At 52.0% G+C, this 57671-nt stretch carries 49 protein-coding genes, 1 tRNA gene and 6 pseudogenes (2 of these 56 only partly in view); 37 read left to right on the top strand and 19 right to left on the bottom strand.

Translation table 11 applies throughout. From position 1 onward, the window contains the following. The 11 genes from SYMBAF_RS06910 to ptsG all read left to right on the top strand — a co-directional run. Positions 1-38 carry the end of a beta-ketoacyl-ACP synthase III gene (locus tag SYMBAF_RS06910; RefSeq protein ID WP_040265750.1) on the top strand. 916 nt of this gene lie to the left of the window's left edge, so only the last 38 of its 954 coding nucleotides appear in the window; the start codon falls outside the window, past its left edge; the stop codon is at positions 36-38. A 22-nt stretch (positions 39-60) separates the two neighbouring features. Continuing rightward, positions 61-990: an ACP S-malonyltransferase gene (fabD, locus tag SYMBAF_RS06905; protein WP_040265751.1), complete on the top strand. Its 930-nt coding sequence runs from the start codon at positions 61-63 to the stop codon at positions 988-990. A 15-nt stretch (positions 991-1005) separates the two neighbouring features. Continuing rightward, the gene (gene fabG / locus SYMBAF_RS06900) at positions 1006-1740 is read left to right on the top strand and encodes a 3-oxoacyl-ACP reductase FabG (RefSeq protein WP_006708009.1); all 735 of its coding nucleotides are present in this window, start codon (positions 1006-1008) and stop codon (positions 1738-1740) included. A 154-nt stretch (positions 1741-1894) separates the two neighbouring features. Continuing rightward, positions 1895-2134 (top strand): acyl carrier protein, encoded by a 240-nt coding sequence (gene acpP, locus SYMBAF_RS06895; RefSeq protein ID WP_006708008.1) that lies wholly within the window; start codon positions 1895-1897, stop codon positions 2132-2134. Between the two features lie 86 nt (positions 2135-2220). Next, on the top strand, positions 2221-3462 hold the full coding sequence (fabF, locus tag SYMBAF_RS06890) for a beta-ketoacyl-ACP synthase II (protein WP_040265753.1): 1242 nt from the start codon (positions 2221-2223) through the stop codon (positions 3460-3462). A gap of 269 nt (positions 3463-3731) precedes the next feature. Continuing rightward, positions 3732-4529, top strand: a complete 798-nt coding sequence (pabC, locus tag SYMBAF_RS06885; protein WP_040265754.1) for an aminodeoxychorismate lyase — start codon at positions 3732-3734, stop codon at positions 4527-4529. Between the two features lie 13 nt (positions 4530-4542). After that, positions 4543-5568 (top strand): endolytic transglycosylase MltG, encoded by a 1026-nt coding sequence (gene mltG / locus SYMBAF_RS06880; RefSeq protein WP_040265755.1) that lies wholly within the window; start codon positions 4543-4545, stop codon positions 5566-5568. Beyond that, complete coding sequence (gene tmk / locus SYMBAF_RS06875; RefSeq protein WP_040265756.1) at positions 5558-6196, top strand: dTMP kinase; 639 nt, start codon at positions 5558-5560, stop codon at positions 6194-6196. Before mltG ends, tmk begins: the two co-directional genes overlap by 11 nt. After that, positions 6196-7200, top strand: a complete 1005-nt coding sequence (gene holB / locus SYMBAF_RS06870) for a DNA polymerase III subunit delta' (RefSeq protein WP_040265762.1) — start codon at positions 6196-6198, stop codon at positions 7198-7200. The genes tmk and holB overlap by 1 nt, the downstream gene beginning before the upstream one ends. Positions 7201-7219: 19 nt before the next feature. Then, positions 7220-7996, top strand: coding sequence for a metal-dependent hydrolase (locus SYMBAF_RS06865; RefSeq protein WP_040265764.1), 777 nt, complete (start codon positions 7220-7222; stop codon positions 7994-7996). A gap of 320 nt (positions 7997-8316) precedes the next feature. Then, positions 8317-9750, top strand: coding sequence for a PTS glucose transporter subunit IIBC (ptsG, locus tag SYMBAF_RS06860; protein ID WP_040265766.1), 1434 nt, complete (start codon positions 8317-8319; stop codon positions 9748-9750). Positions 9751-9943: 193 nt separating this feature from the next. Here ptsG and mntR read toward each other — a convergent pair whose 3' ends face one another. Continuing rightward, positions 9944-10414 (bottom strand): manganese-binding transcriptional regulator MntR, encoded by a 471-nt coding sequence (mntR, locus tag SYMBAF_RS06855; RefSeq protein ID WP_040266250.1) that lies wholly within the window; start codon positions 10412-10414, stop codon positions 9944-9946. 272 nt (positions 10415-10686) lie between these two features. Between mntR and hinT the strand changes: the two genes are divergently transcribed. From hinT to SYMBAF_RS06830, 5 genes are all read left to right on the top strand, one after another. Continuing rightward, positions 10687-11049, top strand: a complete 363-nt coding sequence (hinT, locus tag SYMBAF_RS06850) for a purine nucleoside phosphoramidase (RefSeq protein WP_040265767.1) — start codon at positions 10687-10689, stop codon at positions 11047-11049. Between the two features lie 62 nt (positions 11050-11111). Continuing rightward, entirely contained in the window at positions 11112-11684 is a 573-nt protein-coding gene (lpoB, locus tag SYMBAF_RS06845) for a penicillin-binding protein activator LpoB (RefSeq protein WP_040265769.1), read from the top strand. Further along, positions 11665-12513 (top strand): phosphotransferase, encoded by an 849-nt coding sequence (locus SYMBAF_RS06840; protein WP_040265771.1) that lies wholly within the window; start codon positions 11665-11667, stop codon positions 12511-12513. The genes lpoB and SYMBAF_RS06840 overlap by 20 nt, the downstream gene beginning before the upstream one ends. 62 nt (positions 12514-12575) lie before the next feature. Beyond that, positions 12576-13604 (top strand): beta-N-acetylhexosaminidase, encoded by a 1029-nt coding sequence (gene nagZ / locus SYMBAF_RS06835; protein WP_040266252.1) that lies wholly within the window; start codon positions 12576-12578, stop codon positions 13602-13604. A 382-nt stretch (positions 13605-13986) separates the two neighbouring features. After that, a complete protein-coding gene (locus SYMBAF_RS06830; RefSeq protein WP_040265772.1) occupies positions 13987-15291 on the top strand; it encodes an NAD(P)/FAD-dependent oxidoreductase in 1305 nt (434 codons plus the stop codon). Between the two features lie 255 nt (positions 15292-15546). Here SYMBAF_RS06830 and SYMBAF_RS06825 read toward each other — a convergent pair. Beyond that, positions 15547-15636 (bottom strand) — tRNA-Ser (locus tag SYMBAF_RS06825). A 455-nt stretch (positions 15637-16091) separates the two neighbouring features. Between SYMBAF_RS06825 and SYMBAF_RS06820 the strand changes: the two genes are divergently transcribed. Beyond that, entirely contained in the window at positions 16092-16664 is a 573-nt protein-coding gene (locus SYMBAF_RS06820) for a TorD/DmsD family molecular chaperone (RefSeq protein WP_040265773.1), read from the top strand. Positions 16665-16793: 129 nt separating this feature from the next. After that, positions 16794-18827, top strand: coding sequence for a S9 family peptidase (locus SYMBAF_RS06815; RefSeq protein WP_040265774.1), 2034 nt, complete (start codon positions 16794-16796; stop codon positions 18825-18827). Between the two features lie 192 nt (positions 18828-19019). Here the strand turns inward: SYMBAF_RS06815 and SYMBAF_RS06810 are convergent, their stop codons facing one another. Beyond that, positions 19020-19250, bottom strand: a complete 231-nt coding sequence (locus SYMBAF_RS06810) for a DNA polymerase III subunit theta (protein WP_040265776.1) — start codon at positions 19248-19250, stop codon at positions 19020-19022. A 351-nt stretch (positions 19251-19601) separates the two neighbouring features. On the opposite strand from SYMBAF_RS06810, the gene ftnA reads away from it, so the two are divergent. Next, complete coding sequence (gene ftnA, locus SYMBAF_RS06805) at positions 19602-20120, top strand: non-heme ferritin (protein ID WP_040265777.1); 519 nt, start codon at positions 19602-19604, stop codon at positions 20118-20120. A 317-nt stretch (positions 20121-20437) separates the two neighbouring features. Next, complete coding sequence (locus tag SYMBAF_RS06800) at positions 20438-20779, top strand: YebY family protein (RefSeq protein ID WP_006707994.1); 342 nt, start codon at positions 20438-20440, stop codon at positions 20777-20779. A 512-nt stretch (positions 20780-21291) separates the two neighbouring features. On the opposite strand, the pseudogene SYMBAF_RS06795 reads toward SYMBAF_RS06800, so the two are convergent. After that, positions 21292-22217 (bottom strand): annotated as a pseudogene (locus SYMBAF_RS06795) (IS5 family transposase). Positions 22218-22393: 176 nt separating this feature from the next. On the opposite strand from SYMBAF_RS06795, the gene fabV reads away from it, so the two are divergent. Beyond that, positions 22394-23593, top strand: a complete 1200-nt coding sequence (gene fabV, locus SYMBAF_RS06790) for an enoyl-ACP reductase FabV (RefSeq protein ID WP_040265780.1) — start codon at positions 22394-22396, stop codon at positions 23591-23593. Between the two features lie 419 nt (positions 23594-24012). On the opposite strand, the gene dcuR is transcribed toward fabV, so the two are convergent. The 3 genes and pseudogenes from dcuR to SYMBAF_RS17615 all read right to left on the bottom strand — a co-directional run. Further along, positions 24013-24732 (bottom strand): two-component system response regulator DcuR, encoded by a 720-nt coding sequence (dcuR, locus tag SYMBAF_RS06785; protein ID WP_040265782.1) that lies wholly within the window; start codon positions 24730-24732, stop codon positions 24013-24015. A 4-nt stretch (positions 24733-24736) separates the two neighbouring features. Further along, the gene (locus SYMBAF_RS06780) at positions 24737-26338 is read right to left on the bottom strand and encodes a sensor histidine kinase (protein ID WP_040265784.1); all 1602 of its coding nucleotides are present in this window, start codon (positions 26336-26338) and stop codon (positions 24737-24739) included. A gap of 113 nt (positions 26339-26451) precedes the next feature. Then, positions 26452-26702 (bottom strand): annotated as a pseudogene (locus SYMBAF_RS17615) (integrase arm-type DNA-binding domain-containing protein); the annotation flags it as partial. Positions 26703-27004: 302 nt separating this feature from the next. Between SYMBAF_RS17615 and SYMBAF_RS06775 the strand changes: the two are divergent. Next, a pseudogene (locus SYMBAF_RS06775) lies at positions 27005-28200 on the top strand (IS3 family transposase). Between the two features lie 104 nt (positions 28201-28304). Here SYMBAF_RS06775 and SYMBAF_RS06770 read toward each other — a convergent pair. Both SYMBAF_RS06770 and SYMBAF_RS06765 read right to left on the bottom strand, forming a co-directional pair. Further along, positions 28305-28511 (bottom strand): hypothetical protein, encoded by a 207-nt coding sequence (locus SYMBAF_RS06770; RefSeq protein WP_152609145.1) that lies wholly within the window; start codon positions 28509-28511, stop codon positions 28305-28307. 696 nt (positions 28512-29207) lie between these two features. Then, positions 29208-29822: pseudogene (locus SYMBAF_RS06765) on the bottom strand (IS110 family RNA-guided transposase); the annotation flags it as partial. 72 nt (positions 29823-29894) lie between these two features. On the opposite strand from SYMBAF_RS06765, the gene SYMBAF_RS06760 reads away from it, so the two are divergent. Both SYMBAF_RS06760 and SYMBAF_RS06755 read left to right on the top strand, forming a co-directional pair. After that, a protein-coding gene (locus SYMBAF_RS06760) for an IS3 family transposase (protein WP_152609001.1) occupies positions 29895-31063 on the top strand; the annotation gives its coding sequence in 2 pieces (ribosomal slippage) (positions 29895-30144 and positions 30144-31063; 1170 coding nt in all). A 3-nt stretch (positions 31064-31066) separates the two neighbouring features. Next, positions 31067-31531 (top strand): annotated as a pseudogene (locus SYMBAF_RS06755) (DEAD/DEAH box helicase); the annotation flags it as partial. 370 nt (positions 31532-31901) lie between these two features. On the opposite strand, the gene SYMBAF_RS06750 reads toward SYMBAF_RS06755, so the two are convergent. From SYMBAF_RS06750 to pth, 3 genes are all read right to left on the bottom strand, one after another. Beyond that, positions 31902-33077 carry a tyrosine-type recombinase/integrase gene (locus tag SYMBAF_RS06750; protein ID WP_040265787.1) on the bottom strand — a complete coding sequence of 392 codons (1176 nt, stop codon included), beginning with the start codon at positions 33075-33077 and terminating at the stop codon, positions 31902-31904. Positions 33078-33291: 214 nt separating this feature from the next. Continuing rightward, the gene (ychF, locus tag SYMBAF_RS06745; RefSeq protein WP_040265789.1) at positions 33292-34383 is read right to left on the bottom strand and encodes a redox-regulated ATPase YchF; all 1092 of its coding nucleotides are present in this window, start codon (positions 34381-34383) and stop codon (positions 33292-33294) included. Between the two features lie 541 nt (positions 34384-34924). Beyond that, entirely contained in the window at positions 34925-35530 is a 606-nt protein-coding gene (pth, locus tag SYMBAF_RS06740; RefSeq protein ID WP_006708112.1) for an aminoacyl-tRNA hydrolase, read from the bottom strand. 443 nt (positions 35531-35973) lie between these two features. Between pth and ychH the strand changes: the two genes are divergently transcribed. Then, positions 35974-36252, top strand: a complete 279-nt coding sequence (gene ychH, locus SYMBAF_RS06735; RefSeq protein WP_040265792.1) for a stress-induced protein YchH — start codon at positions 35974-35976, stop codon at positions 36250-36252. Between the two features lie 150 nt (positions 36253-36402). Here the strand turns inward: ychH and prs are convergent, their stop codons facing one another. The 3 genes from prs to lolB form a co-directional block, all read right to left on the bottom strand. Further along, entirely contained in the window at positions 36403-37350 is a 948-nt protein-coding gene (prs, locus tag SYMBAF_RS06730) for a ribose-phosphate diphosphokinase (protein ID WP_040265794.1), read from the bottom strand. A 176-nt stretch (positions 37351-37526) separates the two neighbouring features. After that, positions 37527-38393, bottom strand: a complete 867-nt coding sequence (gene ispE / locus SYMBAF_RS06725) for a 4-(cytidine 5'-diphospho)-2-C-methyl-D-erythritol kinase (RefSeq protein WP_040265795.1) — start codon at positions 38391-38393, stop codon at positions 37527-37529. Continuing rightward, complete coding sequence (lolB, locus tag SYMBAF_RS06720; protein WP_040265797.1) at positions 38390-39004, bottom strand: lipoprotein insertase outer membrane protein LolB; 615 nt, start codon at positions 39002-39004, stop codon at positions 38390-38392. The genes ispE and lolB overlap by 4 nt, the downstream gene beginning before the upstream one ends. Positions 39005-39201: 197 nt before the next feature. Between lolB and SYMBAF_RS17610 the strand changes: the two are divergent. The 8 genes and pseudogenes from SYMBAF_RS17610 to kdsA all read left to right on the top strand — a co-directional run. Further along, positions 39202-39417 (top strand): annotated as a pseudogene (locus tag SYMBAF_RS17610) (hypothetical protein); the annotation flags it as partial. Between the two features lie 62 nt (positions 39418-39479). Continuing rightward, entirely contained in the window at positions 39480-40652 is a 1173-nt protein-coding gene (locus SYMBAF_RS06715; RefSeq protein ID WP_052447821.1) for an acyltransferase family protein, read from the top strand. Between the two features lie 333 nt (positions 40653-40985). Next, entirely contained in the window at positions 40986-42242 is a 1257-nt protein-coding gene (gene hemA, locus SYMBAF_RS06710) for a glutamyl-tRNA reductase (RefSeq protein ID WP_040265800.1), read from the top strand. Positions 42243-42279: 37 nt separating this feature from the next. Further along, complete coding sequence (gene prfA, locus SYMBAF_RS06705; RefSeq protein ID WP_006708105.1) at positions 42280-43365, top strand: peptide chain release factor 1; 1086 nt, start codon at positions 42280-42282, stop codon at positions 43363-43365. Then, positions 43365-44213 (top strand): peptide chain release factor N(5)-glutamine methyltransferase, encoded by an 849-nt coding sequence (gene prmC, locus SYMBAF_RS06700; RefSeq protein ID WP_006708104.1) that lies wholly within the window; start codon positions 43365-43367, stop codon positions 44211-44213. Before prfA ends, prmC begins: the two co-directional genes overlap by 1 nt. 35 nt (positions 44214-44248) lie before the next feature. Next, positions 44249-44635, top strand: coding sequence for a SirB2 family protein (locus tag SYMBAF_RS06695; protein ID WP_006708103.1), 387 nt, complete (start codon positions 44249-44251; stop codon positions 44633-44635). Then, entirely contained in the window at positions 44632-45441 is an 810-nt protein-coding gene (sirB1, locus tag SYMBAF_RS06690) for an invasion regulator SirB1 (RefSeq protein WP_040265802.1), read from the top strand. Before SYMBAF_RS06695 ends, sirB1 begins: the two co-directional genes overlap by 4 nt. Positions 45442-45472: 31 nt before the next feature. Beyond that, positions 45473-46327: a 3-deoxy-8-phosphooctulonate synthase gene (gene kdsA / locus SYMBAF_RS06685; RefSeq protein ID WP_040265804.1), complete on the top strand. Its 855-nt coding sequence runs from the start codon at positions 45473-45475 to the stop codon at positions 46325-46327. A gap of 430 nt (positions 46328-46757) precedes the next feature. Here kdsA and mfd read toward each other — a convergent pair whose 3' ends face one another. After that, a complete protein-coding gene (mfd, locus tag SYMBAF_RS06680) occupies positions 46758-50237 on the bottom strand; it encodes a transcription-repair coupling factor (RefSeq protein WP_040265806.1) in 3480 nt (1159 codons plus the stop codon). Positions 50238-50540: 303 nt separating this feature from the next. Between mfd and lolC the strand changes: the two genes are divergently transcribed. From lolC to cobB, 4 genes are read left to right on the top strand one after another with little or no spacing between them, the layout of a single operon-like run. Next, a complete protein-coding gene (gene lolC / locus SYMBAF_RS06675; protein ID WP_040265807.1) occupies positions 50541-51743 on the top strand; it encodes a lipoprotein-releasing ABC transporter permease subunit LolC in 1203 nt (400 codons plus the stop codon). Next, positions 51736-52440, top strand: a complete 705-nt coding sequence (lolD, locus tag SYMBAF_RS06670) for a lipoprotein-releasing ABC transporter ATP-binding protein LolD (RefSeq protein WP_040265808.1) — start codon at positions 51736-51738, stop codon at positions 52438-52440. The genes lolC and lolD overlap by 8 nt, the downstream gene beginning before the upstream one ends. Further along, on the top strand, positions 52440-53687 hold the full coding sequence (lolE, locus tag SYMBAF_RS06665) for a lipoprotein-releasing ABC transporter permease subunit LolE (RefSeq protein WP_040265809.1): 1248 nt from the start codon (positions 52440-52442) through the stop codon (positions 53685-53687). The genes lolD and lolE overlap by 1 nt, the downstream gene beginning before the upstream one ends. A gap of 43 nt (positions 53688-53730) precedes the next feature. Beyond that, positions 53731-54588 (top strand): Sir2 family NAD+-dependent deacetylase, encoded by an 858-nt coding sequence (gene cobB, locus SYMBAF_RS06660; RefSeq protein ID WP_040265810.1) that lies wholly within the window; start codon positions 53731-53733, stop codon positions 54586-54588. A 279-nt stretch (positions 54589-54867) separates the two neighbouring features. On the opposite strand, the gene potD is transcribed toward cobB, so the two are convergent. The 3 genes from potD to potB form a co-directional block, all read right to left on the bottom strand. Then, complete coding sequence (gene potD / locus SYMBAF_RS06655) at positions 54868-55911, bottom strand: spermidine/putrescine ABC transporter substrate-binding protein PotD (RefSeq protein ID WP_040265811.1); 1044 nt, start codon at positions 55909-55911, stop codon at positions 54868-54870. 245 nt (positions 55912-56156) lie between these two features. Continuing rightward, entirely contained in the window at positions 56157-56939 is a 783-nt protein-coding gene (gene potC, locus SYMBAF_RS06650) for a spermidine/putrescine ABC transporter permease PotC (protein WP_040265812.1), read from the bottom strand. Then, positions 56936-57671, bottom strand: the 3' portion of a protein-coding gene (gene potB / locus SYMBAF_RS06645; protein ID WP_040265813.1) for a spermidine/putrescine ABC transporter permease PotB. It continues 125 nt past the right edge of the window; the window shows 736 of its 861 coding nt (coding positions 126-861); its start codon lies off the right edge, out of view — the gene reads right to left on this strand; the stop codon is at positions 56936-56938. Before potB ends, potC begins: the two co-directional genes overlap by 4 nt.

Raw genomic sequence — 57671 nt, 5'->3', positions numbered from 1 at the left:
GCGGCTTTACTTGGGGGTCGGCGTTGGTTCGATTCTGATTTGACAGGAATAAAAGAAAAAATGACGCAATTTGCTTTTGTTTTCCCAGGCCAGGGGTCACAGAGCCTTGGCATGTTGGCCGAGTTGGCTGCACAATTTCCGATCGTTGAAGAAACCTTCGGCGAAGCCTCGGCTGTTCTAAGGTACGACTTGTGGCAATTGGTGCAGCAAGGCCCAGCGGAGGCACTGAACAAAACCTGGCACACACAGCCAGCATTACTGGCCGCCTCGGTGGCGATCTTCCGCATCTGGCAGCAGCAGGGTGGTAAAGTGCCAATGCTGATGGCTGGCCACAGCCTGGGTGAATACTCGGCGCTGGTCTGCGCTGGCGTGTTGGATTTTGAAGCGGCGATCCGTCTGGTGGAACTGCGTGGTAAGTTGATGCAGGAAGCGGTGCCAGAAGGCACTGGCGCTATGTACGCTATCATCGGCCTGGACAACGCAGCGATCGCTCAAGCCTGCGAAGCATCCGCTCAGGGGCAGGTAGTTTCCCCGGTCAACTTTAACTCGCCAGGCCAGGTGGTGATCGCTGGCCACAAAGAAGCGGTTGAGCGTGCAGGTATCGCCTGTAAAGCTGCTGGAGCCAAACGTGTGCTGCCGCTGCCGGTGAGCGTGCCATCGCACTGTGCGCTGATGATGCCAGCGGCCAATAAGTTGGCGGTGGCGCTGCATGATGTCGCCTTCAACGTTCCACGGCTGCCAGTAGTGAATAATGTCGATGTACGCATCGAGAACGATCCTGAAGCGATCCGTAGTGCGCTGGTGCGTCAACTTTACAGCCCGGTGCGCTGGAGTGAGAGCGTAGAATTTATCGCATCACAAGGAGTGACGCGACTGCTGGAAGCTGGCCCTGGTAAGGTTCTGAGCGGTCTGACTAAACGTATTGTTGACATCCTGCCAGCAGCGGCGGTAAACGACCCCGCCAGTTTGTCAGCGGCGCTTGAACAATAATTAAAGAGGAACATGATGAATTTCGACGGTAAAGTTGTTCTGGTCACTGGTGCAAGTCGTGGTATTGGCCGGGCTATTGCAGAAGCGTTTGTGGCACGCGGTGCCAAAGTGATCGGTACAGCGACCAGTGAAAGCGGTGCTGAGGCTATCAGCAGCTATTTAGGGGCAAACGGCAAAGGGTTGATGTTGAACGTGGTTGATACGCAATCTATCGATAGCGTGCTGGCCGCTATTTATGCTGAATTCGGCGAAATCGATATTTTAGTGAATAATGCCGGTATTACGCGCGATAGTTTGCTAATGCGCATGAGAGACGATGAATGGCAGGATATCATAAACACCAATCTGACTTCAGTATTCCGCCTATCAAAAGCGGTAATGAGAGCTATGATGAAAAAGCGGTTTGGCCGTGTTATCACCATAGGCTCCGTTGTAGGCAGCATGGGGAACGCAGGGCAAGCTAATTACGCGGCGGCAAAAGCTGGTTTGATCGGTTTTAGCAAGTCTTTAGCGCGTGAAGTCGCATCACGAGGTATTACCGTCAACGTCGTGGCTCCTGGCTTTATTGAGACGGACATGACACGGGCGTTGACAGACGATCAACGGGCAGGCATTTTGTCATCAGTTCCAGCCAATCGGCTGGGCGATGCACAAGAAATTGCCAGCGCTGTTGCATTTTTAGCCTCTGATGAGGCTGGCTATATCACCGGTGAAACGTTACATGTCAATGGCGGCATGTACATGATTTAAAAAATGCGAAAACCATTTGCGTTATTTGGGATAAAAACCGCAAAATAGCGTAAAATCGTGGTTTGACCAGCCGGGATTGAGTTGCATCTTTTCCAACATTTTATACACTACGAAAACCATCGCGAAAGCGAGTTTTGATAGGAAATTTAAGAGTATGAGCACTATCGAAGAACGCGTTAAGAAAATCATTGTTGAGCAATTGGGTGTTAAACAGGAAGAAGTGTTAAACAACGCTTCTTTCGTTGAAGATCTAGGCGCGGATTCTCTTGACACCGTTGAGTTGGTAATGGCACTGGAAGAAGAATTCGACACTGAGATTCCAGACGAAGAGGCTGAGAAGATCACTACTGTTCAGGCAGCTATTGATTTCATCAACAACTCTAGCCAGCAGTAAGATAAGAGAACATCTCTAGGCGGTCATTCGACCGCCTAAGTTTTTTCTATCCTTAGTATCATATTTTCCCTCCTTGGAGGACAAACGTGTCTAAGCGTCGAGTAGTTGTGACCGGACTGGGCATGTTGTCTCCTGTCGGCAATACGGTAGAGTCTACATGGAACGCTCTTCTTGCCGGTCAGAGTGGCATCAGCCTGATCGACCATTTCGATACCACCGCCTATGCGACCAAATTTGCTGGCTTGGTAAAGCATTTTAATTCAGAGGATTTCATCTCCCGCAAAGTTGCGCGCAAGATGGATGCCTTTATCCAGTACGGCATCGCTGCTGGCATGCAGGCTATGCAAGATGCGGGACTGGAGATCACCGAGGCTAATGCCAGCCGCATCGGGGCCGCTATTGGTTCCGGCATTGGTGGCCTGGGTTTGATAGAAGAAAATTACAATTCACTGGCTGAGGGTGGCCCACGAAAAATCAGCCCGTTTTTCGTACCATCTACCATCGTGAACATGATTGCAGGCCACCTGACAATTATGTACGGCATGCGTGGCCCCAGTATTTCCATCGCCACCGCTTGTACCTCAGGTGTGCATAACATCGGCCATGCCGCGCGTATCATTGCTTATAATGATGCAGACGTGATGCTGGCAGGTGGGGCAGAGAAAGCCAGTACCCCATTGGGGATTGGCGGCTTTGGTGCAGCGCGCGCGTTGTCTACCCGTAACGAGAACCCACAGGCGGCCAGCCGCCCCTGGGATAAAGACCGTGATGGTTTCGTGCTTGGCGATGGTGCCGGCATGATGGTGCTGGAAGAATATGAGCATGCAAAAAGACGCGGCGCGCAGATCTACGCTGAAGTGCTCGGTTTTGGTATGAGCAGCGATGCCTACCACATGACCTCGCCACCGGAAAATGGTGCAGGTGCCGCGTTGGCGATGAAAAATGCCCTGATCGATGCTGGCGTGACCACGTCACAAATTGGTTACATCAACGCGCACGGTACTTCGACTCCGGCCGGTGACCAGGCTGAAACACAGGCGGTGAAGTCCGTTTTTGGCCTTGATGCGCAACGAGTGATGGTCAGTTCGACCAAATCGATGACCGGCCATCTATTAGGGGCGGCGGGTGCGGTCGAATCGATCATTACCGTTTTGGCGCTGCGTGATCAGGCCGTACCGCCAACCATCAACCTGGATAACCCGGATGAAAAGTGTGATCTTGACTTTGTGCCAAATGAAGCGCGACAGGTAAGTGATATGCAGTATACGCTGTGTAACTCCTTCGGTTTTGGTGGCACCAATGGTTCGCTGATCTTCCGCAGAATGTAATCACGCTGTTGGTAACCTATCGGAAGCCTATTTTTGGCCCTAACGTTGATCGTTTATACGTGCTTGAGGGTTTCGCCAGTCAGAGACAATCCGGAGTCATCACTTTGGCCCCGGATTTTTTTATGCTTGAACATGATATCCAGTAAAAAAGCCCACATCCGTTTATGAGCTGTCAGCCGGAAATCTGCACGTGTCAGCCGGCATGTTGCTGCTAATACGACACGTGCCTGATATTCTTTTGTGAAAACCAACGTGGCTGGGGAAAGTTTATGTACTGGATAAACGGGCAGCGACATCACGCTTTGGCACCGAGCGATCGCGGTTTGCAGTTTGGCGATGGTTGTTTCACTACCGCTCGGGTAACGGGTGGTAAGGTCGATATGCTGCCCTGGCATATCGAACGCCTGCAACAAGCTGCACATCGGCTGATGTTGCCCACGACCGACTGGGTTGCCTTTGAACAGGAGATGGTGCATGCGGCCAAACCTCTCCCACTCGGCGTGATCAAAGCGATACTAACGCGTGGCAGCGGCGGGCGCGGCTATAGCCCAGCAGGGTGTGAAAACCCCACGCGCCTTGTGGCACGCAGCAGCTACCCTGCACATTATCAACAGTGGCGCAAGCAGGGCATTAGTCTGGCACTTAGCCCAGTGCCACTGGCGCGCAATCCGCTGCTGGCGGGCTTGAAGCACCTTAACCGTTTGGAGCAAGTGCTGATCCGCGCGCATCTTGACCAGACGGTAGCCGACGAGGCGCTGGTGCTTGACACTGCCGGTATGCTGGTGGAATGCTGTACGGCTAATTTGTTCTGGCGCAAGGGAAGAGCCGTATTTACGCCGGATCTAAGTCAGTCGGGCGTGGCCGGTCTGATGCGGCGGCGCGTGATCGAACTACTGATGGGCACGGAATATAGCCTGCATTATGTTAGCGAGCCACTAGAAGCGCTGGCCGATGCCGATGAAGTGCTGGTGAGCAATGCGCTGATGCCGTTGTTACCGGTTAATTCAGTGCAATCATGGCGTTACCATTCACGCCAACTGTATGATTTTTTACGCCCACATTGTTAATCACGGCTGATTGATGAAGAAAAGAAAGCTAAAGATCCTGTCCATTATTATTGCTCTGGCCTTGGCTCTGATGTTCTGGGGCTACCAGAAGATTGAACGCTTTGCCGATACGCCGCTGGCCATCGAGCAGGAAACGATATTCAAGTTACCGGTTGGCAGCGGGCGCGTGGCGCTGGCGGGGTTATTGATGCGTGACCAACTGGTGCACAGCGGCAGATGGTTCCCATGGCTACTGTGGGTGGAGCCGGAGCTGGCGGAATTTAAGGCCGGCACTTATCGTTTTACCCCAGGCATGACGGTGCGCCAGATGCTACAGTTGTTGACCAGCGGCAAAGAAGCTCAGTTCACCGTGCGCTTTATTGAAGGCTCACGCCTGCGCGACTGGCTGCAAGTGCTGCAACAGTCGAAATATTTGCAGCATACGCTGGCGGGTAAAAGCGACGCACAGATTGCCGTTGCGTTAGGCATGCCACAGGGTGGCAACCCGGAGGGGCAGTTTTACCCGGATACCTATCGGTATACCGCCGGCATGAGTGACATCGACTTGCTGAAGCGTGCTCACCTACGTATGAACAAAGTGCTGCAAGCTGCGTGGGATGAACGCGACACCAGCCTGCCGTATAAAACACCAACTGATCTACTGACCTTGGCGTCGATCATCGAAAAAGAAACGGCGCTGCCGCAAGAGCGTAGCAAAGTGGCCTCGGTGTTTGTTAACCGGCTGCGTATTGGCATGCGCTTGCAGACCGATCCCACGGTAATCTACGGCATGGGCGATAGCTATAATGGCCGTATTACCCACAAGGATCTGGAAGCCAGCACCGCGTATAACACCTATGTGATTGCTGGCCTGCCATCTACCCCGATCGCTATGCCGGGCGAAGCCGCGCTGAAAGCCGCCGCCAACCCGGCCAAGACACCTTACTTATACTTTGTCGCCGACGGTAAGGGGGGTCATACGTTTACCACTAACCTGGCGAGCCATAACCAGGCGGTGCGTGCCTACCGTCGGGGGTTAAAGGAAAAGAATGAAAAGTAAATTCGTTGTTATCGAAGGATTGGAAGGAGCAGGCAAAACCACCGCGCGTGACACCGTAGCCAGTGTGTTGCGAGAGCATGGTGTCAACAATATCGTCTTTACGCGTGAGCCAGGTGGCACGCCGCTAGCGGAGAAATTGCGCGATCTGTTCAAACGTGGAGTGGGTAACGAACTGCCGACCATCAAGGCGGAAGTGCTGATGCTGTACGCTGCCCGTGTGCAGTTGGTGGAAACCGTTATCAAGCCGGCGTTGGAACGCGGTGCATGGGTGGTGGGTGATCGTCACGATCTGTCGTCACAGGCTTATCAGGGCGGTGGGCGTGGCACAGATCCGCAACTGATGCTCTCACTGCGCGATGCCGTGTTGGGGAGCTTCCGCCCGGATCTCACTCTCTATTTGGATCTGCCGCCGCTGATTGGGCTGCAACGTGCTCAGGCGCGCGGCGCACTGGATCGCATTGAACAAGAGGTATTGCCGTTCTTCACACGTACGCGCGCACGCTATTTGGCGTTGGCAGCGCAAGATGAATCGATTGTTACGCTTGACGCTACACAACCGCTGGAGCAGGTTACCGCCTCTATCCGTGCCTGCGTCAGCCGCTGGCTGCAACAGCAGGAAGGCGTGTAATGAAGTATCCGTGGCTGAACATCCCCTATCACCAGTTGGTTGTGCACTATGCCACTGGGCGCGGCCATCATGCGTTGCTGTTGCATGCTGCCGCAGGCAATGGCGACGATACGCTAGCTTACGCGTTGAGCCGCTGGTTGCTCTGCCAGCAGCGTAACGGTGAGAAGATCTGCGGTGAATGTCATAGTTGCCGGCTGATGCTGGCGGGTAACCACCCGGACTACCATCTGCTGGTGCCGGAAAAAGGCAAAAACAGTGTAGGTATCGAACCGATCCGTCAGGTGATCGAGAGGCTCTATTCCCATGCACAGCAAGGAGGGGCCAAGGTGATCTGGCTCTCCCAGGCCGAGCTATTGACCGAAGCGGCGGCCAACGCGCTGCTGAAGACATTGGAAGAGCCGCCGGAAAAAACCTATTTTCTACTGGGTTGCCGCGAGCCTTCGCGATTGTTGGCGACGCTACGCAGCCGCTGCCTGTATTGGCATTTGGCCAGCCCGGATGAGCAACTGAGCATGCAGTGGCTAAGCCGTCACGCAGCAGGTAACCCGATCGAACACCTTACTGCGCTGCGCCTGCACGACGGCGCGCCAATCGCTGCTGAACAATTGCTGCAACCGGAGCGCTGGCAACAGCGCAGTGCCCTGTGTAGCGCGTTGAGCGCTGCCTTGCCGCAGCATGATATGCTGTCGCTGTTGCCAGTGCTCAGTCACCTGGATGTGGGGGAGCGTCTACATTGGTTGTGCGCTCTGTTGGTGGATGCGATGAAATGGCAGCAAGGTGCACCGAGCCATGTACTCAATCAGGATCAGCAGCCGTTGGTGCATCAACTGGCCAGTCGGCTGAGCGGCATTTCGTTGCCGCAAATCGTGCAACAATGGTTGATCTGCCGCCATCAGTTGCTCAGCGTGGTTGGCGTTAACCGCGAACTGCTATTGACCGAACAATTACTGGGCTGGGAGCAAATGCTAAGCGCTGCCAGTTATTCCCCGCTTCATTCGCTGTAAAGCAAAAGAGTTAAACATTATGTTGTTAGTTGATTCTCATTGTCACCTTGACTGCCTGGATTATCAAACCCTGCACCAAAATGTGGATGACGCGCTGGCCAAGGCCAAAGTGCGCGATGTCGGATACGTGCTGGCGGTTGCCACTACGTTGCCGGGCTATCAGGCTATGACCCAGTTGATTGGTGCGCGCGATGATGTGGCCTTCTCCTGTGGCGTACACCCGCTGAACCTGGAAGATGGCTACGATTACGGCGAACTGCGCCGCCTGGCAGCGGCGGCACAAGTGGTCGCGTTGGGGGAGACGGGGCTGGATTACTTCTACCAGAAAGACAACCTTGAGCTGCAACAGGCATCGTTCCGCGAGCATATTCACATTGGCCGAGATCTGGACAAACCGCTGATCGTGCATACCCGTGATGCGCGCGCCGACACATTGGCGATTTTGCGTGAAGAAAATGCGCAGGACTGTGGCGGGGTGCTGCACTGTTTCACCGAGGATCGCGCCACCGCAGAAGTGCTGTTGGATCTCGGCTTCTACATTTCTTTCTCTGGCATCGTGACCTTCCGTAACGCCGAGCAATTGCGTGAGGTGGCGCGTTATGTGCCGCTGGATCGCATACTGGTGGAAACTGACTCGCCGTATCTGGCCCCGGTGCCGCATCGGGGTAAAGAAAACCAACCCGCCTATGTGCGCGATGTGGCTGAATATATGGCGGTACTGAAGGGCATTAGCCTGGAAAACTTGGCTGAAGCCACCACCAACAATTTTTCACGCTTATTTCACATCAAACTTTGATCTGGGCTGAGTAGTCATCGTTGACATAATTTTTAAGCTCGTAATTAATCGACGAAACGGGTAATATTTTCACCCATTTAAAGGCATTTAGTGATTATTTTATCGCCTTTTATGATAAAAAACAGGCGATTTTAAAAATTGCTTCCTTTGCTATTATTGAAATGTGATTACCAGCAAACATTACGTAGGGCATTTATTTTACTCTAAATAATAAATTCATGGGTGCTCAGACATCCTAAGTTGCGGGGTTTTCTCCCCCTTGCAACGCGAATAATCGCCAAAAAGTAGCAAAGTATTATTACTCAGGAGCACACTCATTTATGTTCAAGAACGCATTTGCAAACCTGCAAAAAATAGGTAAATCGCTAATGCTGCCAGTGTCAGTATTGCCTATCGCAGGTATCCTGCTGGGCGTCGGTTCCGCCAACTTTAGTTGGTTACCTATGGTAGTCTCTCATGTGATGGCGGAAGCGGGTGGATCTGTTTTCGCCAACATGCCGTTAATTTTCGCGATTGGTGTTGCCCTAGGTTTCACTAATAACGATGGCGTCTCCGCACTGGCGGCGGTGGTAGCTTACGGCATCATGGTGAAAACCATGGCAGTGGTTGCACCCTTGCTGCTACACCTAACAGCCGAAGAGATTGCAACCAAACATTTGGCCGATACCGGCGTACTCGGCGGGATTATCTCTGGTGCCATCGCTGCTTACATGTTTAACCGCTTCTTCCGCATCCAACTGCCGGAGTATCTGGGCTTCTTTGCGGGTAAGCGGTTTGTGCCGATCATCTCTGGCCTGGCGGCTATCGTGCTGGGCATCGCGCTGTCTTTCATCTGGCCACCCATCGGTACTGCTATCCAGACGTTTTCCCGGTGGGCAGCTTATCAGAACCCGGTAGTGGCCTTTGGCCTCTACGGTGTGGTTGAGCGTTCGCTGGTGCCGTTCGGTCTGCACCATATCTGGAACGTGCCTTTCCAGATGCAAATTGGCGAGTTCACCAATGCAGCGGGTCAGGTATTTCACGGTGACATCCCACGTTACATGGCGGGTGACCCGACTGCGGGGAAACTGTCCGGCGGCTTCCTGTTTAAAATGTATGGTTTACCTGCGGCGGCCATCGCTATCTGGCATTCAGCCAAACCGGAAAACCGCGCTAAAGTCGGCGGTATCATGATCTCTGCTGCGTTGACCTCATTCCTGACCGGCATCACCGAACCGATCGAATTCTCTTTCATGTTCGTTGCGCCGATCCTGTATGTGAGCCACGCTATCTTGGCGGGTCTGGCGTTCCCAATATGCATTTTGTTAGGCATGCGTGACGGCACCAGCTTCTCACACGGGTTGATCGACTTTATCGTTCTGAGCGGAAACAGCAGTAAAATCTGGTTGTTCCCCCTCGTCGGCATCCTCTACGGGCTGGTGTACTACACTCTCTTCCGTGTGCTGATCACCAAGCTGAACCTGAAAACCCCAGGCCGTGAAGACACTGCTGCTGAGCAGGATACGCAGGGCGGCTCTGAAATGTCTGCCGCCTTGGTTGAGGCTTTCGGCGGTAAAGAGAATATCACTAACCTGGATGCCTGTATCACCCGCCTGCGCGTCAGCGTGGCCGACATCGCCAAGGTTGACCAGGCTACCCTGAAGAAATTGGGTGCCGCTGGCGTTGTTGTCGCCGGCTCTGGCGTTCAGGCTATCTTCGGCACCAAGTCTGACAACCTGAAAACCGATATGGACGAATACATCCGTAATCACTGAGTTAGACAAGGGAATTTAAAGGGAAGCGAAAGCCTAATGCCGATCACTTAAGGGGGATCGGCATTTTTTCTCCCGAGGTAGGTAAACCCGCATAGCACACCGCGTAATGTCACGTAGAAAACAGGGGATAGATACAGGAAGTGAAGATATTTGGCTTCTAAAAGCCCCCAGCCAGCTACTGCTTATTTCGGGATCACTTCGCCGTGTTTTTTCGCAGGAACTGCTCAAACACAGCCAAAGTGGCGTCAGAAATGTGATGTTCAATCCCTTCGCTGTCCAACTCGGCGGTGTTCGTCGGCACTCCCAGACAGACTAACAGGTCAACCACTATCCGATGGCGACGGCGTACCTTATGTGCCAACCGTTCGCCTTCCTCAGTCAGAAACACCCCGCGATAGGGACGCGATTCCACTAGGCCGGCGCTTTTAAGCCGCGCGATGTTCTTGATCGCCGTAGGGTGAGAGACACCAAAGCGGCGGGCGATATCGGTAGTTCTGGCTTCTCGCGTAGTCTGCAACAGATCGGCGATCAGCTCGACATAATCTTCGAATAACGCATGGGATTGCGCTTTACGGGCGCGAATGAAGCGCAGTGCGTGTTCAGCTTCATCCGGCATTCCGGCCAGAACTGGGCGGGCGGGACTATCTAGCGTGCGGGTTACCATGGTAAGGCGTCCTTTGAACATAAATCGGGTGGCTGCTGCGAAGCTGGAGGTCTGCCCCCTAAATTAATGCAAAGAGCACAGATTATCAAATTCATACCTGGTAAAATAGCTTTCAGCCTGACCCTTGTTGGGGGCTAGGTAAAGCAATAACAGGCATAGTGCGCCAGGTTGTGTGATCTTAGCATCATCCAATGCGGAAAGTGCGCATGCAGGTTAAAAGCAGTAGAATTTGTCACTCATACAGCTTACTGTTTAAACCAAGGAACGCCCAAATGGCTGAAGAAACGATTTTCAGTAAAATTATCCGCCGCGAAATCCCCGCTGATGTGGTTTACCAAGACGAACTGGTTACTGCTTTCCGTGATATCTCACCCCAGGCTCCAACCCATATTTTGATCGTGCCGAATGTACTGATCCCTACTGTCAATGATGTGACCGTTGAGCATGAAGCGGCGCTGGGCAGAATGATCACCGCTGCGGCGAAAATTGCCGAACAGGAAGGGGTGGCTGAAGATGGCTACCGCCTGATCCTCAACTGCAATCGCCATGCTGGTCAGGAGGTCTATCATATTCATATGCATTTGGTTGGCGGCCACTCGCTGGGGCCGATGTTGTCACGCTTTTCTGAACGGTAACCTGGATGCTAAATGCGCGCATCGATAGCTGTTTTTGTAGGCTGGCTTGGAAAGGAATAATAATGAAAAAGTATTTATCGGTGGCGTTGGCCGCATTAACCTTGAGTGGTTGTTTGTCGCGCCTTCAACCGCCAGATACCGTCGAATCGGTTACGCTACCGGACACGAAGGAACAACCTCAGCAGTCGGCCCGTGAAGTGGTGCCGCAGCCGCCCAAAATACAGCCGTTTGACTGGTTCCGCAGCCTACAGCCGTTGGTGAACCAGATGCTGGAGGCCAAAGGGGTTACCGCTGGCAGCCTGTTGTTGGTAGACAGTATGAAGAACAACACCAATGGCGCATTGCAAACGGCGAAAGCGACATCCGCGCTGCATACAGCGCTGGAGTCCAACTCCATTTTCAGTGTGGTGCCGGAAGCGCGGCTGACGAGTGCCAGACAGGCGCTGGGCTTATCCTCGGAGGACAGCTTTGGCTCGCGCAGTAAGGCCATCGGCCTGGCGCGCATCGTTAACGCACAGTACGTGTTGTACAGCGACTTCAGCGGCGATGTAAAATCACCGACGCTGGATATGCAACTGATGTTGGTGCAAACCGGCGAAATCGTTTGGTCGGGTAATGACACCGTTGAACTTTGAAGCTGAGCTGCGACAATTGTTGAATACCCGGTTGCCGGCGGTGAATACCGCCGGTTGTCATTTTAGCCCAGTGCAGGGTCTGACGGGTGAAAGTTGGCGTATCGACGGGGAGGGTATCAGCATGTTGGCGCGCCAACAAACTGCGGAGAAAGGCGCATTGGGTGTCAGCCGCAAACGGGAGGCGCGGCTGCTGCGCCGTTGTGGTACGGGATTAGGGCCGCAGGTTTTAGCCCAGAGTAATCATTGGATTATCGTCGAATGGCTTACCGGGAAGAGTGTCACAAATGAGGGGTTCGACGCCCTAAATCAATGTGGTGAACTGGCAGCGATGGCAGCGGGATTGCATCGAAGGCCGCTCAGTGGCTACCGCCTGAACTTGCAACGACAGTTCGTCAGCTATTGGCAGCAGTTGGACAAACGGCGTCTTACCCCAGCCTGGCTGCGTTGTCAGCAGCATTTTTTGCGGATAACACCGCCAACGCCACTGCAACTGGCCCCGCTTCATATGGATATTCACCCAGGTAACCTGATCACCAGTGCCGCCGGGCTGCGGCTGATCGACTGGGAGTACGCTGCCGATGGCGATGTTGCGCTGGATATCGCCGCGCTGTTTCGCAGCAATGATTGGGCTAGCGTTCAGCAGCAGTGTTTTCTACAGCACTATGCGCAGCATGGCTACCCGGATGAGGCCCGGTTGCACGCCCAAGTGCAGTGTTGGTTACCGTGGGTGGACTACCTGATGCTGATGTGGTTTGAAGCGCGCTGGCAGCAGAGCGGCGATGCTGAATTTTTGCATTGGGGGGCAGTGCTGCGCCAGCGCTTTTGTTGATCATCCCCAGGTTCTGAGTGAAGCAAATCAAATAATGAAGTGAGGTGGCCGTGGGTCCGGTAATGCTAGATATTGCCAGCTATGAGCTGGATGCAGAAGAACGTGAGATTTTAACACACCCGCTGGTTGGCGGGTTGATCCTATTTACCCGTAACTTTCACGACGCGCACCAGTTGCGCGAACTGGTGCGCCAGATCCGCGTGGCATCGCAGGATAGGCTGGTGGTGGCGGTGGATCAGGAAGGCGGACGCGTGCAGCGCTTCCATGAAGGTTTTACCCGCTTGCCAGCGGCGCAATCGTTCGCTGTGATGCAAGATGCGCAGCAGGGTCGTCACTTAGCGCAAGAAGCGGGCTGGCTGATGGCGGCAGAAATGATCGCCCAGGACATCGATATCAGTTTTGCGCCGGTGCTGGATATTGGCCACGGCAGCGCCGCCATCGGTGAACGCGCGTTCCACAGCGATCCGCAGCAAGCGCTGGCAATGGCCGAGTACTTTATCCAGGGTATGCGCAGTGCTGGGATGAAAACCACCGGAAAACACTTCCCAGGCCATGGCGGTGTCAGCACCGACTCGCACAAAGAAACCCCGCGCGATCTGCGGCCATTAGCGCAGATCCGTGAACATGACATGGCGATTTTCCGCACACTGATCAACCGGCAACTGCTGGATGCGGTCATGCCGGCACACGTCATCTACACTGAAGCCGATCCACGTCCAGCCAGCGGTTCACCTTACTGGCTGAAGCAAATTCTGCGGCAGGAACTGGGGTTCGATGGGGTTATTTTCTCTGATGACCTGTCAATGGCTGGGGCGGCTATCATGGGTAGCTATGCCGAACGCGGTCAGGCAGCTCTGGATGCTGGTTGTGACATGATCTTGGTGTGCAACAACCGCGCTGGTGCGGTCAGCGTGCTGGATAACCTTTCCCCAGTCAAAGCAGAGAAAGTAAAACGATTATATCACCGTGGTCAGTTCACCCGCCAGGAACTGCGTGACTCGGCACGTTGGCAGCAGGCACACAAGGCACTGGTTACGCTCAGTGCACGCTGGGAGGAACATAAACTGCGCGAATTCAGGATACTGTCATGAGGCTAGCGCAGCGATGCTTAGAGCGGCGGCGGTAGTCATCAAGCGCGGAGTTAACAACTTCATAACAGCTTTGGAACCGCAATTATTGCTTTTTATCGGGATAATCTGCGGCTGTTATTCTCATAAAGTACAATATTGGCGAGTAGCTGGGTAGAGCCATGTAGAGTAACTCTATGCTAACTTATTGAATTAAAATCCCTAAAAAGCCTCGCGTCGAGCCTTTAACCAAAAAAATTGATGTAGGTCAATTTTGGTATGACCAAATAACCTCACATGTTATTCTGGCGCTAAAGAATCGGTTTATTACAGGTGAACCCTATGTATTGTAAGGATATTTTCCATTCACTTACGGATAACGGTTGGTTCACATTTAGGGGGTATTTTGACAACGCCAAAGAAGAAAATCGTCATTGTTGGTGGTGGTGCTGGCGGTCTTGAGCTAGCGACCCGCTTGGGGAATAAGCTTGGCCACAAGAGAAAAGCGGCGATCACATTGGTGGATCGCAGCCACAGCCATCTGTGGAAGCCGCTGCTACATGAAGTCGCCACCGGTTCACTTGATGACGGCGTCGATGCGCTGAGTTACCTGGCGCATGCGCACAACCATCATTTCAGCTTCCAGCAAGGTACGCTGACTAACATCAACCGCGAGACGCAAACGCTGCAACTGGCACGTATTTGCGATGAGCAGGGGGGTGAACTGGTACCATCGCGCGAATTGACTTACGACATTCTGGTGATAGCGCTGGGCAGCACCTCGAACGATTTTGGCACACCGGGGGTGAAAGATCACTGTATCTTCTTGGATAATCCGCATCAGGCGCGGCGTTTCCATAATGAAATGCTTAATTTGTTCCTGAAGTATTCGGCGTACCCAGGGCAGAAAAAGCGGGTAAATATTGCCATCGTTGGCGGCGGCGCTACTGGCGTTGAGTTGTCTGCCGAACTGTACAATACAGTGAAACAGCTACACAGCTATGGCTTTGAAAGCCTGGACAACAGTGCGCTGAATGTGACGTTGGTAGAAGCTGGTGAGCGTATTTTGCCAGCGCTGCCACCGCGCATTTCCGCTGCTGCTCATTTGGAACTGAGCAAACTTGGTGTACGCGTGTTGACTCACACCATGGTTACCAGCGTAAACGCCAGTGGGTTGAACACTCAGGGTGGCGAGTTTATCGATGCTGATCTGATGGTGTGGGCGGCGGGCATCAAGGTGCCGGACTTTATGAAGGATATCGGTGGTTTGGAAACCAACCGCCTCAACCAGTTGCTGGTTGAGCCAACGTTGCAGACCACGCGCGATCCTCACATTTTTGCCATCGGTGACTGTGCCTCCTGCCCGAAAGAGGGAGGCGGCTTTGTGCCACCGCGCGCTCAGTCGGCACATCAGATGGCTTCACGCTGCTTTACCAACATTTTGGCGCTGATGAACGGGCAGACGCTGAAGCCTTATGTGTACAAAGATCACGGTTCGTTGGTGTCACTTTCGCGTTTCAGCACTGTCGGTAGCCTGATGGGCAACCTGATGCGTGGTTCTATGATGGTGGAAGGGCGCATTGCGCGTTTCATCTACATTTCGCTGTACCGCATGCACCAGGTAGCGCTGCATGGCTATATCAAAACCGGCCTGATGATGTTGGTTGGGGGCATTAACCGGGTGCTCCGCCCGCGCCTGAAAATGCACTAAAAACGCCCTGTGGCAGCCCCACACCAGTGTGGGGCTGCCACGATCGAGGGAAGGGCCAGAAGAGGCAGTTGACATCGGCAACAGCGGCGGCTGCTTTGTAGATTATCGTCGTCGCTGCCCGCCTGGCGGCTATTTTTTCGGGGCGCAGTTCGTCGGGATTGTGTACTCGCTATCAGCTCGGCCAACGCTGTGCACTGGCGTGTATCACAGACAACAAAAAAGCCTGAACTTACGTTCAGGCTTTTTTGTTGAAAATGGCGGTGAGAGAGGGGTTCGAACCCTCGATACGCTTTCGCGTATACACACTTTCCAGGCGTGCTCCTTCAGCCACTCAGACACCTCACCGTTTTATCATCGATAACGCTTCGTGCTTTTGACGTGCGCTAATGTAGGATAATCCGCTGCCAGCGTCAACCCCCTTGTGACATTCACCGAATTGATTAGCCAAAGTTGCAGCAATTTGCTGATTTACCGAGCGATAAATCGCTGTCTATGCCTGGTTGGGGCACCAGCCGTCAGATGAAAGAGTATTGTCACCATCCCCACGAACTCGCTGAGGTTCAGCCTGTGGCCCCGTGCAAGCGCCGTTCAAATCGGTTCCCAGCCGATTTGTCGCTGCGTTGCCGCCTGCCTGCAACTATAGATATATCGCTGAATGGAAAGGTGTTACTTGACGGTTATTAACAAAGATTGTGGCATCGCCGGGCTATGAGGTCGGCAAAGCGTAGACAGCGATTGCGAAATTGACTGATTTGTGACATCGTCCCGGCAAATTTTTCTGCATGGTATAAGGCATCATCATGAATGAGTTTTCCGTTGTCTGCCGTGTGCTGGGTACGCTGTTCTACCGCCAGCCGCAGGATCCGCTGCTGGCACCGTTGTTCACGTTGATCCAGGCAGGCAAATTGCAGCAGCACTGGCCACTGGAGCAGGATGAATTGCTGGTACGTCTACAGCGGGGCTGCGATGTCAAGCTGTTGTCTGGCGACTTCAACGCCATGTTTATCGGCAGCGAACGTAGTGTGCCGCCGTTCCGCTCTGACTATGTTGCCGGTGCGAGCGAAGCGCAAGTGCGCACCTTCTTGCAGCAGCGAGGTATGCCATTAGGCGAGGCCCCGGCTGATCATTTTGGCTCGCTGCTGCTGGCCGCCTCCTGGCTGGAAGATCAGTCGCAGGAAGATGAAGTTCAGGCGCAAATCACCTTGTTCGATGAGTACCTGCTCCCTTGGTGTGACCGCTTCCTCGGCAAGCTGACTGCGCACGCTACCAGTGATTTTTATCGCACGCTCGCGCAGCTCGCCCGTGAAGCCATCCAAACGATGCGTGACGAACTGGCGGAATACGCGCAGGATGAAGAAACGCCCGAAGCGTGAAAATTAAGGCACCGTGGCATTGAGCAGTGTTGTCAGCGAGAAAAAGCGCGTGCTCGCTTAGCGTTGCTTGGCAAGTTGGGGGTAATCGTGTCACTCTTGCCTAAATTAAAGCCAGCGGATGACGTAGCGATGATGATCCCCCCCAAGGCCGAAAAACGCCCTTATCCCATTACCATTCACGGCGACACGCGCGTGGATGACTATTATTGGCTGCGTGACGACGAACGTGCAGACCAGCAGATACTGGACTACCTACAGGCGGAAAATGCCTATACAGAGGCGATGCTGAAGCCGCAGCAAGCTCTACGCGAAACGCTGTATGAAGAGATGGTGGCGCGCATTCCTCAACAGGATCATTCTGTTCCCTATGTCAAAAACGCATACCGCTACCAGACCCGCTACGAACCGGGCAATGAATATGCCATTTATGTGCGCCAGCCGGAAGCAGAGCGTGAGCGGTGGGACACACTGTTGGATGGTAACCAGCAAGCTGAGAAAAGTGAGTTTTATACTCTGGGTGGGTTAGACGTCAGCCCTGATAACCTCATGTTGGGAGTGGCAGAAGATTTCCTGTCGCGTCGGCAGTATGACATCCGTTTCAAATACCTGAGCGACAGTAGTTGGGCCAATGAAGTACTGAGAAATACCTCTGGCAGTTTCGAGTGGGCTAATGATTCCTCCAGCGTGTATTACGTACGTAAGCATGCTAAAACGCTGCTGCCTTATCAGGTATACCGCCATGTGGTGGGTACCGATCCGCAGCAGGATGAACTGATCTATGAAGAGCGGGATGATACTTTCTACGTAGGGTTGGGAAAAACCACCTCCGAACGTTTTATTCTGATCCATATGAACAGCACCACTACCTCAGAAGTCCTGCTGCTGGACGCCGACCGCGCCGATAGTACACCGTGTGTCTTCGTGCCGCGCCGAAAAGAACACGAATACGTTATTGACCATTACCAGCAGCATTTCTATATCCGTTCTAACAAAGACGGCAAAAACTTTGGTTTATATCAGAGCGCGCAGGCGGATGAGGCGCAGTGGCAAACGCTGATCACCCCGCGCACCGAGGTAATGCTGGAGGGCTTCAGTCTGTTTCGTGACTGGCTGGTGGTGGAAGAGCGCTGCGAGGGGCTAACCCTGCTGCGTCAGATCCATCGGCAGAGCGGAGAAGAAAAATGCATCGCCTTCGACGATCCAACCTACACCACCTGGTTGGCGTACAATCCAGATCCAGAGACTGCATTGTTGCGTTACGGCTACTCGTCGATGACCACCCCGGCCACACAGTACGAACTTAATTTGGACAGTGGTGAACGGGTAATGCTCAAGCAGCAGGAGGTGAAAAATTTCACCCCGAAAAATTATCGTAGCGAGCGGGTGTGGGTAATAGCGCGTGATGGTAACAAGGTGCCGGTTTCGTTGGTCTACCGTCAGGATCGTTTCAGTCACGGTGGCAATCCGCTGATGGTGTATGGCTATGGCTCCTATGGCAGCAATATGGAACCCGCGTTTAGCGCCAGCCGCCTGAGCCTGCTGGATCGCGGCTTTGTCTTCGCGTTGGCACATATACGCGGCGGCGGTGAACTGGGCCAGTGGTGGTATGAAGACGGTAAATTATTCAATAAGCAGAACAGCTTCAATGATTTTATTGACGTGACGGAAGCGTTGATCGCACAGGGTTACGGCAATGCCAAACAGGTGTTCGCCATGGGCGGTAGCGCTGGCGGCCTGCTAATAGGCGCGGTGATTAATCAGGCACCGCAGCTATTCCATGGCGTAGTGGCACAGGTGCCGTTTGTCGATGTAGTGACCACCATGCTGGACGAATCGATCCCGTTGACTACCGGCGAGTATGACGAGTGGGGTAACCCGAATGAGCAGGCGTATTATGATTATATCAAGCATTACAGCCCATACGATCAGGTGAAAGCGCAGGACTACCCGCATATGCTGGTCACAACCGGCCTGCACGATTCGCAAGTACAATATTGGGAACCGGCCAAGTGGGTGGCAAAGCTGCGCGAGCTAAAAACCGACAATCACCAACTGCTGCTGTATACCGATATGGATTCCGGGCACGGTGGTAAATCCGGGCGTTTCAAAGGTTATAGGGATATTGCGCTGGAGTATGCCTTTATTCTGGCATTGCTAGAATAAGAACCTCTCCCATTTGGCTATTTTATTTGCCGTTTTAGATCTAGGCAGTGCTCACCATCCTCACGTATTCCCTGTATGCTGCGGCTAGCGGGTGGTGTTGGTCAGCCCGGCAATTGAACGCAAATGGTATGGGATATTGACCGGTTCGCCGTCGAGTGACCTACCAGCCCGCCTGAACGGCGGGTTTTTTTATCATTTGGATTTTGGTTCGTAGGGAAGGCGTGAAAACTTATGCGACTCGATGCGATAATACGCCACGCGCTCACGGAAATAGCCATACAGGTAAGCCGGTTGTTCGCGCTCTACCACGTCTGGGATCACCGGCATGTTATAACGCTCTTTGAATGCCACGCCGGAAGCAGCAAGATCTACGTTCACCTTGTCCATATCTTCTTTGGAAAGTTCTGCCAAATTGTAACTCATCTTATGCTCCTTACCATTGCCGCATTGAATCTGAGCAGAAGGTAATGCACCAGGCGGTGCTTGGCAAGCCGGATGTGCCGGAGAAATAAGCCTACTGCGCTGGCAGGGCTAATTATCGTTAGAATAGTAATGTAATTTATTTTTTCTAAATAAGAACGATTCGCTATTTCATTGAATGCAGATAGCAATGATTATCATAACGAATTAAGCGGTGTAATTTTATATAATGCATTGATTTTTATTTATTTAAAATTAAATAGAAACGTATTATAAATAAGGTGTTTTTATTTTTTATTTGCCAATGCATAATGAGCGAAATTAAATTTACCACCTGGAAAAAAAGGAATCTTTATGCTGACGCAAGAAATGACCCAAAAGCTGAATGAACAACTGAATCTAGAGTTCTACTCCGCTAACATGTACCTACAAATGAGCGCATGGTGCAGCGACAATGGCTTTGAAGGTGCTGCAGCGTTTCTTAAAGAGCATTCTCAGGAAGAGATGCAGCACATGCAGCGTTTGTTCGACTATCTGAGCGATACCGGCTCCTTGCCGCTGTTAGGTTTTATCGCTGCACCACCGGTTGAGTTTGAATCCCTGGCGGACGTATTCCAGCAAACTTACGAACACGAGCAGCTAATTACCCGTCAGATCAACGAACTGGCGCATGCGGCCATGACTGCTCACGATTATTCCACTTTCAACTTCCTACAGTGGTATGTCGCCGAGCAGCACGAGGAAGAGAAACTCTTCAAATCCGTGTTGGATAAGCTGGCACTGGTAGGCAACAGCGGTAAAAGTTTGTTCTTTATCGACAAAGATCTAAAGAAAATGAGTACTGCTGGCGTAAACGGCAACGGCCAAGTTTGATGCTTTTTTTCTGAAAACCGCGCCACCGGTAATCACCTGAGGTGCGGTCTTATTGCTGATCTTGCCCACTTTTCACGTATTCATGCTGTTTGTTGGTCCGTACCCTCAGTGGTTAACGTCTCTGTAGGCGTCAAACGCAATCTCCCTGCGGCATCAAAATCATCGGCGAGGAAACGACAAGGTGAAAATTGGCGGCTGAAGCGACCCGAAACCACATCTTGGCTAATTTTTACTGACACACCGAGTGAGATTACGGCTTGCCGGATGCTGGTGAACTGCGGGAAAATCGAGTCGAACAGCAACCATAAGGCCATCATATGAAATCGATATTACTGGGTATTACGCTGCTGGCAACCGCGACCAACGTGCTGGCGGCAGACAAGCTGGTGAACATCACTAAGCTGGAATACGGCAAGCAGTGGGCGTTCACTAAAGAAGAGGTGATGCTACAGTGCCGCAGTGGTGGTGCTCTATTTGTGCTCAACAACAGCACCCTGATGCAATATCCGCTCAATGAAGCCGCTCAAGCGCAGGTGAAAGCGGGGCGGCAACACGCTCAATCGCTGGACGTGATCCTGCTTGATGACACTGCCAATCCCGGCCATAAAATGAGCCTAGTGCCATTCCGTAACCGTGCCAAGCAACTGTGCGTTAATTAAGCGCTTAATGATGAGTGAGTTGCCTCGGTGCTGATGATTGACGAGATATTTATTCCGTTATGAAATTATCACGCGTCAGGCTGATAGCTGGCAAAAATAGTGTGCTAGGCTACGCTTAGTGCAGTATGACTGGATAAATTATGCACTAAACGCCAACTTTTAGCGCATGGCTCTCCCAGGAGCCATTTCCCTAGACCGAATATAGGAATCGTATTCGGTATTTTTTTATTATATAATTTAATTAGTTATCGCGTGGTTGATGAAATCTTCTATCCGTCTCTTTACTCTGCAACAGTGTGCACTTTTTTACACACATCCACATATTCTACCGTTATTAGAACTTGTCAAACGTTGGGGGATTGCCAGCTAACTTTTCAGCCGTATTAGCTGATGAAAGCTGATTCTGTCGAGAGGGAACCTCGCTGCTACAACGCCTTTTAACTGGCCTGTTCATGGGGCTTTGTTGAATAAATTAGAGTTAGCGGACAGGATGGCTTCCGCCGGTACACCCGTTACGCGATCCGGGTGCTGTCCGGCATACCCAACAGCGTCACCCGGTTCAGAGCATTGACTATCGCCCTCGCTTCACCCACCTGCGCATCTTAGTCCCGCAGGCTCAGATGACCACCCAGTAAGATTTTTATTTTTATATGGAACATCGCCGTTTCTGCCACTGAACGACGGTGATAGCCCACTTTCTTTTTTCCAGACATCATTGCTGCCGCTCAGATGCTGATTCGCCACGGCGTGGTTACGCTCATGGTACTTATCGCACCAGTATTGCGCACCGCTTCGTGGTGGGATAAGCAGCCTGATTTTTTTCCTCAGCAACGTATCATGACAGTAATGGGGGTCATAAGCGCCGTCTGCCGAGACTTCCCTGATTTTCCGGTGGGTCTGGTTAATCAGTCCCGGCAGCGCCAGTGCATCTGTCGTTCCGCTGAGCGATAAATCGGCACAGATAATCTCATGTGTCGCACTGTCTGTGGCCAGATGAAGCTTGCGCCCTACTCTGCGCCTGTCAGCCTCATGCTACCGGACTTTCTATTCCCCTGGCCGAAGACTTTCAGACCGGTAGCGTCAATGACGAGGTGCGAGATTTCGCCACGGGTTGGCGTTTTTGTGTTGATGTTAACGGTCTTTGCTCGCCTGGCTGGCCAGAGAGTAATCCGGGCAGCGCAACGACAGCCCCATCAGCTTAAAAATCGAGTCAACGAAGCCCTGCAATGCCCGGAGCGACAGGTTAAACACGTGCTTCATCATCAGGATCGTGGTGATAGCCATATCGGTGTAGTGAAGCGGTCGGCCACGACCTTCAGGCTGTGCACTGTCAGTCCATGCAGCAATGGCAGATTCATCAAGCCATACCGTCATCGCGCTGCCTGAGTGCGTTGTTGTAGGCGGACCCGTTGGTGATTTTAAACTTTTGCTTTGCCATGGGAACCCGATGCTGAAGCGACTTTAGCGATCAGAGCCGCCAATCTCCTAAAAATTCGATTTATTCAATAAAGCCTGTTCAGGGTGCTTGTTTCGATTATGCCGTGTGTCCATCTTAAGTATATTGAGAAAATCAGGTATATTAGCCTTCGGTTTTAGCTACCAAGAAAAAATACTATGATTATCAAACCTAAAATTCGTGGTTTTATTTGCACTACGGCTCATCCGGCAGGCTGTGAAGCCAACGTCCGTGAGCAAATCGCCTACGTGAAATCACGCGGCGAACTGAGAAATGGGCCTAAGAAGGTGCTGGTTATTGGTGCATCTACTGGCTATGGGCTGGCCTCTCGTATCAATGCTGCATTCGGCAGCGGTGCGGCCACCATCGGCGTATTTTTTGAAAAGCCATGTAGCGAAGGCAAAACAGGCTCTGCTGGTTGGTACAACTCTGCCGGTTTTGACAAGGTCGCCAAAGAAGCAGGCATATACGCAAAAAGCATTAACGGTGATGCGTTCTCCAATGAATGCCGCCAAAGTGTTATCGATCTAATTAAACAGGATCTGGGGCAAATTGATCTGGTGGTTTACTCATTGGCTTCCCCGGTGCGCAAAATGCCAGAAACCGGTGAAGTGGTGCGTTCTGCACTAAAGCCTATCGGCGAACCCTATAAATCTGTGGCGCTGGACACCAACAAAGATGTGCTGGTGGAAGCCGTCGTCGAGCCAGCCAACGAGAAGGAAATTGCCGATACCGTCAAGGTGATGGGTGGTCAGGATTGGCAGCTATGGATGGACGCACTGGATGAAGCTGGCGTGCTGGCGGACAACATTCAGACCGTTGCCTATTCTTACATTGGCACTGATCTGACCTGGCCAATTTATTGGCATGGCACCTTGGGTAAAGCGAAAGAAGATCTAGATCGCGCAGCACAAGCCATCGATCAGAAGCTGAAAGCCAAAAGTGGGGCCGCCTATGTTGCCGTGCTGAAGTCAGTCGTTACCCAGGCTTCTTCTGCGATCCCAGTTATGCCGCTGTACATTTCTATCGTGTTCAAAATCATGAAGGAACAGGGCATTCACGAAGGCTGCATTGAGCAGGTACAGCGTTTGTTCGCCAGCAAACTGTACACTGGCACAGTGCCAGAAACTGACGAGAAGCATCGCCTGCGTTTGGATGATTGGGAACTGCGTGACGATGTGCAAAACACTTGCCGTGAAATCTGGGCGCGGATCAATGATAATAACATCAATGAACTGACGGACTATCAGGGCTATAAGGCAGATTTCCTGCGCTTGTTCGGCTTTGGCCTAGCGGGTGTTGATTACAACGCTGACCTGAGTGGTGAAACTAGCTTTGAGGTGATCGAACTGGTCTAAGCGAGTTGAGCAGTGTTGAAAGGCCGGATACCGGCCTTTATCGAGAGCGTTCATCATTCTGTGTCGCAACTATAACGTCATCACATTAAGCGCTTTGTTGAAATCGAAGGGGTAAGACATGTGTCATTCCTTTTTAATTGTATATTGACTTGAATGACACAGTATTTCTAATACTCTCGTTTTATTATCGAGTTCGGTGACCCTCTAAACGATCACCTTTAATACGTTGGCAGTTACACAGATTTATGGGCAGGCTCTGGGTGGTCAGAGTAGTTGACGTCAAATAGTACACCTGGTGCTAGCTTCATGCTGTACGGTTTTGCGACAAGTTAGGGCTGTTTGGATGAAAAAGTTATGGACGAGTGTTGGCTACCCGATGATTCTTTACCATCCTGCGGGTTTTTCTATACGTCTGTTCACTATGTTGGCCGGCAGAATTCTTGCAGCACCGCGATCGCTTCCGGCTTTAGTTGGTACAGATACACTGGCCGACCAGTAGTCCCATACAGAATGCGCGTGCTGAGAATGGCGATCTCCGCGAGATAGATCAGGTATTTGCGGCATGAAACCCGCGAGATACCGATGGCATTGGCCAGGTTATCGGTTGAGAATTCATGGTTATGTTGCTGTTCAATCCATTCACACACCGTGCTAAGGGTGATGCTGGTCAGCCCCTTTGGTAGTTTATTGCCTGCCTGAGGGCTGGGCTGACGTCGTAGCAGACTATCGACATCGGCCTGCGAAAATTCGCGCTGTGCCAGAATTTGCGACTGCTGTTGGTAGTTACTCAGGGCTTCTCTAAAACGGGAGAACTGGAAAGGTTTGATCAGGTAATCCACTACGCCGTAATGCAGCGCTTTTTGTATCGTGTTCACATCGCTGGCTGAAGAAATAACGATCACATCGGTTTTTTCGCCCAGTTTGCGCAAACTGGGCAGCAGATCTAAACCGTTATCCTGTTGCATATAGATATCTAGTAGCACCAGATCGATGCTAACACTGGCATCAGCCAGCAGGGTGCGTGCTTGGCTCAGGGTGGCGACCATCGCCTGACACTGAAAGCCGCTCACCTGACTCAGGTAGTATTTGTTCAGTTCCGCTACCCTTAGGTCGTCGTCGACAATCAGTACGTTAATCATGTGTTCAGCTCTTGGCCTGATAGGGAATAAGAACAAAGAATTGGGTCAGTACACCTGGTTCGGACTCAAAATCAATATTGCCGCCCAGTTTCTCCAAATGGCCGCTGATTAGCGCCAAGCCAATGCCGCGTTCCGTTCCTTTGGTGGAAAATCCCTGCTCGAAGATGCGTGCAGCAATCGCCGGATCTATGCCGGACCCATCGTCACTAACGGTACAGTGTAAATGATTATCATAGTGGTGGAAGCTCAAGTTTATCTCATGCCCCTCGACGCCATTGATGGCGTCGAGGGCATTTTCGATCAGGTTGCCCAATACGCTGATTAGCACATGGGTCGTTTCGACATCGTCGGTTTCCGGCAGCAGGCTAGTTTCATCAAGGGTCAGTTTGATGCCAGCCTCGTGGGCGCGGCGGATTTTGCTGATAATGAAACCTGCCACCTCAGGTGAATGGATCTTACGCAGCAGCGCGCCGATTTCTTCCTGATAGTTGCTGGCGGTGTTGATGATGTAGTTTTCTAACTGCTGGTAGGCCCTCATGTGTAACATGCCAAGAATGACGTGCAGCTTGTTCATAAACTCGTGCGATTGCACGCGCAACGCATCAGCATAGTGCGCCATGCCATTTAGGCGTTGTATCAATCGGCTGACCTCAGTTTTATCGCGGAAGGTAGCGATAGCACCGATCACCTGGCTGTTGACCGTCACCGCCACGGTGTTAGCCAGCAGTTCGCTACCGTGGAGGCTGATCTGCCGATCGCGCTGCGGTTTTCCGCTGGTTAGCACCTCTTCCAGATGTAGCTGAGCCAACCAGTGCTGACTGGCACAGTCCAGTACCAGATCCTCCGCCGAACCGCTCAGTTGCAGCAGGCGTTTGGCTTCGCTGTTGACGATGGTGATGTGTGACTGATTATCCACTGCGATAACGCCTTCTTTGATCGACTGTAACATAGCGTCGCGTTGCTCAAACAGATTGGCGATTTCATAGGGTTCAAAACCGAACATGATGCGCTTAAGCCTGCTGACCAGAAAGAAGGTGCCCAAGCTGCCGATCAGCGCGGCGAAGGTGATAGTCCAGTAGATGATCCATCGGCTTTCACTCATCACCTGATAAACGGTATCCAGTGCGATGCCTAGTGCTACCACGCCGATTTGTTGCTGCTGTGCGTTGTATACTGGCACTAGCACTCGCAATGCTGGGGCCAAGATGCCGTGATGGGTTGCGCTGTTGATTTTGCCATGTAACACGGGTTCCAGATCTTCGCTGATAAAATGCTGACCAATCAGCCAGGGGTTGGGGTGAGAATAACGGATACCCTTCATATCTGCGACCACCACAAACAGCAGTTCATTTTTATGACGTACCTGTTCGGCAAAGCGCTGGATCGCTCCACTGTGGTCTTTCTGCTCCAGGCCATCAACCACCGTGGAGGAAAGCGCCAATGTATCAGCGATCGCCATGGCTTTTTGACGCAATTGGTTTTGCTCCTCGGCATTCATCTGTACAAAAAACAACACATACACCACCAGCAGTACCGAAATGATGATAGCGGACACCATCAACGTGATAGAGGTACTGAGCTTCAGGGGAGTGCATGGTTTAGGCATATGGCGGTTCTCCGAATAGCGATATTACGGCGTATTTTAGCGGGAATTACTAAAGGATGCAGTTACCTACAACCAATTAAGGTATGCAGCCAGTAAACGCAGGGGGCAGTCCATGTTTTGGTGATTACCGCCCGGTCTTTCATCTGCAACCACTCTTTGGCAATAAGCTCAAAGGTGTTGGATGTATTATTGACCTTGCGGATCTTATCTCACTGACTAGCCGGTGCCGGGTTTACCCCATCTGCTATCTGTTTACGTGCCTGCTCGCATTTCTCACCGCTTCTACTTGTTTCACAGATGGATACTCAGCCAACGCAAACATGCTGGATTTGACGTTAAGTTTGAACCGATAGTGCCATGCTTTGCAGAACGGCACTGGATGTCATTAAGCATAACGTAACCTTGTATAATTTTTTGTCATCCTGTTTGCCTCTCTCTCAAGGAGCCTCAGGGCGGCTGAATGGGCATCTGATTTTACCCTTGTAACTTCCACTCTGTGGATGTTTGAGTGTTTCGCTGAATGTAATTTTTCACAGTATATTTCACAGGAATATGAGTTAACGACAAATAAAGGGGTAGGTTGCCGGATAAGATATGTGTAGTAGCTCCCATTTAAACCGGACACTCCTTAAACATAGGCATAGACCTATGTTTAAGGAGTATCTTGTGCGAAGAATCGAAGTGCTCACAGGCGAGCAGAAGCGACGCCGTTATACTGCCGAAGAAAAGTCCCGTTTTGTTGCGCTATCCATGCAGCCCGGCTATTCCATTTCTCTGGTTGCCCGGCAATATGACCCCCAGTCTGCTTTTTAAATGGAAACGACTTGTGAATGATGGTGGCCAATCTGCGATCGCTGCTAGCGATGAAGTTGCCAATGTTGCTGAAATTAAGGCGCTGGAAAATAAGGTAAAACAACTTGAGCAGATGCTGGGGCGTAAAACGATGGAAGCCGAAATCCTCCGCGATGCGCTGGAGATAGCACAGTCAAAAAAGTTGATATCGCGCATGCCATTGTTGCCACCGGTTGATATCCCCTAATCCGAATAACGCAGGTACTGCAGGTGTCACGGTCTAACCTTTGTGAACGCCTGAGTGGGCAGCGACTGCCCCGGCTTGCGCGTTACAGCAAAGAAGCGGATGAGGAATGACTGCCATTAATCAGACAGATATGCAGCCAATGTTCGACAAATGGCTATCGCAGGGTAACCGCGCATCTGAATCGCAAGTTAGGGGAAGACAGCCGCCGGGTAAATCCAAAACGGGTATACCGGATCATGAAACTCAATAATCTGCTGCCGGCAAAATCGAGTCATGAGAAAAAACACCGCAACCATAGCGGTAATGTGATCACGCTGAAACTGGATATCCGGTGGCGCTCTGACGGCTTTGAAATCCGCTGCTGGAAACATGAAGTGGTACGTGTGGTGTTCAGCCTGGATTGCTGTGATCGGGAAGCTATCTGCTGGAGTGCCACCACCGGGGGTATCAGCAATGTAATGGCGCAGAACCTGCTGACAAAAATCTGGAGAAGCGGTTCGGTAACGCACTGATGGTTCCGCATCCTGTAGAATGGCTGCCCGATAACGGCAGTTGCTACATAGTCGATGCCACGCGTACGTTCGCCAGTTCACCGGGATCCATAGTGTGTATAGTATGCAGCCCGGAAAGTAACGGCATGGCAGAATCGTTCGTGAAGACGTTCAAGCGGGATTACGTCTAGGTAAATGACCTGCCGGATGCAATATCAGTGATGGAAAAACTGGCAGCATGGATGGAGGATTATAATAACTTGCATCCGCGTAAGGGGCTGAACATGAAATCCCCGCGCGAATATCGTGATGCCGTGTTAGCAGTGAATTAGCCGTGTCCGTTTTAGCAGGGGCAACTCCATTGACAAAGTAACGTATTTATAGAATTCAAATCATATAGTTACATTTTTAACGTACATTTCCGCCCCACTGGGCTTCAAACCCCGTGTACGCTCTGGATTTCCATCGCGGGCAGAGCCTGACGGAAAACAGGTGATTTTCGCCAGGCGGAAAGTTGTTTAGCGGGTGTTATTGCAGAAATGATCACGGGCTCCCTATCAGCCTGATGCGGTATTTGCAGTACCAGCGTACCGTCCACAGAATGGATTTCACGACTGAAATATCGGTCTTTTAATACGTTCATGGTTAGCATTGCTGGTAAAAATGTTAGCAAAGTTTATCAGCGCGGCGATATTTTCAACAGTGCCCTCTAATTTATCTTTGATAATGACTAAAATTATACTCATCCCTATTTTCTTTACTCGTTTTCTCCGTGCGTATGTTTAATAAGTATATATTTTATCTAGGGAAATGCTTAGTTCGCCATTAGGAGAGGCTGTACTTAAGTAGAGCTATTAAAATAAAAAAATTAGGCATATGGTGTAATGGTTATCTAATAAGGGAACTTATGACTATTACAGTCAGGTAAATAAATACTCACCCATCACCAAGGGGAATGTTTTTTAAAAAGTCACACACATAAATTAAATAACGAGGTTTTTCATGAAAATAATTCTATCTACTTTTGTGTTTATGTCATTGCTTGCCACAAACCCTGCATTTGCATGCGTTTCTATGGGTGCTAGTCATACATGCAATAAAGATTGTGCAGTCTTTTCAGGGCTTTTATACCCAATATGTATATACGGAAGCACTGAACATTGAAATTAGGTATTTAAATTAAAATACATACAGAAACATTTTCCGTTTGGGAAACGGAAAATGTTGTACTATAAGGGCTTCCCCGGCATGTCAACGCCGGTGTTTACGGTTTCTTGTCTGCACTTCAGTAAAAATAATGGGGAGAGACTGCGGTACTATAAACGGCCATGATGAATCGTTATCGATTCAGGCCCTGATGAAAGACGTGCGTGAGGCTCTTGTTCGTTAAACGGATACGTATATCCTGTACAATATTCAGATATACCTCACGGGGTCTAAGCCTCGCATTTTTGGCGGCAATGACCACAACAGCACGCCAGTATCCTCTGCGCTCAACCAACGTACAAACCCAACGGCTGAATGAGTCTAGTCCTTTTCTCTGCGCTAATCAGAACCGAACGGGCACCCTGAACCAGAAGCGTTCACAGATATGAATCGCCCGCTTTCGTTATCCTGCCATGCTTTGATTTTCGGCCACTACTGTACTGCGATGGTGTAAGCCCCAGCCAGGCGGCCAGTTGACGCCCATTTTTAAAATCATGCGCATACCGATACTGGCGACCAGCGCACAGGCCGTTGTGGGACCAATCCCTTTCAGTTCCATCAGTGGCTGGCTGCGGTGATCGGATTTTGCCATACGGGACAGAATTCGGTCATATTCAGTAATGCTATCATCAATGCGATCAATGTGTTCCAGCAAATCATCAACACATTGCTGAACCTGAAGTGGCAAAGAATTCTTCTGTTCAGCAACCATGTGGCGCAGGGCATCTGTACTTTGTGGGGCAATGACTGTAGTGGCACACTGAATTTGGCCACCTGAACAGAGGTGATATGCTCACCTCAGGACATTACAGGTGCTTCAATGAAAAAAAGAAATTTCAGTGCAGAGTTCAAACGCGAATCCGCTCAACTGGTCGTTGACCAGAACTACACCGTGGCAGATGCAGCCAGTGCTATGGATGTCGGCCTTTCCACAATGACGCGATGGGTGAAGCAGTTGCGTGATGAGCGGCAGGGAAAAATACCTAAAGCCTCTCCCATTACTCCTGAACAAATTGAAATACGTGAGCTGAGGAAAAAAATACAACGTATTGAAATGGAAAACGAAATATTAAAAAAGGCTACCGCGCTCTTGATGTCAGACTCCCTGAACAGTTCTCGATAATCGGGAAACTCAGAGCGCATTATCCGGTGGTCACACTCTGCCACGTGTTCGGGGTTCATCGCAGCAGCTACAAATACTGGAAAAACCGTCCTGAAAAACCAGATGGCAGACGAGCTGTATTACGCAGCCAGGTACTGGAACTGCATAGCGTCAGCCATGGCTCTGCTGGCGCAAGGAGTATCGCAACTATGGCAACCATGAAGGGCTTCAGGATGGGACGATGGCTCGCCGGCAGGCTCATGAAAGAGCTGGGGCTGGTCAGTTGTCAACAGCCCACTCATCGGTATAAATGCGGTGGCCTTGAACACATCGCTATCCCGAATCACCTTGAGCGGCAGTTCGCAGTGACAGAGCCTAATCAGGTGTGGTGTGGCGATGTGACCTATATCTGGACAGGCAGGCGCTGGGCCTACCTCGCCGTTGTTCTCGACCTGTTCGCGAGAAAACCGGTGGGCTGGGCAATGTCGTTCTCACCGGACAGCAGGCTGACCATCAAAGCGCTGGAGATGGCGTGGGAGGCCCGGGGAAAACCAGCCGGAGTGATGTTCCACAGCGATCAGGGCAGCCATTACACAAGCAGACAGTTCCGGCAGTCACTGTGGAGGTATCGGATCAGACAGAGTATGAGTCGGCGTGGAAACTGCTGGGATAATAGCCCAATGGAGCGCTTCTTCAGGAGTCTGAAGAACGAATGGGTACCGGTGACGGGTTACATAAACTTCAGCGATGCAGCCCACGCAATAACGGACTATATCGTTGGGTATTACAGCGCGCTCAGGCCGCATGAATATAACGGTGGGTTACCACCAAACGAATCGGAAAACCGATACTGGAAAAACTCTAACGCGGTGGCCAGTTTTAGTTGACCACTACATAGGGAAAGTGATTACCGCATAGCAATAGGTAGCAAGAGAGTAGATTATGCCGATGCTGCCGCCAGAAACCTATTTGCGGAAGGCTGTAGTAACTTTCAGCGTTATGACCTTCAAAATGAGTATTTTATTACGAGTGGGCAACACTGTTATGTAATTCCCTGGATGGGGGATAAAGTTGTGAATACGATTACAGCCTTGCTCATACGTTGTGGTTTTAAAGCAAATTCATTTGCTGGTGTTATAGAAATCGATAACTCCAGTGTAGCTTCCGTTCAGCACGCGCTCAAAGAAATGCTGTTGTCAGGCTTGCCATCTGCATTTGATCTTGCCACAGATGTTCCAGAAAAATACTTAGATAAATATGACGAGTATTTACCAGAGTCCCTTCTTGCGAAAGGGTATGGTGCAAATGCGTATGAAACAGAAGGTACGCGCATCTGGTTGCAGAAACATCTTTAGTTGTCTGGATATGTAATCAGGGTATAAATAAGACATCTATACCCTGAGCTTTTTATTTCCCTGTGGATTTACTAGGCTTTAGCCCCGGGGTATTACCAGGAGTATCTTTATTATCACGTCGACGTTGATCTGGTTTTCCTGTCGATTTAGCAATTGGTTTTGGACCAGGTTTAAGACCCATGATAGTTATCCTTTAGAGGTGTAAGAGGGAAGCCCTCTACATTGATATATTAGATACTGTGAAATTTTTCAATGGGAGCGATCAACATTCCAATGATTAACTCGATATTGTGAACAGTGCCCGCTTCTGGCACAAAGTGGATCCTGAGGAATGAGTTCTATCCTCGTGGTTCTCTAAGTGCAGTAAGTTCTACTCGAATCCTGCTACCCATTTGTCCAACATATCAGCCCATTCCTGCATCATCACTTTACGCTCATCAAGATAAGTTGCATGGTTGTATGTGCGACGAACATTGTTGGTATCAGCGTGTGCAAGTTGGGCCTCAATAGCATCAGGTCGATAGCCCATTTCGTTTAAACGCGTACTTCCTGTAGTTCTGGTTGCATGGGGGCTATAAATGCCACTCCAGCCGAGGCTTTTAAGTAGCTGGCTCAGGGAGTGCGATGTCATTGGACCTAGTGGATTATCCCTGCCCGGGAAAAGGTGCTGCCGATGCCCGGTTAAACCCTGTAGTGTTCTGAGCATTTTGACAGCTTGGAAGGGTAGGGGAATAACGTGTTCTCTGCGGGCTTTCATTCGCGCTGCCGGAATGGTCCACAGGGCGTTATCAAGATCGAATTCTGCCCATTCTGCTTCGGTGGCTTCTGCAGGACGCGCCAATGTCCACCACATAATCCACATGCAATAGTTAACCTGGTACGAGCCACGACTATTGTCAAAACAGCTTAATAACTTTCCGATTTGCTGAGGATTCAGTGCTTGTTTGTGCTGTGTCTTATTGGCCGGAAGGGCCTTACGCACCGGCCAGACAGGATCGCTATCTGCTCTGAGCGTCGCCACCGCCAGCTCAAAAACGGATGAAATGGTACGGCGGGCTTCAGCGGCAACGGTCGGAGCGCCGCGCTTAGCCGTTTCCTGAAGAATTTTAAGAATGTGGTGCGGGGTGATTTCCCTGATAGGAAGTTTGCCGATGGCGGGGAAAACCACTCGCTCAAGCATATCCAGTCGGCGCGTTTTGGTGATTTCGGCCCAGTCTTTCATCTGCAACCACTCTTTGGCGATTAGCTCAAAGGTGTTAGATGCGTCATTGACCTTGCGGATCTTATCTAACTGACGTGCCTGTGTCGGACTAACTCCATCTGCGACTTGCTTACGCGCTTGCTCGCATTTCTCGCGGGCTTCTGCAAGTTTGACCGTCGGGTATTCACCCAACGCAAACATGCTGGATTTACCGTTGAGTTTAAACCGATAGCGCCATGCCTTTTTGCCATTGGGTTTCACTTCGAGGTAGAGACCGTTGAAATCATTGAGTCGATAGAGTTTTTCTTTCGGCTTAGCAGTGCGACATTGCGTATCAGTGAGCATAACATGGCCTTGTCTATTTCTTATACCGCTATTGTACTCACTTAAAATGAAGATGGAAGAATATTGTACTCATCCATGTACTCATTTTTGACTGCGTTGTTATTAGATGAGTTGAGACATTATGAAAAGAAAAATCCACGCAAACGCGTGGATTTTATGGGGTTTTCCAGTCTTCATGCGATTCACTGAGATCGCATGAGACAACAGAAGCGAATTAGACGTTGAACAAGAAGTTCATCACGTCACCGTCTTTGACGATGTAATCTTTGCCTTCTGAACGCATTTTGCCGGCTTCTTTGGCACCTTGCTCCCCCTTATAGGTAATGAAATCCTCGTACGCGATGGTTTGTGCGCGAATAAAGCCTTTCTCGAAGTCAGTGTGGATCTTGCCTGCCGCTTGTGGAGCGGTCGCACCTACCGGAATGGTCCAGGCGCGCACTTCTTTAACACCAGCAGTGAAATAGGTCTGTAGGTTCAGCAGATCGTAACCTGCGCGGATCACCCGGTTTAGCCCCGGTTCTTCCAGGCCCAGTTCAGCCATAAACTCGTCACGCTCTTCATCTTCCAGTTCGGCGATGTCGGATTCCACGGCGGCACACACAGCAACCACCACCGAGCCTTCGGCTTTGGCAATTTTACGCACGGCGTCCAGATACGGGTTGTTCTCGAAGCCGTCTTCGTTGACGTTGGCGATATACATGGTTGGCTTCAACGTCAGGAAGCTTAAGTAGCGGATCGCGGCCTTATCTTCCATGCTCAGATCCAGCGCGCGCAACATACCGGCATTTTCCAAGTGCGGCAGACATTTTTCCAGCGCGGCCAGTTCGGCTTTGGCGTCTTTATCGCCGCCTTTGGCTTTCTTCTGTACACGATGGATAGCGCGTTCGCAGGTGTCAAGGTCAGACAGCGCCAGCTCGGTGTTGATCACCTCGATATCTTCGGCCGGATCGACCTTGTTGTTGACATGGATGATGTTGTCGTTTTCGAAGCAGCGCACTACATGGCCAATGGCTTCAGTTTCACGGATGTTGGTCAGGAACTGGTTGCCCAGACCTTCTCCTTTGGAAGCGCCTTTCACCAAGCCAGCGATATCGACAAATTCCATGGTGGTTGGCAAAATACGCTGTGGTTTGACAATCTCGGCCAATTTATCCAGACGTGGATCAGGCATTGGTACCACACCTGTGTTTGGTTCAATGGTGCAGAACGGGAAGTTGGCTGCTTCGATGCCCGCTTTGGTCAACGCGTTGAACAGGGTGGATTTGCCTACGTTAGGAAGACCGACGATACCGCATTTGAATCCCATGTTGTTATCACCTTAAATATATTAATTATCAGTGTTTTATGCTTGACTGACTGCGTAAAGGGCAAAATAATGCCAACATTATACACGTAATAGGCGTTTATCTCGATCTGGCTTGTTTGATGGGCCGATGTAGCGGTATGGCCGGTTTTGATTGGGATTTTGATCGCATTACCTGACTGACATTACTGGTGAACCCCTGGTAAGAGCATCGGAGGCATTTTTTCCCACTCTACCCGGTCATTCGCATTTGATCGCCGTTCAGAGGTTTTCATTGGTTAGAAGAGATCAACAGTGAGTGGGGGCTGACTGCGTTTGCCGAAGCAAGCTAAACCGATCCGCAGCCACAAGCTAGATGATTATCGCCATTGGGTGGCGAAGAATGCTGTAACACGCGTACTTTGGCATAAGACTAGACCCCATCCCATTAGGCTATTTTATTTGCCATTTTGGCCCTGAGCAGTACCTATCATTCTCACGTACTCCATGTCGGCTCTGGTTGTTGCATACTGTCGGTGTGCAAATTGGCTGCAACAATGTACACCTACTGGGATAAGCTCTTAGCGCTTGCCTTGAAGCTGTGCAGGCGCTGAACGGCGTTTTCCAGCCCGTCTTTCATTAGCATTTCGCTGCAATGCAGTGATTCGTCTATCGCTTTATCAATCATTTCCTGCTCGCTGGTTGGCGGCTTGCCGAGCACGAAGCCCACCACCTTGCTTTTATCGCCCGGATGGCCGATACCGATGCGCAGGCGATAAAAGTTCGGATTGTTGCCAAATTTGTTCTGAATGTCCTTGAGGCCATTATGGCCACCGTTGCCGCCGCCGAGCTTGATTTTGGCCACACCTGGGGGCAGATCCAGCTCGTCATGTGCCACCAGAATTTCGTCCGGCTCGATGCGGTAGAAATTGGCCATCGCTAGCACTGCTTTGCCGCTGAGGTTCATAAAGGTAGTCGGCACCAGCAGGCGCACATCGTTACCCGCCAGGTTCAGCCGGGTGGTATAACCGAAGAACTTGTTTTCTTCCTTCAATTGCTGGTGGTAGCGCTGGGCCAGTAAATCGACGTACCAGGCACCCGCGTTGTGCCGTGTTTGGGCGTATTCCATGCCTGGATTCGCCAGACCCACTATCAATTTAATACTGCACATCGGGAAATTCGCCATGATCAAGATAAGGGAAAAGGCATAGTCTACCCGCCGCTGTGACGAATAACAAAACCCTGATGCTGCGTAATTAAAGGTGAATAGCCAGGTTGTGCCAGTGAGCATCGCTGGGGTTTCGTCCCCAAAGCCTATCTCCGCGTTGTCGGGCTGGAATATAGCCCTCTATACCCTGTCTCCTCCGCCTTGATTACGGGTTTTTGGGGCTGCGATGCCGTCACGCTCAATTACGGAACGCAGCCTAATGAGATGAATGACTGAATTTGTTTGCTAATCGTCATTTAGGCCCTATCCCATTGGCTATTTTATTTGCCATTTGTGATCGCCTCCGCAATTACCTGGTTTGGTTAAGAATTATACTTCTTTAACGATGTGGGTTAACAGTTCTCATCATTATTTTCCCGTTGGCACAGGGAACTAAGGAGTGGCATATGAAGCGTAGACACGTGGATAAAGTGGGCAACTTTTTTATGGGCCTAGGGCTAGTGGTGATGATCAGTGGGGGAGGATATTCCATCCTTGCTGAAGTATCACAGTTTAATTTACCCCCGCTCTACGCGCAGGGTGCCATCATGAGCATTTTTATCGGCGCGTTGATATGGTTGGTCGGGGCGCGTATCGGTGGGCGTGAACAGGTAGCAGAACGCTATTGGTGGATCAAACACGTTGATAAACATTGCCGCGACGACCCGCGCCGTAAGTCACATTGATTAACAAATCCGCACGGGATCAGAGGGTAGGGTAAAAGAGAATTGTTGCAGGGTTAGGGCTGAGATGGCGAGAAAAGCCCGTTGTTGTAGCAACAGTAACGGGCTTTTCTCATCTACTACAATGGGTAACCATGCCGTAAAGGCAGCGGATTAATGCTCGAACATTGCAGAGATAGACTCTTCATTACTGATGCGGCGTATGGCTTCAGCCAGCATGCCAGATAGCGTCAGAGTACGCACGTTTTCCAAAGCCTTGATTTCCGGCGACAGTGGAATGGTGTCGCAGACGATCACTTTATCAATCACCGAGTTCCTGATGTTGTCCAGCGCATTGCCGGAGAAGATTGGGTGGGTTGCGTAGGCGAATACGCGTTTGGCACCGCGTTCTTTCAACGCTTCTGCCGCTTTACACAAAGTTCCGCCGGTGTCGATCATATCATCGACTAGCACACAGTCACGGCCTGCTACGTCACCGATGATATGCATCACCTGAGAAACGTTCGCGCGCGGGCGGCGTTTATCGATGATCGCCATATCGGTATCGTTTAGCAGTTTGGCGATAGCGCGGGCGCGCACTACGCCGCCAATGTCTGGAGAAACTACGATGGGGTTTTCTAGATTCTGTTGCAGCATGTCTTCTAGCAAGATCGGGCTACCGAACACATTATCTACCGGGACATCAAAGAAGCCTTGAATCTGCTCGGCATGCAGATCCACTGTTAATACACGATCAACCCCAACGCTGGAGAGGAAGTCGGCGACGACTCTGGCCGTGATTGGCACGCGCGCAGAACGCACACGCCGATCCTGACGGGCATAACCAAAGTAAGGGATAACGGCAGTAATACGCCCTGCGGAGGCACGTCGCAGGGCATCAACCATTACGACCAGTTCCATTAGATTGTCGTTGGTTGGAGCGCAGGTGGACTGGATGATGAAAATATCACCACCGCGTACATTTTCGTTGATTTGTACGCTCACTTCGCCGTCGCTAAAACGACCTACAGCGGCGTCACCAAGGCTGGTGTACAAACGGTTGGCAATACGTTGTGCTAGTTCCGGGGTGGCGTTACCAGCAAAAAGCTTCATATCAGGCACGAGAAGAACCTCAGGCTTGCGTCCAGAGAATATATTGTCATACGGCCTTCGCCAGGGGCACAGTTGGCGGTGCCGACGCAATATACATATGGGTATGTAACACTACATTGAGACCGCATACGGCACAGGGATAATAGGGCTAGGTTGCGCATGACCCTGCGTAGCGAAACGTTGAGCTACGACTCAAACTGCCCGGTACGGATGCGATGTAGTGGAGAAATGTTAACCCCACGCGCGACAAAACCACGCAACCACACCGGAGCTTGATTTAACACCTGACGAGCGGAGATTTCTGTGTCGAATTCTGCAAACACACAAGAACCAGTGCCAGTCAGGCGTGACGGAGCGTATTCTAACAGCCATGAAACAAGCTGTTCAACCTCACGAAAACGTTTTCTTGCAATCGGTTCGCAATCATTTGCGTAAGGAGCCAATAACAGCTCATTTAAGCAGCGAACTGGGGTATCGCGTTTCAATTCCGCGTCGCCGAAAATCACCGGGGTAGGGATATTGATGCCAGGATGAGCCACCAGATACCACTTCTCCGGCGGGTTAGCTGGCTGCAACTGTTCGCCGATACCTTCGGCGAATGCCGCATAGCCGTGCACGAAGACGGGGACGTCGGCACCAAGCCTTAGCCCTAACTCAGCCAACTGGTTGTTACTCAGTCCGCAGCGCCACAATTCGTTCAGCGCTACCAATACGGTGGCGGCGTTGGAGGAGCCACCGCCTAAACCGCCGCCCATCGGCAGGCGTTTGTCGATGCTGATGTCGGCACCGCGTGGCGCGCTGAGTAGCCCGCAGCGATCACAATATTGTTGTAGCAGGCGAGCGGCACGCACGATCAGGTTGTGCTCATCTGGCACGCCGTCTAGCGGTGTCAGCAGACGAATGCTGTCGTCTTGGCGCGGGTCTAAGGTCAGGGTATCGCTGTAATCGAGGAACTGGAATAGCGTCTGTAACAGGTGATAACCGTCCTCACGTTGACCGGTGATATATAAAAACAGGTTGAGCTTAGCGGGAGAGGGCCACTGGCGAATCATTTGAGCGCCCAGCTATCTATTTTTAGTTTGATACGCTGGTCACCTTGTTTCAGTTCCAGCCGGCTTGGCAATGGCGGTGTGATCGCGCCGCTGTAGTCTTGGTAATCCACCGCCCAGCTCAGGTTACCTTGCTGATAGTTCAACCTGCTCAGACGGTACCGATCATCCAGCGTGAAGTCGTTGGATCCACCTGGCAGGCCGAGTATCCATTGGCGCAGGTTGTTCAGTGGGATCGCCATACCGCTCAATCTGTGGATCATCTCCTCGGCGTTGTCGCTGACGTAGCGCTTGCCCTGATGGTCGGTCAATTGCACCACGTTTGGCCGCACGTTCAGATCCACTTCGGTACTGCCCAGTGGGTTGGTCAGCAGTAAACGATAATGCTCCGGGGAATATTGTTGCCAGAAGAAACGCGCGTAAACCTTTTTCTTGTCGGACAGATAGGCAAAGGAGCCACGGGTCTGGTATTGGCTAAGCTGCTGCACCGCCTGCTGGTGGGTGTGCCACTGTGGTGAGCTAAGGCTGGTGGCCGGCTTGGTCGTGGTACAGGCGGTCAGCACCAGGCTGGCCAGCGGGATCAAACGCAGCAAACTAACTTTGCAGATTGGCATGACTTTCTGTTGTCCTTTTGGGCGTGCGCAGCGAAATGGATACCCACGCTAACGATGGAAAGAGGTAGCGTCAATAATGATATGCCAACATGGCCTAATCACGCGAGCTTAGCGGGTTTAATCCTTGGCAGTGAGCATGCCTGCTCTTATAAGCGCTCCCGTTGCACTGTGGATTTGTAACGCCGTTGAATTGGGCAACGGCAATGTTCTGGATTAAAACGCTCTTTGGTGACTACCTAAGTATGTGGGACTATGACGCCCAGGTGGGTGAAGTGATGGTGATGATAAAAGCACTTCACCGAATGACGCTACTGGGGGGGCCGCCTCGCATAACAGCATTTGCCATGGCAGAACGGTACCCTTTTCCTGACTTATTCAACAAAGCCACAATATTATTACGCTGGGGTGGCTAGATTGCAAAATGGTAACATGCTGCTATTATTCTTTAATCTTATAAGCCTACAGAGATTTTCTTATGAATACATTACCTCCTCGTATGGTAACAAAACTGAAATGTCTCGACTCTGTCCGGGGGATTGCCAGCCTAGTGGTAGTGTTATCTCATTTATCTTTGGTTTACTTCATCTATTTACACAATATAGATGGGGGTAAAATACCTGCGAAGTTTCCAGTTCAAAATTATATCCATAACTCAATTTTTGCCTTTTTATACTCTGGAACTTCTGCTGTTTTCATCTTTTTCGTGATGAGTGGTATCGTGTTATCTAGAGGGATAGAAAAAAAGACGGACGGATATTATTATCTGACATCCTTTACGCGCTATTTTAGGCTGGCGATCCCAGCCACTTTTTCGTGTTTGCTGATGTTCGTTATTCTCTTCTATATTTCCGGGAGTAATTATAATTTGCCCGGTGCATCTGAATGGCTGAATAGCTTCATCATTGCGAATCCGACGCTGATCGGCGCATTTCTCTACGGTGCTATAGGCTCCTTCTTAGGTGTGCCTGTATGGGATGGACAAGCTTACAACCCGGTCTTATGGACCATGAAAATTGAACTGATCGGTTCGCTGTATGTTTATATGGCCTGTATTTTATTAAAAAGAAACAAAATACTATCGTTAGCAGTGTTTCTCATTGCATCGCTCGCTCTGTTGCCATTCAATGTCACTATGGGATTGAGTATGGTGTGCTTTTATTGTGGCTTTATCTATTCAGTCTTTAATATTAATTATAAAAATAACTTTCTCGGCATTTTGCTGATTATTGTAGGGTTTTATTTTGCTGGTATCCACAATGACAGCAGCAGTTATGAGTGGATAACGAAGTTTTTGAAAAAACATTCATATTTGATCCTGAACTTCCTTTCTGGCATTTTTATTGTCTATGGCGTCTTGATTAGCAGCGTAATTAGCCACATTCTGGAAAAGAAATGGTTCGTTTATTTAGGTAAGCTTTCTTTCCCTATTTATATCATTCATATGCCAGTCATTATATTGACGATATATTTAACACGCGACTTTGCTAACGATTCAGTGGTTAGCATGTTGGCCGTATCGGCCGCGTCTATATTCTTCAGCATTGTGCTGGCACGCTTTGTTGTGCCGGTTGATGATTTTTCCATCAGTTTCTCAAAGGCTGTTTACAATAAAATCACCCGTTTGGGGAGGTTTAGAAAGACAAGCTAACCGCTTTCCCATCCTGCCTAGAAACGCATGATGCCTTCTTTAACGCTCGTTGAAAGGTTTTCGTCGCCTCCGTTCTCCGGGGGCGTGCTTTTAGTCCATAATCTTGTAATAGTTTCGCTACGTATGATTGGCGTAGGTTGCATTTACGCCCCGGAGGCGCGTGCCGATTAAGCAGTTTATTGGTAACTGGATGTAATTTATTAATTTATTGGTTTTCTTGGCCCACAGTTAGTGATTGAATGCAAGATTCGGTTGTGGCTTTTATTGCTCCCGTGCATCAAGTAGAATGCCCTGCAACGAGAAACCATATCAAGATAAGTATTACTCTAGGCAATGACCCTGCTAGCGTTAGGTATTAATCATAAAACCGCTCCGGTTTCTCTGCGTGAAAGGGTGGCCTTCTCACCAGAGTCTCTCGATCAGGTGCTGACCAGTTTGCTCCAACAACCGTTGGTGCAGGGCGGTGTGGTGTTGTCTACCTGCAACCGCACCGAGCTGTACATTAGCGTAGAGCAACTGGAACATATCCACGAACACCTGGTTGCCTGGCTGTGTGAGTATCATCACCTTCGCCCCGAAGATGTGCAACAAAGCCTCTATTGGCATCACGATAACGACGCGGTCAGCCACCTGATGCGCGTGGCCAGCGGACTGGATTCGTTGGTATTGGGTGAGCCTCAGATCCTCGGGCAGGTGAAAAGAGCCTTCGCTGAATCCCAGCGTGGCCAGTCGCTCTCCGGTGAGCTGGATCGCCTGTTCCAAACTTCCTTCTCCGTCGCCAAACGCGTGCGCACCGAAACCGAAATCGGTGTTAACGCCGTATCTGTTGCCTTTGCTGCCTGTACACTGGCACGTCAAATCTTCGAATCGCTGGCCGATCTGAACGTGTTGCTGGTTGGTGCCGGTGAAACCATCGAGTTGGTCGCACGACATCTGCGCGAGCACAAAGTGCGGCATATGATCATTGCTAACCGTACCCGCGAACGTGCTCAAAGGCTGTCGGGTGAAGTCGGCGCGGAAGTGATCACCTTGCTGGAAATTGACCAACGTCTGGCGGATGCAGATATTATCATCAGCTCTACCGCCAGCCCGTTGCCGATCATCGGTAAAGGGATGGTGGAACGGGCGCTAAAAGCGCGCCGCTACCAGCCTATGCTGCTGGTGGATATCGCTGTGCCACGCGATATCGAGCCGGAGGTCGGCAAACTGGCTAATGCTTATTTGTACAGTGTGGACGATCTGCACGCCATCATCCATAACAACCTGGCGCAGCGTAAGGCTGCAGCGGCGCAGGCAGAAGTGATCATAGAGCAGGAAAGCACCAATTTTATGGCTTGGTTACGTTCGCAGGGGGCGGTGGAAATCATTCGTGATTACCGCTCGCAGGCCGAGCAAATTCGTGCGGGAATGGAAGCCAAAGCATTGGCCGCCATTGCACAGGGTGCCAATGTTGAACAGGTTATCCACGAGTTGGCGTATAGATTGACCAACCGTCTTATCCATGCCCCCACCAAATCCCTCCAGCAGGCTGCCAGCGATGGCGATGTGGAGCGGTTGCAATTATTACGCAACAGCCTCCGGCTGGATTAGCATTAGTTTTCTTAATTAACAGGGTCTAATACCACGCATGAAGCCTTCTATTGTTGCCAAACTGGAAGCGTTACAAGAGCGCTATGAAGAAGTGCAGGCGTTGCTCGGCGATGCTGGCGTTATTGCTGAGCAGGATCGGTTTCGTGCACTGTCGCGAGAATATGCACAATTGACTGATGTCAGCCGCTGCTTCCTTAAATGGCGTCAGATACAGGGGGATTTGGCGACGGCAGAAATGATGCAAGACGATCCAGAAATGCGCGAAATGGCGCAAGAAGAACTCAAGCAGGCCAAAGCGACAACCAAAGAACTGGAACAACAGCTACAAGTGCTGCTGTTGCCAAAAGATCCTGACGATGAGGGCGGCTGTTTCCTGGAAGTGCGCGCTGGTACCGGCGGCGATGAGGCGGCGATCTTTGCCGGCGATTTGTTCCGCATGTATAGCCGCTATGCCGAAACTCGCCGCTGGCGTGTAGAAATGATCAGCGCTAATGAGGGAGAACACGGTGGCTACAAAGAGGTGATCGCCAAAGTCTCTGGCGAGGGTGTCTATGGCCAATTGAAGTTTGAATCGGGTGGTCACCGTGTGCAGCGGGTGCCGGAAACCGAGTCTCAGGGGCGTATCCACACCTCCGCATGCACTGTGGCGGTGATGCCGGAAGTGCCAGAGGCTGAAATGCCGGACATCACTCAAAGTGATCTGAAAATCGACACTTTCCGCTCTTCTGGCGCGGGTGGTCAGCATGTTAATACCACCGACTCGGCGATCCGCATCACCCACCTGCCGACTGGCATTGTCGTGGAATGCCAAGACGAGCGTTCGCAGCACAAGAATAAGGCCAAGGCGATGTCGGTGCTCGGCGCACGTATCCGTGCTGCCGAAATGGCTAAACGCCAACAGGCAGAAGCCTCAACCCGCCGCAACCTGCTGGGTAGCGGTGATCGTTCTGACCGCAACCGCACCTACAACTTCCCGCAGGGGCGCGTGACCGATCACCGCATCAATCTGACACTGTATCGTCTGGACGAGGTGATGGCAGGCAAGCTGGACATGCTGATCCAACCGATCGTGCAGGAATACCAGGCCGACCAACTTGCCGCGCTGTCTGCTGAGCAGGAGTGATGGATTATCACCACTGGCTGAAAGCCGCCGCTGCCCGGTTAACGCACAGCGATAGCCCCAGACGCGATGCGGAAATCTTGCTGGGGTTTGTTACTGGCCGGGCCAGAACCTTTCTGCTGGCGTTCGATGAAACGCGACTGACGCCGCACCAGCAGCAGCAACTGGAAGCGCTGCTGGTACGTCGTGAACAGGGTGAACCAGTAGCCTATCTGGTCGGTGAGCGTGAATTCTGGTCGCTACCGCTGTCGGTTTCCCCTGCCACCTTGATCCCGCGCCCGGATAGCGAATGCCTGGTAGCACTGGCGCTGGAACGCCTACCGATCGCGTCATGCCACATTCTCGATCTTGGCACTGGCACGGGTGCCATCGCGCTAGCGCTGGCCAGCGAACGGCCAGATTGTACGGTCATTGGCGTTGATGTGCAGCCCGACGCGCTGGCACTGGCACAGCATAATGCGCGGAAGCTGACGATCAGCAATGTGCAATTCTTACAGGGTAACTGGTTCAGTTCACTGGCCCCCCAGCATTTTGCATTAATCGCCAGCAACCCGCCGTATATCGACGCTGACGACGCGCACCTGACGCAGGGCGATGTACGTTTTGAACCTGCCAGCGCGCTGGTAGCGGCGCAACAGGGGCTGGCGGATTTGGACGCCATCGTGCGCCAGGCACCGCAGCATCTGCAACCTCAGGGCTGGCTATTGCTGGAACACGGCTGGCAGCAGGGTCGCAGTGTGCGCGCGCTAATGCTGGCCGCTGGATTTATGGCGGTTGCCACTTACCGTGATTACGGCAACAATGAGCGCGTGACCCTCGGCCAGTGGCCATCCGCCGTGACCCAAAATTGATAATAACGAAGCGTAAGGCAATGTAAGGAAGCACCATGACCGCATACACTGTGTTGAAAGGTTGTCATTTGCTAACGGTTTTCATTAGTATCACCTTGTTTATGCTGCGTTTCTTTTGGCAGTGGCGTAAATCGGCTATCATGAATTGGCGTTGGGTTCAGGTTGCACCGCACCCTAATGACACACTGCTGTTTGCCAGTGGCATCATGCTGGTGGTGATATTCGGGTTTTATCCGTTGCTGGCTATGGACTCATGGCTGACCGAGAAATTGTTTGGCGTTATTATCTCCATCCTGCTTGGCTACGCCACCTTGGATATGAAGAGCAAAAGTCAGAAACTGTGCGTTCTGGCGTTGGGTTGCTTGTATCTGATAATTAAACTTGCCACGACGAAAATACCGTTTCTGATGGGATACCTATGAGCCGTATTGCGGATTTTGAATTTAACACCTCGCCACTGAGTGCCGGTGTGATCCTCGTGTCACAGTCTATACGGCGCGATTTTCCGGTGGCCGAGGTTGAGCGCAAGCTACAGCAGTTGGTCGATGAAGCGCGCGCAGCGATGCCGGATGATCTCAATCAGGAGCAGCAACTGGACGCACTTATTGAGCTTTTCTTCACTATCTGGGGTTTCGGCGGCGTTGGTGGTGTTTATCGCCTGTCCGATGCCATCTGGTTGGATAAGGTGTTGGAAGAGCGTCGGGGTACCCCGGTATCATTGGGCACCATTTTCTTGCATATCGCACACCAGTTGGATCTGCCGCTGATGCCGGTAATTTTCCCCACTCAGCTTATTTTACGTGCCGACTGGCTAGATGATGAAATGTGGCTGATCAACCCGTTGAACGGTGAAACGCTAAACGAGCATCAATTGGAAGTGTGGATCAAAGGTAGCTTGGGGCTGTGTGCTGAGTTGGAAGACAACGATCTCGACGAATCGGATAACCTCATGGTGGTGCGTAAGATGCTTGATGCTTTGAAAGCCGCCCTGATAGAAGAAAAACAGATGGAAATGGCACTGAGTGCCAGCGAAACCGCCTTGTGCTTTGACCCAGACGATCCTTACGAGATCCGTGACCGTGGGCTGATTTATGCCCAGCTTGAGTGCAACCATATCGCCATTTCCGACCTTAACTATTTTGTCGAGCAGTGTCCTGAAGATCCGGTGAGCGAAGTGATTAAATTACACATCTACACGATGGATCGGAAGCGAGTCACGCTGCATTAACTAATTGATTCGATTTACTTAAAGGCAAAGTATGAAACAGAAAGTGGTTAGTATTGGTGACATTAATGTAGCGAACGATCTGCCGTTTGTGCTGTTTGGTGGTATGAACGTGCTGGAATCGCGTGATATGGCGATGAGTCTCTGCGAGCACTACGTCACTGTGACGCAAAAACTGGGCATACCTTACGTTTTCAAAGCTTCTTTTGATAAAGCTAACCGTTCTTCCATCCACTCGTACCGGGGGCCGGGGCTGGAAGAAGGGATGAGGATTTTCGAAGAAATCAAAAAAACCTTTGGCGTGAAAATTATCACCGATGTTCATGAAGCGGCGCAGGCACTGCCGGTGTCTGAAGTGGTAGACGTGATCCAGCTACCGGCATTCCTGGCGCGCCAGACTGATTTGGTGGCAGCGATGGCGAAAACTGGCGCGGTAATTAACGTGAAGAAACCGCAATTTGTCAGCCCTGGTCAAATGGGCAATATCGTCGATAAATTCAAGGAAGGCGGTAACGATCAGGTGATCTTGTGCGATCGTGGCAGTAACTTTGGCTACGACAACCTGGTAGTTGACATGCTGGGCATCAACGTGATGAAGAACGTAACCGGTGGGCATCCAGTGATCTTCGATGTGACCCATGCGCTGCAAACCCGCGATCCGTTCGGTGCTGCTTCTGGCGGGCGTCGTGCACAAGTGACTGAGCTGGCGCGCGCTGGCATGGCGGTTGGTCTGGCTGGTCTCTTCATTGAGGCGCACCCGGAACCGAACAGTGCCAAGTGCGACGGGCCGTCCGCGCTGCCGTTGGACAAGCTGGAGCCATTCCTGGTGCAGATGAAAGCGATCGACGATCTGGTGAAGCACTTCCCGGCATTAGATACCAGTAGCTAGGCGCTATTATCGCTGGCTCTGCTGGGTGGCTATAACCGGGAGAACTGTGGAATTGCTGAGCGTGTCGGGAATGGAGCACGTTTTAAGTAGGGATGCCAAAGCGTTCCTGACAAAACAATTAACTCTGATGGCAAAGAGACATACATTTGGAATAAAAAAATATCGGCAGAAAGATAGATACATAGGGGGCTTTGCCCCCTTCAATGACCTCTCTTAGGAACATAAATTTTAAAACAAGCACGCCTACAGGGATAGGCTCCTACTTTAACCAACTGACTCCCCTGGTATGAAAGGTGTGCAGCATGCCGATTGTCGTGGCAAGCAGTTCGATACTTTCTTACCCTCTTCGGGATGTCCGCCTCGCCGGAGGAGAGCCAGTAGAACACCCGTTACTATCATCGGGTGAATCAGCCTGCGACAGGAGGGAGGGCTAAGTCGATAGCACCAGCCTGTGCGCCAAGAAGGTGCTTAGCAGATCTTTAGTAAACTTCAGCCGCGTCTGGCGATCGCTCAAATCGAGCATAAACTTTAATTTGCTTGGTCCGTCGAGGCGATATACCTGTGGATTGCTTTGCAGCAGGCCGATCAGGTAACCCGGATCGACACAGTTGTTGTCGCCGAACTCAATAAATCCGCCATGCTCATTACCCTCAATGCGTTTGATCCCCAGCATTTGTGCGTGCTGGCGCAGCGCTGCGCTTTGCAACAGGTTGCGCGCCGGTTCTGGCAGCACGCCGAAACGGTCAATCAGCTCCACCTTTAGCTCTTCCAGATCGTTGCCATTTTTGGCGCTGGCAATGCGTTTATAGAACGATAAACGGGTATTGACGTCTGGCACGAAGTCGTCCGGCAGCAGGGTTGGCATGCGTAACTCTACTTCCGCCTGGCTACTGGTGAGATCTTCCAGCGACGGTTCGCGGCCATTTTTCAGTGCGTCAACTGCGCTTTCCAGCAATTCCATATACAACGAGAAGCCGATGGTGGTCATCTGGCCGCTCTGATCTTCTCCCAACAACTCGCCTGCACCACGAATTTCTAGATCATGGGTGGCTAGCGCGAAGCCAGCACCCAGATCCTCCAGCGAGGCGATAGCTGCCAACCGTTTTTGCGCATCGGCGCTCATGGCTTGCGGATGGGGTGTTAGCAGGTAGGCGTAAGCCTGATGGTGTGAACGCCCGACACGGCCTCGCAACTGGTGCAGTTGTGCCAGCCCAAAGCGGTCGGCGCGCTCGATAATAATGGTATTGGCGCTGGCAATATCGATGCCGGTTTCGATAATGGTGGTGCAAACCAGCACGTTGAAGCGTTGATGGTGGAAATCGTTCATCACCCGCTCCAAATTGCGTTCGCGCATCTGACCGTGGCCGATGGCGATACGCGCTTCTGGCACCAGTTCCGCTAGCTTTTGCGCGGCCTTCTCGATGTTCTCCACATCGTTGTACAGATAATAAACCTGCCCGCCACGTAGTACCTCACGTAGGATCGCTTCACGCACCATCAGGCTGTCATATTCGCGTACGAAGGTTTTTACTGCCAGACGGCGTGCGGGTGGGGTGGCGATAATAGACAGGTCGCGCATGCCGCTCATCGCCATATTCAAGGTGCGTGGAATGGGGGTGGCAGTCAGCGTTAGAATGTCTACGTCGGCGCGCATCGCTTTGATGCGCTCTTTATGGCGCACGCCAAAGCGGTGCTCTTCATCGACGATCAGCAATCCCAGGTCTCTCCAGCACAGATCGCCTTGTAACAGCTTGTGGGTGCCGATGATGATATCCACCTTGCCGGTGGCCGCAGCGTCAAGTACCTGCTGCTGTTCTTTGGCGCTGCGAAAGCGTGACATCATTTCAATGCGGATCGGCCAGGTGGCGAAGCGATCACGAAAGTTGTCGAAGTGCTGCTGTGCCAGCAGGGTCGTGGGCACCAACACCGCCACCTGTTTACCGTTTTCTACCGCCAGGAAGGCGGCGCGCATCGCCACCTCGGTTTTACCGAAGCCGACATCGCCGCACACCAGACGATCCATGGCTAACGGCTGGCACATGTCGCTCAGTACAGCGTTGATGGCCTGCTGCTGATCAGGTGTGGTCTCAAAGGGGAAGGTTTGGCAGAAAAGCTGATACTGTTCACGGTTGTGCTTAAAAGAGAAGCCTGTTTTGGCGACGCGCTGGGCGTAGATATCCAGCAGTTCGGCGGCCACATCCCGCACCCGCTCGGCGGCCTTCTGCCTTGCGCGTGTCCAGGCATCGCCGCCCAACTTGTGCAACGGGGCATTTTCGTCGGCACCGCCAGCATAACGGCTGATCAGGTGCAGCGAAGAAACTGGCACATACAGCTTGTCTTCGCCAGCGTAGGATAGGATCAGATATTCGGCCTTAATACCCCCGGCCTCCAGCGTGGTCAGACCGACATAGCGGCCAACACCGTGCTCCAGGTGCACCACTGGTTGACCTGGATGCAACTCCGCCAGGTTGCGGATCAGCGTATCGGTGTTGATGGTGCGGCGATTGTCCTGCTGGCGGCGGCTGACCCGTTCGCCCAACAGATCGCTTTCGCAGATTAGCGCCCGGTTGCGCATGCTATCGAAGAAACCGCGTTCGCAAGCGCCGACCATCATATAGCGGCCTGTCGGCTGTGCCTGATCGAGGTGCTGGATCAACGAGGTACCGAGTTTGATACCACCGAGTAGATCCTGTAGCGTCTCGCGCCGGCCCTCACTCTCGACCGAGAAAATTACACTGCCGTCAAAGTCTGCGACAAAGCGGTGCAAATTGTCCAACGGCAGTTTGTTTTGAGCCTGCACCGCCAGATCGGGCAGGGCGCGGTAGCCCAAGTTGGTGTTACCCGCCTGGGCCGCTAGATCTACGGTTTCTAACGCTATGCGCGGCCAGGCTTTTAGTTCGCCGAATAATGCATCGACGCGTAACCACAGGGTATCCGGTGCCAGCAGCGGACGCATCGGATCGATGCGGCGGCTTTGGTAACGCTGGCTGATGTCCTGCCAGAAGCGCGTGGCGGCGTTTTCAAGGTTGCCGGTGTTGACGATCAAGGTGTTGGCTGGCAGATAACTGAACAGTGATGGCAGCGGTTGGCTGAAGAACAGCGGTTGCCAATATTCGACACCGGCAGGCCAGGTACCTTTGCTGACTTGCTGGTAAATATGCTCAGGATCACGGCGCACGTCAAATTGCTCACGCCATTGACTGCGGAATAGCTCGATGGCGTTTTTGTCGGTTGGGAATTCATGGGCCGGTAGCAGGTTGATGGCGTCGACCTCGCTCAGCGTGCGCTGGCTGTCGACCTCGAAGGTGCGCAGGCTGTCGATTTCGTCGTCGAAGAAGTCAATACGGTATGGCTCTTCGCTGCCCATTGGGTAGAGATCGAACAAGGCACCCCGGGTGGCGAATTCGCCATGCGCCATCACTTGCGCGACGCTGCGGTAACCGGCCTGTTCCAATTGGCTGCGCAGCTTATCGCGTGACAGGCGCTGGCCTTTTTTCAACACTAACGCATAACCATGCAGAAATTCATGCGGACAGACGCGCTGCATTAGGGTATTGACCGGCAAAATGATCACCCCGTGCGCCATGGTAGGCAGATGATACAGGCTCGACAGGCGGGCAGAGATGATGTCCTGATGTGGCGAGAAGCCATCATAGGGTAGGGTTTCCCAGTCGGACAGCGTGGTGACCCTTTGATCGGTAAACTGCTGGATCTCGTCGCGCAGCCGTAGGGCATTTTGCATGTCTGGGGCGATCAGCATCACTGGCCCGTTATGGCGTTCGACGATTTCGGCGCATTCCACGGCGCAGGCTGAACCGAACAACTGTCCTAATCGGCGCAGATCACCTGCGCGTTTGGGGAGAGAATAACGGTGCGATGAGGAACAGCTGCGGCTATTGGAAATGCTCATTCAAGTATCTTTAATCATCGTGTTGGATTGCGCCCGGCAGCAATAATCAATAAAGCGCCTTAAATTGTGCGCTATAGTAGTCCAGCAGTCAGCAAACTGACACAGTTAAAAATGCCACAATCAGGTTTTTAACCTAAAACTTAATCGGTTAACGGCCAGGATTTTGTTCGGCCAGGCCGGTTTTGCCTGAGTTTCGGCCAGCGCTGTCAGTGGAATAAAAGGCCACCGGGTGTTCCCTTGGCGCGGGAGAGCCTTTATTATCGATGATTACATTGCTTTAACCATGGCAACAAAACGGATTTCATGTATCAACCTGTCGCGTTATTCATTGGCCTGCGCTACATGCGCGGGCGTGTCTCAGACCGCTTCGGGCGGTTTGTTTCCTGGCTGTCCACCATCGGCATCACCTTGGGAGTGATGGCGATGGTTACCGTGCTCTCGGTGATGAACGGTTTTGAAAAGGATCTGGAAAACAACATCCTTGGCTTAATGCCACAGGCTTTGATCACCAGTAAACAGGGGTCGATTAATCCTCAGTGGCTACCCGCCTTGGCAGTTCAAGGGCTGAAGGGCGTCAGCCGCGTTGCGCCATTGACCACTGGCGATGTGGTGCTGCAAAGCGCCCGCAGTGTAGCGGTTGGCGTCATGCTCGGTGTCAACCCGGACGAAGCCGATCCCTTGACCCCTTATCTAGTCAATATCAAACAGCAGCAACTGCAACCGAACCACTACAACATCATTATTGGTGAGCAGTTGGCCAGCCAGCTCGGCGTCAAGCGCGGCGATTCGCTTCGGCTAATGGTGCCGAGTACCAGCCAGTTCACGCCAATGGGCCGCATTCCCAGCCAACGGCTGTTCACCATTATCGGCACCTTTCATGCCAACAGCGAGGTGGACAGCTATCAGTTGCTGGTCAACCAGCAGGATGCATCGCGCCTGATGCGTTATCCGGCTGGCAACATTACAGGCTGGCGTCTGTTCCTACAGCAGCCGCTGATGGTTGATACCCTTAGCCAGCAGACGCTGCCACAAGGAACTGAATGGAAAGACTGGCGTGAGCGCAAAGGCGAACTGTTCCAGGCGGTGCACATGGAGAAAAACATGATGGGGCTGCTACTTAGTCTGATCGTGGCGGTTGCCGCGTTCAACATTATCACTTCGCTGGGTTTACTGGTGATGGAAAAACAGAGCGAGGTAGCGATCCTGCAAACCCAAGGCCTGACTCGCGGCCAGATCATGGCGGTGTTTATGGTGCAGGGCGCGAGTGCTGGCATCATAGGTTCACTGATCGGCACGCTGTTCGGTGTGCTGCTGGCCAGCAATCTGAATAACCTGATGCCAGTCCTTGGCGCATTGATTGATGGCGCTTCGTTACCAGTAGCGGTTGATCCGCTACAAGTGACGTTCATTGCCGTGGTGGCAATGGCGTTGTCTTTGATATCCACGCTCTACCCTTCATGGCGTGCTGCCACCGTACAACCTGCTGAGGCTTTACGTTATGAGTAACCTTCGTTTGCTGCAGTGTGACAACCTGTGCAAGAGCTATCAGGAAGGTAACCTGCACACCGATGTGTTGCGCAATGTCAATTTTGCCATGCAGCCCGGCGAGATGATGGCGATCGTCGGTAGTTCGGGTTCCGGTAAAAGCACCTTGCTGCACCTGCTGGGTGGGTTGGATTCACCGAATGCTGGCGAGGTGATCTTCAAAGGCCTATCGTTGAATCGCATGTCTTCGGCGGCCAAGGCGGAACTGCGCAACCGCCAGCTCGGCTTTATCTATCAGTTTCACCACCTGCTGCCAGACTTTACCGCGTTAGAGAATGCCGCCATGCCGTTGCTAATCGGTGGCACCCATACCGCACTGGCGCAGCAGAAGGCGATGGAGATGCTGGCGGCGGTTGGGCTGGAGAAGCGCAGCAAACATCGCCCCTCTGAACTGTCAGGCGGTGAGCGCCAGCGTGTGGCGATCGCCCGTGCGCTGGTCAACAACCCAGCGTTGGTGTTGGCGGACGAACCGACCGGTAACCTGGATAAACGCACCGCAGACAGCATCCTTGATTTATTGGGTGAGCTGAACGTGCGCCAGGGTACGGCATTTTTAGTCGTGACCCATGATTTGCAGTTGGCCAAGCGCCTCAGCCGCCAACTGGAAATGGTCGATGGCCATCTTCAGACGCCATTAACTCTGTTGGGGGGCGAGTAATGGCGTGTGCGTCACTTTCCTTCCTGACGGCTCTGCGCTTTAGTCGTGGCCGCAAGCGCGGCGGCATGGTATCGCTGATTTCGGTTATCTCCACCATCGGCATTGCGTTAGGGGTAGCAGTACTGATCGTTGGCCTGAGTGCGATGAACGGCTTCGAACGTGAACTACAAAACCGTATTCTGGCGGTAGTGCCTCATGGTGAGATCGAAGCGGTGAATCAGCCGCTTCAGGGTTGGCTGTCTATGCTACGGCGGGTGGAGAAAGTGCCGGGCATTCTGGCCGCTGCGCCTTACATCAATTTTACTGGCCTGATGGAAAACGGCGTACAACTGCATGCGGTACAGATCAAAGGGGTAAACCCGCAGCAGGAAAATCAGCTCAGCGCGTTGCCACAGTTCGTACAGGGCGATGCCTGGATTAATTTCAAGGCTGGCGAACAGCAGGTGATCCTGGGTAAGGGCGTGGCAGATGCGCTGGGTGTCAAACGGGGTGCTTACGTCACGGTGATGATCCCCAACAGCGATCCTGAACTGAAGCTACTGCAACCTAAGCGCATCCGCCTGCATGTAACTGGCATTATGCAACTTAGCGGCCAATTGGATCATGGCCTGGTGCTGGTGCCACTGGGCGATGCGCAACAGTATCTCGACATAGGTGACGGCGTCACTGGTATCGCCATCAAAGTGAGCCAGGTGTTCGCCGCCAACAAACTGGTGCGCGATGCTGGGGAGGTGACTGATGCTTACGTCTACATCAAGAGCTGGATCAGTACTTATGGTTATATGTACCGCGATATTCAGATGATCCGCGCCATTATGTATCTGGCGATGGTGCTGGTGATCGGCGTGGCTTGCTTTAATATCGTTTCCACATTGGTGATGGCGGTGAAGGACAAGAGCGGAGATATCGCGGTGCTGCGCACTCTAGGTGCTAAAGATGGCTTCATCCGTGCCATTTTTATTTGGTACGGCCTACTGGCTGGGTTAGTGGGGAGCCTGAGCGGCGTGGTGGTAGGGGTGGCCGTCTCACTACAACTGACCACTATCACCAAGGGCGTGGAAAAACTGATCGGTCATTCATTCCTATCGGGCGACATTTACTTCATCGACTTTCTGCCTTCTGAGCTGCATTGGCCGGATGTGGTGATCGTGCTGGCGACAGCCCTCGTGCTCAGCCTGCTGGCCAGTTGGTATCCTGCCAGACGTGCCAGCCGTATCGATCCGGCGCGTGTGTTAAGCGGGCAATAATCAAAATGCAGGCAGAGAAGCTGCCCTATTTAGGAGGAAATGAATGCACACTCGCCATCGGCTGTGTCAGTTTCGCAAGAGTAAGCATGTGCTGCATCAGCGTTTTCGTTCACGTATTTTTTATCGTGATATCATGGCGGTGGCCGAGCTGAAAAAGCCATTTGTGGTGGTGTTGACCGGGGCTGGCATCTCCGCCGAATCGGGTATTCGTACTTTCCGCACGGCAGATGGGCTGTGGGAACAGCACCGGGTGGAGGACGTCGCCACGCCGGAAGGCTATCAGCGCAATCCGGTATTGGTGCAGGAGTTTTATAACGCGCGCCGCCGCCAGCTACAGGCCGCAGAGGTTGCGCCCAACGCTGCGCACCGCGCGCTGGCAGATCTGGAAGCGTGGATGGGGGAAAACTTCCTGCTGGTTACTCAGAATATCGATAACCTGCATGAACGCGCGGGTAACAAGCGGGTGCTGCATATGCATGGCGAGTTGTTGAAGGTGCGCTGCACCCATTCAGGCCAGGTGTTCGACTGGTCTGAAGATCTCAGCGTTGAGGATCGTTGCCACTGCTGCCAGCTCTCGGCACCGCTGCGTCCTCATGTCGTGTGGTTTGGGGAAATGCCGCTGGGTATGGACGAAATCTATCAGGCGTTGGCTAAGGCTGATTTCTTTATCGCCATTGGTACCTCTGGCCATGTCTATCCGGCGGCAAGCTTTGTGCAGGAGGCACGGTTGGCAGGGGCTTACACCATGGAATTGAACCTGGAACCCAGCCAGGTGGAAAACCAGTTTAACGAAAAGCATTACGGCCCAGCCAGCGAGGTGGTGCCGCATTTCGTGCACAAATTCTTGGTGGGCAAGGTGGCGCGGGCAGATCGGGATCTCCCTGAGAACCTATCCTATTAGGCGTACATTGTTGCAGCCAGTTTGGACTAGGATCGTACGCAACAACCGCAGCGTACAGGGAGTCCTTGAGGATGGTGAGCACTGCCCAGAGGGCCGAAATGGCGAAAAAATAGCCTGGTGAAATAGGTTCTTAGTTTGCTGCCGATGTAGATCATTGCGCCTTGATTTGGCACTCTCTTTCGCGCCAAACGGCAAAGTTTTAGCGTTTTCTCGGCTAAGCAAGAGAATTAACCTAGATCAGAGGAATGAGGGGCGAAGTGATCGCCCGGTCAAGGTCGCTTAGCGCCCAGCTTTCAATTTCTGGAAGTAGTTTTCGTACAGCCTGCTGGCATCGCCCACATCATTTTGCCATTCGCCGTTGTTGATCACCGCTTCATCGGGGTACAGCGATTTGTCGTTAGCGACTTTAGGCGAGAGTAGCTTTTTCGCTGCCAGATTAGGTGTGGGGTAACCGATAGTTTCTGCTAGCTGTGCTGCAATATCCGGCCGTAGCAGGAAGTTGATCAGCTCTAGCGCCCCCGTAACATTCTGTGCGTTTGCCGGGATCGCCAGGCTGTCCATCCAGAAGATGCCGCCTTCCTTTGGCCAGACGACCTCCAGCGGAGTGCCCGCTTGGCGCGCCACGAACGCAGAGCCGTTCCATACCATCCCCAGATTGACTTCCCCTTCTATAAATGGATTGCCTGGGTTATCGGAGTTAAAGGCCAGCACGTTTGGCATTAGCTTCTGCAACTCATGGTAGGCGGCCTCGATCTGTTTGGCATCCCTGGTGTTGCCTGAGTAGCCTAGCTTGCGCAGCGCTATTTGAAACACATCACGCGCGTCGTCGATCAGCAACAGACGCCCCTTATATTGTGGCTGCCAGAAATCAGCCCAGGTGGTGATGGTGGTGGGATCGATCGCATCTGTGTTGACGCCAATGGCTGTAGCGCCCCAGATAAAAGGGATTGAATAGTCATTGTCAGGATCGAAAGGTTTGTTCAGCAGGTTGGGGTTTAAATCCTTGAAGTGGCTGAGCTTGCTCTTGTCGATCTTTTGTAGCATACCTTCCTTGCTCATCTTGGCGATAAAGTAGGTGGAAGGTACCACCAAATCGTATGCGCCATCCTTGTAAGTTTTCAGCTTGGCGTACATGCTTTCATTGGATTCGTAGGTTGAGTAAATCACTTTGATGCCGGTTTCTTTGGTGAACTGCTCAAGCAGTCCCGGCGGAACGTATTCTGTCCAGTTATAGAAGTACAGCGTTTTGCCATCAGAGGCATTTGCAGAGCCTAGGCTCAGCGCCATCATCCCGGCTACCAACAAGTGTGACCACTTTTTCATGCAGCATGTCCTTCAACAGTATTGAGTTGATCCGGTATGCGCCGCCACCTGTAACGGTGCGCCATACCCCAGAAAGGGTGATTATAGGTACCGGGACGTAGTGGGTAAAGTCGGTGCCACCGGGCGATGTAACGCTGGCGTACTTTTCCTTGGTTTGCACGCCAACACAGCGGGATAGACGAGCAAGCGCAAACCACCACAGGGCGCTACTCATCCGACGTTGGGGTGCCGCAGCACCCAGAACGTTATTGGATTTTAGGGCTGCGGTCACGCATCACCCATTGGCTGGCAATCACCAGCACCAAGGACAGCAGCAGCAGGATGGTAGCCAGGGCGTTGACCTCCGGCGACACACCGACCTTCACCATCGAATAGATCTTCAGCGGCAAGATCTCATAGCCAGGGCCGGTAACGAACGAAGAGACTACCACGTCATCCATGGATAAGGTGAAGCTCAGCAGCCAGCCAGACGCCACTGCTGGCGTCGCCAGCGGCAGGATAATCTGGCGCAGGATGGTGACTTCGCCGGCACCGAGATCGCGTGCCGCTTCGAGCATCTTCACGTCAAACCCCTTCAGCCGCGAGTAGACGGTAACCACCACAAACGGCAGACAGAAGGTGATGTGCGAGAACAGCAGCGACCAGAAACCGAGCGAAATCCCCAGCAGCATAAACAGCACCAGCAGGGAAATGGCCATCACAATATCTGGCGACATCATCACCACAAACAGCATACCGTTCACAAAGGGTTTGCCGCGAAAACGGTAACGATACAGCGCTACTGCGGCCAGCGAGCCGATCAGTGCGGCGAAAGTAGCGGACAGTACCGCCATGGTCAACGAGTGACCCGCCGCTTGTAGTAGGCTGTCGTTGTTGAATAAAATGCTGTACCAATGGGTGGTAAAACCCTGCCAACTGAAGCCAAAGCGCGAAGCGTTGAACGAGTTAACGATCAGGATAATGATCGGAACATACAAATAGGCGTAAACCAGGGCCATGAACCCACCGCGCAGCAGACGCCTAATCATACCAGCCCCTCTTGCCTGTTCAGCAGCTGGGTGACCCGGTAATAAACCAGTAATAATAGCCCCATCGCCAGTGTTAAACAGATGCTGGTGGCCGCACCAAACGGCCAGTCGCGAATATTGAGGAACTGGCTTTTAATCACGTTACCGATCAGTAGGTTCTTGGCCCCCCCCAGCAGATCCGCCACGTAGAATACGCCCATGGCTGGCAGCAGCACCAGCAGGCAACCAGCGATGATGCCTGGCATGGTCAGCGGCACTATAATGCGGATAAAAGTCTGTAGCTTGTTGGCACCGAGATCGCGCGCTGCCTCCAGACAGGGCTTGTCCAGCTTTTCGATGCTGGAGTAAAGCGGCAGCACCATAAACGGCAACAGAATGTACACCAGCCCAAGGATCACTGCCCCTGAGGTGTACATGATACGCAGCGGTTGGTCGATCAGCCCGATGTTTAGCAGTGCATCGTTGAGGTAGCCACGGGTACTGAGGAATAGCTTTAGGCCGTAAACGCGGATCAGTGAGTTGGTCCAGAAGGGCACGACCAATAGAAACAATAACAGGGGTTGCAGCTTCTGCGGTAGGCGCGCCAGGATAAAGGCGAACGGATAACCGAGCGCCAGGCAGCACAAGGTGGCAATCAGCGCCATATTTAACGAATGCAACAGCACCTGCACGTACAGCGGATCGAGTAGCCGGCTGTAGTTGTTGAGCGTAAACACCCCCTGCACCAGAGTA

Origin of the sequence: Serratia symbiotica, assembly GCF_000821185.2 — a bacterium.
GTDB classification, from domain to species: Bacteria; Pseudomonadota; Gammaproteobacteria; order Enterobacterales; family Enterobacteriaceae; genus Serratia; species Serratia symbiotica.
The sequence above is the reverse complement of the archived record's forward strand: the minus strand, read 5'-3'. Positions and strand labels throughout refer to the sequence as shown.

Bases quoted from the DNA above. Each gene is read 5' to 3' on its own strand.
- fabD (WP_040265751.1), top strand. From the start codon at position 61: ATGACGCAATTTGCTTTTGTTTTCCCAGGCCAGGGGTCACAGAGCCTT.
- fabG (WP_006708009.1), top strand. From the start codon at position 1,006: ATGAATTTCGACGGTAAAGTTGTTCTGGTCACTGGTGCAAGTCGTGGT.
- acpP (WP_006708008.1), top strand. From the start codon at position 1,895: ATGAGCACTATCGAAGAACGCGTTAAGAAAATCATTGTTGAGCAATTG.
- pabC (WP_040265754.1), top strand. From the start codon at position 3,732: ATGTACTGGATAAACGGGCAGCGACATCACGCTTTGGCACCGAGCGAT.
- mltG (WP_040265755.1), top strand. From the start codon at position 4,543: ATGAAGAAAAGAAAGCTAAAGATCCTGTCCATTATTATTGCTCTGGCC.
- tmk (WP_040265756.1), top strand. From the start codon at position 5,558: ATGAAAAGTAAATTCGTTGTTATCGAAGGATTGGAAGGAGCAGGCAAA.
- holB (WP_040265762.1), top strand. From the start codon at position 6,196: ATGAAGTATCCGTGGCTGAACATCCCCTATCACCAGTTGGTTGTGCAC.
- SYMBAF_RS06865 (WP_040265764.1), top strand. From the start codon at position 7,220: ATGTTGTTAGTTGATTCTCATTGTCACCTTGACTGCCTGGATTATCAA.
- ptsG (WP_040265766.1), top strand. From the start codon at position 8,317: ATGTTCAAGAACGCATTTGCAAACCTGCAAAAAATAGGTAAATCGCTA.
- mntR (WP_040266250.1), bottom strand. From the start codon at position 10,414: ATGGTAACCCGCACGCTAGATAGTCCCGCCCGCCCAGTTCTGGCCGGA.
- hinT (WP_040265767.1), top strand. From the start codon at position 10,687: ATGGCTGAAGAAACGATTTTCAGTAAAATTATCCGCCGCGAAATCCCC.
- lpoB (WP_040265769.1), top strand. From the start codon at position 11,112: ATGAAAAAGTATTTATCGGTGGCGTTGGCCGCATTAACCTTGAGTGGT.
- SYMBAF_RS06840 (WP_040265771.1), top strand. From the start codon at position 11,665: ATGACACCGTTGAACTTTGAAGCTGAGCTGCGACAATTGTTGAATACC.
- nagZ (WP_040266252.1), top strand. From the start codon at position 12,576: ATGCTAGATATTGCCAGCTATGAGCTGGATGCAGAAGAACGTGAGATT.
- SYMBAF_RS06820 (WP_040265773.1), top strand. From the start codon at position 16,092: ATGAATGAGTTTTCCGTTGTCTGCCGTGTGCTGGGTACGCTGTTCTAC.
- SYMBAF_RS06815 (WP_040265774.1), top strand. From the start codon at position 16,794: ATGATGATCCCCCCCAAGGCCGAAAAACGCCCTTATCCCATTACCATT.
- SYMBAF_RS06810 (WP_040265776.1), bottom strand. From the start codon at position 19,250: ATGAGTTACAATTTGGCAGAACTTTCCAAAGAAGATATGGACAAGGTG.
- ftnA (WP_040265777.1), top strand. From the start codon at position 19,602: ATGCTGACGCAAGAAATGACCCAAAAGCTGAATGAACAACTGAATCTA.
- SYMBAF_RS06800 (WP_006707994.1), top strand. From the start codon at position 20,438: ATGAAATCGATATTACTGGGTATTACGCTGCTGGCAACCGCGACCAAC.
- fabV (WP_040265780.1), top strand. From the start codon at position 22,394: ATGATTATCAAACCTAAAATTCGTGGTTTTATTTGCACTACGGCTCAT.
- dcuR (WP_040265782.1), bottom strand. From the start codon at position 24,732: ATGATTAACGTACTGATTGTCGACGACGACCTAAGGGTAGCGGAACTG.
- SYMBAF_RS06780 (WP_040265784.1), bottom strand. From the start codon at position 26,338: ATGCCTAAACCATGCACTCCCCTGAAGCTCAGTACCTCTATCACGTTG.
- SYMBAF_RS06770 (WP_152609145.1), bottom strand. From the start codon at position 28,511: ATGAACGTATTAAAAGACCGATATTTCAGTCGTGAAATCCATTCTGTG.
- SYMBAF_RS06750 (WP_040265787.1), bottom strand. From the start codon at position 33,077: ATGCTCACTGATACGCAATGTCGCACTGCTAAGCCGAAAGAAAAACTC.
- ychF (WP_040265789.1), bottom strand. From the start codon at position 34,383: ATGGGATTCAAATGCGGTATCGTCGGTCTTCCTAACGTAGGCAAATCC.
- pth (WP_006708112.1), bottom strand. From the start codon at position 35,530: ATGTGCAGTATTAAATTGATAGTGGGTCTGGCGAATCCAGGCATGGAA.
- ychH (WP_040265792.1), top strand. From the start codon at position 35,974: ATGAAGCGTAGACACGTGGATAAAGTGGGCAACTTTTTTATGGGCCTA.
- ispE (WP_040265795.1), bottom strand. From the start codon at position 38,393: ATGATTCGCCAGTGGCCCTCTCCCGCTAAGCTCAACCTGTTTTTATAT.
- lolB (WP_040265797.1), bottom strand. From the start codon at position 39,004: ATGCCAATCTGCAAAGTTAGTTTGCTGCGTTTGATCCCGCTGGCCAGC.
- SYMBAF_RS06715 (WP_052447821.1), top strand. From the start codon at position 39,480: ATGAATACATTACCTCCTCGTATGGTAACAAAACTGAAATGTCTCGAC.
- hemA (WP_040265800.1), top strand. From the start codon at position 40,986: ATGACCCTGCTAGCGTTAGGTATTAATCATAAAACCGCTCCGGTTTCT.
- prfA (WP_006708105.1), top strand. From the start codon at position 42,280: ATGAAGCCTTCTATTGTTGCCAAACTGGAAGCGTTACAAGAGCGCTAT.
- prmC (WP_006708104.1), top strand. From the start codon at position 43,365: ATGGATTATCACCACTGGCTGAAAGCCGCCGCTGCCCGGTTAACGCAC.
- SYMBAF_RS06695 (WP_006708103.1), top strand. From the start codon at position 44,249: ATGACCGCATACACTGTGTTGAAAGGTTGTCATTTGCTAACGGTTTTC.
- sirB1 (WP_040265802.1), top strand. From the start codon at position 44,632: ATGAGCCGTATTGCGGATTTTGAATTTAACACCTCGCCACTGAGTGCC.
- kdsA (WP_040265804.1), top strand. From the start codon at position 45,473: ATGAAACAGAAAGTGGTTAGTATTGGTGACATTAATGTAGCGAACGAT.
- mfd (WP_040265806.1), bottom strand. From the start codon at position 50,237: ATGAGCATTTCCAATAGCCGCAGCTGTTCCTCATCGCACCGTTATTCT.
- lolC (WP_040265807.1), top strand. From the start codon at position 50,541: ATGTATCAACCTGTCGCGTTATTCATTGGCCTGCGCTACATGCGCGGG.
- lolD (WP_040265808.1), top strand. From the start codon at position 51,736: ATGAGTAACCTTCGTTTGCTGCAGTGTGACAACCTGTGCAAGAGCTAT.
- lolE (WP_040265809.1), top strand. From the start codon at position 52,440: ATGGCGTGTGCGTCACTTTCCTTCCTGACGGCTCTGCGCTTTAGTCGT.
- cobB (WP_040265810.1), top strand. From the start codon at position 53,731: ATGCACACTCGCCATCGGCTGTGTCAGTTTCGCAAGAGTAAGCATGTG.
- potD (WP_040265811.1), bottom strand. From the start codon at position 55,911: ATGAAAAAGTGGTCACACTTGTTGGTAGCCGGGATGATGGCGCTGAGC.
- potC (WP_040265812.1), bottom strand. From the start codon at position 56,939: ATGATTAGGCGTCTGCTGCGCGGTGGGTTCATGGCCCTGGTTTACGCC.